At 70.7% G+C, this 55,917-nt stretch carries 55 protein-coding genes (1 of these 55 only partly in view); 26 read left to right on the forward strand and 29 right to left on the reverse strand.

Annotated elements, in window-relative coordinates:
* From ABD287_RS04365 to ABD287_RS04375, 3 genes are all read left to right on the forward strand, one after another.
* A partial coding sequence (locus ABD287_RS04365; RefSeq protein ID WP_344168606.1) for a polymorphic toxin-type HINT domain-containing protein occupies positions 1 to 593 on the forward strand: 593 nt, incomplete at its 5' end.
* Positions 580 to 1,494 (forward strand): hypothetical protein, encoded by a 915-nt coding sequence (locus tag ABD287_RS04370; RefSeq protein ID WP_344168609.1) that lies wholly within the window; start codon positions 580 to 582, stop codon positions 1,492 to 1,494. The genes ABD287_RS04365 and ABD287_RS04370, both read left to right, overlap by 14 nt.
* A gap of 4 nt (positions 1,495 to 1,498) precedes the next feature.
* Positions 1,499 to 1,807, forward strand: coding sequence for a hypothetical protein (locus ABD287_RS04375; RefSeq protein ID WP_344168613.1), 309 nt, complete (start codon positions 1,499 to 1,501; stop codon positions 1,805 to 1,807).
* Positions 1,808 to 2,206: 399 nt separating this feature from the next.
* Here ABD287_RS04375 and cobM read toward each other — a convergent pair whose 3' ends face one another.
* From cobM to ABD287_RS04400, 5 genes are all read right to left on the reverse strand, one after another.
* Positions 2,207 to 2,950: a precorrin-4 C(11)-methyltransferase gene (gene cobM / locus ABD287_RS04380; RefSeq protein WP_344168616.1), complete on the reverse strand. Its 744-nt coding sequence runs from the start codon at positions 2,948 to 2,950 to the stop codon at positions 2,207 to 2,209.
* Positions 2,947 to 4,161, reverse strand: a complete 1,215-nt coding sequence (gene cbiE / locus ABD287_RS04385) for a precorrin-6y C5,15-methyltransferase (decarboxylating) subunit CbiE (RefSeq protein ID WP_344168619.1) — start codon at positions 4,159 to 4,161, stop codon at positions 2,947 to 2,949. Before cbiE ends, cobM begins: the two co-directional genes overlap by 4 nt.
* 21 nt (positions 4,162 to 4,182) lie before the next feature.
* Positions 4,183 to 4,596, reverse strand: a complete 414-nt coding sequence (locus ABD287_RS04390; protein WP_344168622.1) for a pyridoxamine 5'-phosphate oxidase family protein — start codon at positions 4,594 to 4,596, stop codon at positions 4,183 to 4,185.
* 45 nt (positions 4,597 to 4,641) lie between these two features.
* Positions 4,642 to 5,508, reverse strand: coding sequence for a hypothetical protein (locus ABD287_RS04395; RefSeq protein WP_344168625.1), 867 nt, complete (start codon positions 5,506 to 5,508; stop codon positions 4,642 to 4,644).
* A 96-nt stretch (positions 5,509 to 5,604) separates the two neighbouring features.
* Positions 5,605 to 6,330: a TIGR03089 family protein gene (locus ABD287_RS04400; RefSeq protein ID WP_344168628.1), complete on the reverse strand. Its 726-nt coding sequence runs from the start codon at positions 6,328 to 6,330 to the stop codon at positions 5,605 to 5,607.
* Between the two features lie 53 nt (positions 6,331 to 6,383).
* On the opposite strand from ABD287_RS04400, the gene ABD287_RS04405 reads away from it, so the two are divergent.
* The 5 genes from ABD287_RS04405 to ABD287_RS04425 all read left to right on the forward strand — a co-directional run bounded on the left by ABD287_RS04405 (position 6,384) and on the right by ABD287_RS04425 (position 12,956).
* On the forward strand, positions 6,384 to 8,732 hold the full coding sequence (locus ABD287_RS04405; protein ID WP_344168630.1) for an N-acetylmuramoyl-L-alanine amidase: 2,349 nt from the start codon (positions 6,384 to 6,386) through the stop codon (positions 8,730 to 8,732).
* A gap of 130 nt (positions 8,733 to 8,862) precedes the next feature.
* Complete coding sequence (locus tag ABD287_RS04410; RefSeq protein ID WP_344168633.1) at positions 8,863 to 10,005, forward strand: glycosyltransferase family 4 protein; 1,143 nt, start codon at positions 8,863 to 8,865, stop codon at positions 10,003 to 10,005.
* 41 nt (positions 10,006 to 10,046) lie between these two features.
* Positions 10,047 to 11,126 (forward strand): mannose-1-phosphate guanylyltransferase, encoded by a 1,080-nt coding sequence (locus ABD287_RS04415; protein WP_344168636.1) that lies wholly within the window; start codon positions 10,047 to 10,049, stop codon positions 11,124 to 11,126.
* A 309-nt stretch (positions 11,127 to 11,435) separates the two neighbouring features.
* Positions 11,436 to 11,816: a M12 family metallo-peptidase gene (locus ABD287_RS04420; protein WP_344168639.1), complete on the forward strand. Its 381-nt coding sequence runs from the start codon at positions 11,436 to 11,438 to the stop codon at positions 11,814 to 11,816.
* A gap of 54 nt (positions 11,817 to 11,870) precedes the next feature.
* Positions 11,871 to 12,956, forward strand: coding sequence for a hypothetical protein (locus ABD287_RS04425; protein WP_344168642.1), 1,086 nt, complete (start codon positions 11,871 to 11,873; stop codon positions 12,954 to 12,956).
* Between the two features lie 43 nt (positions 12,957 to 12,999).
* Here ABD287_RS04425 and ABD287_RS04430 read toward each other — a convergent pair whose 3' ends face one another.
* The 3 genes from ABD287_RS04430 to ABD287_RS04440 all read right to left on the reverse strand — a co-directional run bounded on the left by ABD287_RS04430 (position 13,000) and on the right by ABD287_RS04440 (position 15,038).
* A complete protein-coding gene (locus ABD287_RS04430) occupies positions 13,000 to 13,605 on the reverse strand; it encodes a GtrA family protein (RefSeq protein WP_344168645.1) in 606 nt (201 codons plus the stop codon).
* A gap of 67 nt (positions 13,606 to 13,672) precedes the next feature.
* Positions 13,673 to 14,233, reverse strand: a complete 561-nt coding sequence (locus ABD287_RS04435) for a GtrA family protein (protein ID WP_425565498.1) — start codon at positions 14,231 to 14,233, stop codon at positions 13,673 to 13,675.
* On the reverse strand, positions 14,217 to 15,038 hold the full coding sequence (locus ABD287_RS04440; protein WP_344168648.1) for a sigma-70 family RNA polymerase sigma factor: 822 nt from the start codon (positions 15,036 to 15,038) through the stop codon (positions 14,217 to 14,219). Before ABD287_RS04440 ends, ABD287_RS04435 begins: the two co-directional genes overlap by 17 nt.
* Positions 15,039 to 15,501: 463 nt before the next feature.
* Here ABD287_RS04440 and ABD287_RS04445 point away from each other — a divergent pair, with 463 nt between their 5' ends.
* The 4 genes from ABD287_RS04445 to ABD287_RS04460 all read left to right on the forward strand — a co-directional run bounded on the left by ABD287_RS04445 (position 15,502) and on the right by ABD287_RS04460 (position 20,750).
* Positions 15,502 to 17,343, forward strand: coding sequence for a phosphoenolpyruvate carboxykinase (GTP) (locus tag ABD287_RS04445; protein ID WP_344168650.1), 1,842 nt, complete (start codon positions 15,502 to 15,504; stop codon positions 17,341 to 17,343).
* Positions 17,344 to 17,462: 119 nt separating this feature from the next.
* Positions 17,463 to 18,179, forward strand: a complete 717-nt coding sequence (locus ABD287_RS04450; protein WP_344168653.1) for a CPBP family intramembrane glutamic endopeptidase — start codon at positions 17,463 to 17,465, stop codon at positions 18,177 to 18,179.
* Positions 18,176 to 19,894: an alpha/beta hydrolase gene (locus ABD287_RS04455; protein WP_344168656.1), complete on the forward strand. Its 1,719-nt coding sequence runs from the start codon at positions 18,176 to 18,178 to the stop codon at positions 19,892 to 19,894. The genes ABD287_RS04450 and ABD287_RS04455 overlap by 4 nt, the downstream gene beginning before the upstream one ends.
* A 70-nt stretch (positions 19,895 to 19,964) precedes the next feature.
* A complete protein-coding gene (locus ABD287_RS04460) occupies positions 19,965 to 20,750 on the forward strand; it encodes an isoprenyl transferase (protein ID WP_344168659.1) in 786 nt (261 codons plus the stop codon).
* 45 nt (positions 20,751 to 20,795) lie between these two features.
* Here ABD287_RS04460 and otsB read toward each other — a convergent pair whose 3' ends face one another.
* Positions 20,796 to 21,692: a trehalose-phosphatase gene (gene otsB, locus ABD287_RS04465; protein ID WP_344168662.1), complete on the reverse strand. Its 897-nt coding sequence runs from the start codon at positions 21,690 to 21,692 to the stop codon at positions 20,796 to 20,798.
* Between the two features lie 241 nt (positions 21,693 to 21,933).
* Between otsB and phoH2 the strand changes: the two genes are divergently transcribed.
* Together phoH2 and ABD287_RS04475 are read left to right on the forward strand one after the other, a co-directional pair.
* Positions 21,934 to 23,244 (forward strand): RNA 5'-3' helicase PhoH2, encoded by a 1,311-nt coding sequence (phoH2, locus tag ABD287_RS04470; protein WP_344168665.1) that lies wholly within the window; start codon positions 21,934 to 21,936, stop codon positions 23,242 to 23,244.
* A gap of 194 nt (positions 23,245 to 23,438) precedes the next feature.
* Positions 23,439 to 24,113 (forward strand): aggregation-promoting factor C-terminal-like domain-containing protein, encoded by a 675-nt coding sequence (locus ABD287_RS04475; RefSeq protein ID WP_344168668.1) that lies wholly within the window; start codon positions 23,439 to 23,441, stop codon positions 24,111 to 24,113.
* Positions 24,114 to 24,146: 33 nt separating this feature from the next.
* Here the strand turns inward: ABD287_RS04475 and ABD287_RS04480 are convergent, their stop codons facing one another.
* From ABD287_RS04480 to glpX, 5 genes are read right to left on the reverse strand one after another with little or no spacing between them, the layout of a single operon-like run.
* Entirely contained in the window at positions 24,147 to 25,649 is a 1,503-nt protein-coding gene (locus ABD287_RS04480) for an SDR family oxidoreductase (protein WP_344168671.1), read from the reverse strand.
* A complete protein-coding gene (locus tag ABD287_RS04485; RefSeq protein WP_344168674.1) occupies positions 25,646 to 26,542 on the reverse strand; it encodes a tryptophan-rich sensory protein in 897 nt (298 codons plus the stop codon). The genes ABD287_RS04480 and ABD287_RS04485 overlap by 4 nt, the downstream gene beginning before the upstream one ends.
* Positions 26,539 to 26,799: a GlsB/YeaQ/YmgE family stress response membrane protein gene (locus ABD287_RS04490; RefSeq protein WP_344168676.1), complete on the reverse strand. Its 261-nt coding sequence runs from the start codon at positions 26,797 to 26,799 to the stop codon at positions 26,539 to 26,541. The genes ABD287_RS04485 and ABD287_RS04490 overlap by 4 nt, the downstream gene beginning before the upstream one ends.
* A 49-nt stretch (positions 26,800 to 26,848) precedes the next feature.
* A complete protein-coding gene (locus ABD287_RS04495; RefSeq protein WP_425565504.1) occupies positions 26,849 to 27,847 on the reverse strand; it encodes a DMT family transporter in 999 nt (332 codons plus the stop codon).
* Between the two features lies 1 nt (position 27,848).
* Positions 27,849 to 28,865 (reverse strand): class II fructose-bisphosphatase, encoded by a 1,017-nt coding sequence (gene glpX, locus ABD287_RS04500; protein WP_344168682.1) that lies wholly within the window; start codon positions 28,863 to 28,865, stop codon positions 27,849 to 27,851.
* A 131-nt stretch (positions 28,866 to 28,996) separates the two neighbouring features.
* On the opposite strand from glpX, the gene ABD287_RS04505 reads away from it, so the two are divergent.
* Positions 28,997 to 29,548, forward strand: coding sequence for a DUF4245 domain-containing protein (locus ABD287_RS04505; protein WP_344168685.1), 552 nt, complete (start codon positions 28,997 to 28,999; stop codon positions 29,546 to 29,548).
* Here the strand turns inward: ABD287_RS04505 and ABD287_RS04510 are convergent.
* Positions 29,493 to 29,762 (reverse strand): exodeoxyribonuclease VII small subunit, encoded by a 270-nt coding sequence (locus tag ABD287_RS04510; protein ID WP_344168688.1) that lies wholly within the window; start codon positions 29,760 to 29,762, stop codon positions 29,493 to 29,495. The two genes, ABD287_RS04505 and ABD287_RS04510, sit on opposite strands and share 56 nt — an antisense overlap.
* 37 nt (positions 29,763 to 29,799) lie before the next feature.
* A complete protein-coding gene (locus tag ABD287_RS04515) occupies positions 29,800 to 30,105 on the reverse strand; it encodes a hypothetical protein (RefSeq protein ID WP_344168691.1) in 306 nt (101 codons plus the stop codon).
* 161 nt (positions 30,106 to 30,266) lie between these two features.
* Here ABD287_RS04515 and ABD287_RS04520 point away from each other — a divergent pair, with 161 nt between their 5' ends.
* Entirely contained in the window at positions 30,267 to 30,632 is a 366-nt protein-coding gene (locus ABD287_RS04520; protein ID WP_344168694.1) for a PRC-barrel domain-containing protein, read from the forward strand.
* A 270-nt stretch (positions 30,633 to 30,902) separates the two neighbouring features.
* Here ABD287_RS04520 and xseA read toward each other — a convergent pair whose 3' ends face one another.
* Complete coding sequence (xseA, locus tag ABD287_RS04525; protein WP_344168697.1) at positions 30,903 to 32,141, reverse strand: exodeoxyribonuclease VII large subunit; 1,239 nt, start codon at positions 32,139 to 32,141, stop codon at positions 30,903 to 30,905.
* A 23-nt stretch (positions 32,142 to 32,164) separates the two neighbouring features.
* Between xseA and ABD287_RS04530 the strand changes: the two genes are divergently transcribed.
* A complete protein-coding gene (locus tag ABD287_RS04530) occupies positions 32,165 to 33,232 on the forward strand; it encodes a 4-hydroxy-3-methylbut-2-enyl diphosphate reductase (protein WP_425565499.1) in 1,068 nt (355 codons plus the stop codon).
* A 111-nt stretch (positions 33,233 to 33,343) separates the two neighbouring features.
* Positions 33,344 to 35,506, forward strand: coding sequence for an ATP-binding protein (locus tag ABD287_RS04535; protein WP_344168700.1), 2,163 nt, complete (start codon positions 33,344 to 33,346; stop codon positions 35,504 to 35,506).
* On the opposite strand, the gene ABD287_RS04540 is transcribed toward ABD287_RS04535, so the two are convergent.
* Positions 35,475 to 36,635 carry a DNA recombination protein RmuC gene (locus ABD287_RS04540; RefSeq protein WP_344168703.1) on the reverse strand — a complete coding sequence of 387 codons (1,161 nt, stop codon included), beginning with the start codon at positions 36,633 to 36,635 and terminating at the stop codon, positions 35,475 to 35,477. The genes ABD287_RS04535 and ABD287_RS04540 overlap by 32 nt on opposite strands.
* A 75-nt stretch (positions 36,636 to 36,710) precedes the next feature.
* On the opposite strand from ABD287_RS04540, the gene ABD287_RS04545 reads away from it, so the two are divergent.
* Positions 36,711 to 36,956, forward strand: a complete 246-nt coding sequence (locus tag ABD287_RS04545; RefSeq protein ID WP_344168705.1) for a hypothetical protein — start codon at positions 36,711 to 36,713, stop codon at positions 36,954 to 36,956.
* Positions 36,957 to 36,988: 32 nt separating this feature from the next.
* Here ABD287_RS04545 and valS read toward each other — a convergent pair whose 3' ends face one another.
* Positions 36,989 to 39,559 (reverse strand): valine--tRNA ligase, encoded by a 2,571-nt coding sequence (gene valS / locus ABD287_RS04550; protein ID WP_344168708.1) that lies wholly within the window; start codon positions 39,557 to 39,559, stop codon positions 36,989 to 36,991.
* Between the two features lie 289 nt (positions 39,560 to 39,848).
* On the opposite strand from valS, the gene ychF reads away from it, so the two are divergent.
* Positions 39,849 to 40,934, forward strand: a complete 1,086-nt coding sequence (gene ychF, locus ABD287_RS04555; protein WP_344168711.1) for a redox-regulated ATPase YchF — start codon at positions 39,849 to 39,851, stop codon at positions 40,932 to 40,934.
* Positions 40,935 to 41,619: 685 nt separating this feature from the next.
* Here the strand turns inward: ychF and ABD287_RS04560 are convergent.
* Positions 41,620 to 41,955 (reverse strand): hypothetical protein, encoded by a 336-nt coding sequence (locus ABD287_RS04560; RefSeq protein WP_344168714.1) that lies wholly within the window; start codon positions 41,953 to 41,955, stop codon positions 41,620 to 41,622.
* A 51-nt stretch (positions 41,956 to 42,006) separates the two neighbouring features.
* The gene (locus ABD287_RS04565) at positions 42,007 to 42,336 is read right to left on the reverse strand and encodes a pterin dehydratase (protein ID WP_344168717.1); all 330 of its coding nucleotides are present in this window, start codon (positions 42,334 to 42,336) and stop codon (positions 42,007 to 42,009) included.
* A 325-nt stretch (positions 42,337 to 42,661) separates the two neighbouring features.
* On the opposite strand from ABD287_RS04565, the gene ABD287_RS04570 reads away from it, so the two are divergent.
* Positions 42,662 to 43,069 (forward strand): (deoxy)nucleoside triphosphate pyrophosphohydrolase, encoded by a 408-nt coding sequence (locus ABD287_RS04570; RefSeq protein WP_344168720.1) that lies wholly within the window; start codon positions 42,662 to 42,664, stop codon positions 43,067 to 43,069.
* On the opposite strand, the gene ABD287_RS04575 is transcribed toward ABD287_RS04570, so the two are convergent.
* The 7 genes from ABD287_RS04575 to ABD287_RS04605 form a co-directional block, all read right to left on the reverse strand.
* Positions 43,066 to 43,998, reverse strand: coding sequence for a M28 family peptidase (locus ABD287_RS04575; RefSeq protein ID WP_344168723.1), 933 nt, complete (start codon positions 43,996 to 43,998; stop codon positions 43,066 to 43,068). The two genes, ABD287_RS04570 and ABD287_RS04575, sit on opposite strands and share 4 nt — an antisense overlap.
* A 176-nt stretch (positions 43,999 to 44,174) precedes the next feature.
* Entirely contained in the window at positions 44,175 to 45,158 is a 984-nt protein-coding gene (locus ABD287_RS04580; RefSeq protein ID WP_344168725.1) for a succinate dehydrogenase/fumarate reductase iron-sulfur subunit, read from the reverse strand.
* Positions 45,158 to 47,095 (reverse strand): fumarate reductase/succinate dehydrogenase flavoprotein subunit, encoded by a 1,938-nt coding sequence (locus tag ABD287_RS04585; RefSeq protein WP_344168728.1) that lies wholly within the window; start codon positions 47,093 to 47,095, stop codon positions 45,158 to 45,160. The genes ABD287_RS04580 and ABD287_RS04585 overlap by 1 nt, the downstream gene beginning before the upstream one ends.
* A 10-nt stretch (positions 47,096 to 47,105) precedes the next feature.
* Entirely contained in the window at positions 47,106 to 47,915 is an 810-nt protein-coding gene (locus ABD287_RS04590) for a hypothetical protein (RefSeq protein ID WP_344169311.1), read from the reverse strand.
* Positions 47,916 to 48,229: 314 nt separating this feature from the next.
* Entirely contained in the window at positions 48,230 to 49,654 is a 1,425-nt protein-coding gene (locus ABD287_RS04595; protein ID WP_344168731.1) for a TldD/PmbA family protein, read from the reverse strand.
* Entirely contained in the window at positions 49,654 to 51,090 is a 1,437-nt protein-coding gene (locus tag ABD287_RS04600; protein ID WP_344168734.1) for a TldD/PmbA family protein, read from the reverse strand. The genes ABD287_RS04595 and ABD287_RS04600 overlap by 1 nt, the downstream gene beginning before the upstream one ends.
* Positions 51,091 to 51,175: 85 nt before the next feature.
* Positions 51,176 to 53,278 carry a prolyl oligopeptidase family serine peptidase gene (locus ABD287_RS04605; protein ID WP_344168737.1) on the reverse strand — a complete coding sequence of 701 codons (2,103 nt, stop codon included), beginning with the start codon at positions 53,276 to 53,278 and terminating at the stop codon, positions 51,176 to 51,178.
* 95 nt (positions 53,279 to 53,373) lie between these two features.
* On the opposite strand from ABD287_RS04605, the gene mshB reads away from it, so the two are divergent.
* The 3 genes from mshB to ABD287_RS04620 are packed head-to-tail and all read left to right on the forward strand — an operon-like array spanning position 53,374 to position 55,102.
* Positions 53,374 to 54,264 (forward strand): N-acetyl-1-D-myo-inositol-2-amino-2-deoxy-alpha-D-glucopyranoside deacetylase, encoded by an 891-nt coding sequence (mshB, locus tag ABD287_RS04610; RefSeq protein ID WP_344168740.1) that lies wholly within the window; start codon positions 53,374 to 53,376, stop codon positions 54,262 to 54,264.
* On the forward strand, positions 54,261 to 54,659 hold the full coding sequence (locus ABD287_RS04615) for a hypothetical protein (protein ID WP_344168742.1): 399 nt from the start codon (positions 54,261 to 54,263) through the stop codon (positions 54,657 to 54,659). Before mshB ends, ABD287_RS04615 begins: the two co-directional genes overlap by 4 nt.
* A complete protein-coding gene (locus ABD287_RS04620) occupies positions 54,656 to 55,102 on the forward strand; it encodes a hypothetical protein (protein ID WP_344168745.1) in 447 nt (148 codons plus the stop codon). The genes ABD287_RS04615 and ABD287_RS04620 overlap by 4 nt, the downstream gene beginning before the upstream one ends.
* Before the next feature lie 4 nt (positions 55,103 to 55,106).
* Here ABD287_RS04620 and ABD287_RS04625 read toward each other — a convergent pair whose 3' ends face one another.
* Entirely contained in the window at positions 55,107 to 55,322 is a 216-nt protein-coding gene (locus tag ABD287_RS04625; protein WP_344168748.1) for an LSm family protein, read from the reverse strand.
* A gap of 122 nt (positions 55,323 to 55,444) precedes the next feature.
* On the opposite strand from ABD287_RS04625, the gene fdxA reads away from it, so the two are divergent.
* On the forward strand, positions 55,445 to 55,771 hold the full coding sequence (fdxA, locus tag ABD287_RS04630) for a ferredoxin (protein ID WP_344168751.1): 327 nt from the start codon (positions 55,445 to 55,447) through the stop codon (positions 55,769 to 55,771).
* Positions 55,768 to 55,917: the 5' portion of a succinyldiaminopimelate transaminase gene (dapC, locus tag ABD287_RS04635; protein WP_344169314.1), read on the forward strand. 960 nt of this gene lie beyond the right edge of the window; the window shows 150 of its 1,110 coding nt (coding positions 1-150); it begins with the start codon at positions 55,768 to 55,770; its stop codon lies beyond the right edge, outside the window. Before fdxA ends, dapC begins: the two co-directional genes overlap by 4 nt.

Raw genomic sequence — 55,917 nt, forward strand, 5'->3', positions numbered from 1 at the left:
GCATTCGTTGCTGCTGCATGCGCTGTCATCTGCTACCGCCGCGCCGTCCGCCTCGACCTGTTGACCAGCAACAACCCCAACTGACACACGGTCTAAGGGCCAAAGATCTCAAACCCGGCTACCGATTCGTCACCGCCGACAACCGCAAGGCGGAGGTCGTCAAGACCCGGACCTGGAAACAACACCAACAGGTCTATAACCTGACCGTCGACGGTCTCCACACCTACCATGTACTAGCCGGCACCACCCCCATCCTCGTCCACAACTGCGGCCGCGATGCAGACGAATATGTCGGGAAGCACCGGGGTGACGGTCACGGCCAAGATCCAGGGTATGTTGGACGCCACCGCGAGCCAGATGCGGGCGATGATGCGCTGCGGCGCTTCCGTGTACGCGATCAGCAGACGCAGGGTCGTGTTGATAAGGTCGACCAAGCAGAGAAGACCGTCTCGGGAGCAACCGAGATTGTTGGGGGGCCGCAATTGCTACCTCAAGCTGCCTTGCCTGATGCCAGCGTCGGCGGTGCCATTATGGCCGTTGCATTCATCGGACGAGTTGTGTGGAGAGGTTTGAAGAACCGTGGCGGAAAGTAAAGAAGCCTTGTTGATGCCGAGTGACCTGTTGATTTGTAGTCCTGACCAGGTGGCGCGCAGAGCGGTAGCGGGAACCACTAATACCGCTGTCGGCGAGAATGCGTTGCGTTTGTTGACCACCTTTCTGATTCTGCTCTCCGATAAGTTTTCAGGCGATCCGTCTGCAGAAAGTCTGGTAGCGCTAGCTGACCGTGCAGATGCAGAAATGTCGCCTATTATTCCTGACCAGCGGCTCCAGGGGTTGGCCTTGGTTGGTTCGATCGTCCGCCATGAGCAATTGGATATCTCAATATCGTTAGAGTCGGCGTTTGTTCTGCTATCCCACCTAGCGGCGCAGTTGATGCGCGAACTGGGACTCAGTGAACATGATGCGACGCTACGGCAGCGCGTCGAAGACTTATTAGAACACAGAAGAGCGGAGCTAAATTCTGTATTGCAAAATATGGCGCGTCACGAGAAATCAGATCTCCCCCGCTCTGCTGCCGGAAGAATGATCTTCTGGCTAGCTCAGCGGAACGACAATGAATTCAAGAAGTCCCGGAAAGAAATGCGCTCGAATCCGGCTGAATCGGAACGACTTTTCGAGATTGCCTATTGCTCTTTTCGAGAGCTTGTCAGGCTCCGGTTCAAACAAAAACATGGTTATGAAGAAGTCAAGACATTTATTGCTGGCATTGAAAAGCCGGTCTGGAATAACATCACCTTGTCCTCGATCGAGGCAGAATTGCTCGTCCGAAGCGCACTCGGTGAAAGCGGGCTCATTGACAGCATAAGCGACGAAGATATAGTTGCTATTGCAGCGCAGATGTTTGTCCACCTCGCAGAACAATTGGACTTGCCTAACAAGATGATTCTGGAAACTATTAGAACTGTCGAACGCGAGCGCTTTTCTCTCGGCTGAAGCTATGAGCGGAGGCGAACTCGGGCTGCGTCGTATAAGGCAAGCGAAAGTAGCAGCGGCTTCGGCGCTCGCCGCTCTGGAAATCGAGCTGGAGCGTACCCGTGTAGGCAAGGGCGCGGTCAGCACCGAGCAGGAGCTCGCCCTCATTTATCGTCACCTTCGATCGATGGCTGATTGCCTCGATACCGGCAACCTTCCCGACTCAGGAAATCGGCCTCGCGGCATAGGTCGAGTGGTGACGGATTCCTGGCCGATTGAGTCGACGCTTGGCGAGTTGCTGATTGCTGCTGAGAAGGCGTATTTCAACGCCTAACCTGGCACATCAAGAGAGGGTGTATGGGCGCGCATGTGGAGAAGGCTTCGCTAGCTCCCTTTCGCTCCTCTGTCAATTTATGGCGATCTTTGGTGGAGTTTGTCGCTTCGCGTGGTCATTGTTCCTTAGCCATTATTGACAATAGGAGGCTGCTGTGGCGGTAGCCGGCGTTCTGACCGGCACCCTGAGTATGGGTGCTTTCGGCGCGGTTTGTGACTGTCCCCACCGTCGCGATGCGGACGAGCGGGGACACGACACCACCTGCATACCAGGGCCCGGCAAAGTCAGCTCGTCGCCCGATAGGCACATTCGACCGAATGACTGTCCGTCGCGAAGTGGCCCGCACCCCCGGCTCAGGGCAATGGTTGACCTGAGGATCAAGAGTCGTGGTCGGGGCGTTTACGCGCGGCAGCGGTCGGCTGAGTACAGGTGGCTGTCTGGGAAGTCGCCGGCTGTGAGCACCCGCCCGACGATTACCACCGCTGTCCGCTTGACCCCGGCCTCGTGCACCTGACCGGCGATGTCGGCGAGGGCGCCACGGAGGATCAGCTCGTCGTCGCGGCTGGCCCGGGCGACAACCGCGACGGGGCAGTCGGCGCCGTAACGCGGCAGCAGCTCGGCCACGACGGCGTCGATCCGCTGGACGGCCAGGTGCAGCACGATCGTCGCCCCGCTGCGGCCGAGGGTGTCGAGGTCCTCGCCGGGTGGCATCGGGGTGGCCTGTGCCCAGGTGCGGGTAAGGATGACGGTCTGCCCGACGGCGGGCACCGTCAGCTCTCGGCGCAGGGACGCGGCGGCCGCGGCGAACGCCGGCACCCCTGGCGTGATGTCGTAGGGCACCCCGGCGGCGTCGAGCCGGCGCATCTGTTCGGCGACGGCGCTGAACACGGACGGGTCGCCTGAGTGCAGTCGGGCCACGTCGTGGCCGGCGGCGTGGGCGTCGACCAGCTCGGCGACGATCTCGTCGAGGCTCAGCTTCGCGGTGTCGACGATTCGGGCGCCGGCGGGGCAGCCGGCCAGCAGCTCGGCGGGGACGAGGCTGCCCGCGTACAGGCAGACCGGCGACGAGGCGATGAGCGCCTGCCCGCGGACGGTGATGAGGTCGGCTGCGCCCGGCCCGGCGCCGATGAAGTGCACGGTCACTTGGTCACCACCCACTGTGTGATTGGCATGGCGGGGCGCCAGCCGGTGAAGCCGCCCACGGGCGTGGCCCGGCTGATGCTGATCCGGGTCAGTTCGCCGCCGAGCCGGGCCCGCCACCCGGCGACGACGGTCTCGGATTCGACGGTGACGGCGTTGGCGACAAGGCGTCCACCGGGCCGTAGCGCCGCCCAGCAAGCGTCGAGGACGCCGTCGGCGGTGACGCCGCCGCCGACGAACACAGCGTCCGGCGAGGGCAGGTCGACCAGCGCCGCCGGCGCCGCCCCGACGACCACGGTGAGCCCGGGGACGCCCAGCGCCTCGGCGTTCCCGGCGATGTGCGCGGCCCGCGAGGCTTGCGACTCGACGGCGATGGCCCGGCAGCTGGGATGGGCGCGCATCCATTCGATGCCGACGCTGCCGGAGCCGGCCCCGACGTCCCACAGCAGCTGGCCTGGCAGGGGCCCCAGCCGGGCCAGGGTGATCGCCCGGATTTCCCGCTTGGTGAGCTGTCCGTCCGTGGTGGCGTAGGTGTCGTCGGGAAGGCCGGGCACGCGAGGCAGCGGCGTGACCCCGCCGTCGGCGACGCACTCGACGGCGACCAGATTCAGCGGGTCGAAGGGGCCAGCCGGCGGGTTCAGCGCCGAGCCGGCGGTGCGGCGTTCGCCGGGTCCGCCGAGCTGTTCGGCGACGGTGATCCCGCTGGCCCCGTACCCGGATTCGCGCAGCAGCCCGGCGATCGCGGCGGGGGAGCCGGCGTCGGCCGACAGCACCAGCAACCGCCGGCCCGGGGCGAGGCTGAGCAGCAGCCCGGCCAGCGGGCGACCGACCACGCTGACCACCTCGACGTCCTCAGCCGGCCAGCCCAGCCGGGCGCAGGCCAGCGCCGCCGCCGACGGGTGCGGGAGCACCCGCACCGCCGTGGGGCCGAGCAGCCGCGCCAGGGTGGCGCCGACGCCGTAGAACATCGGGTCGCCGCTGGCCAGGACGGCGATCCGGCGGCCGGCGTGCGCGTCGAGCAGGCCCGGCAGCGCCGGAAGCATCGGCGACGGCCAGGGCGCCCGCTCGGCGGTGATGTCCTCGGGGAGCAGGTCCAGGTGCCGGCGTCCGCCGAGAATCACCTCAGCCTGACGCAACGCCGCCTGCGCGGCAGTGGTCAGGCCGGTCCAGCCGTCGGCGCCGATCCCGACGACCGGCAGCGGGGAGTTGGTCACGGGGACTGACGCTAACGCGGGTCACAGGTTGCCGATGATCCGGGTGACCGCGATGGTCAACACCACCCGTTGCGGGTTGGGTCGGGGCTGCCGGTAGCGGGCGGCGTACCGGCGTTCGGCCTCGGCCACCGCCGCCGGCGAGGCGTCGACGACAGCCCGGCCCTCCAGGGTCACCCAGCGTCGGCCGTCGACCTGGCAGACGGCGACCGCGGCGCCGTCCGGGCCGGCTGCCGCGACGTTCCGTGCTTTGCGCGACGGCCGCGAGGTAATGACGCGGGCGGTGGCGGTGACCGGGTCGAAGGTGACGCCGACCGGGGTGACGTGCGGCGTCCCGTCAGGGCGCGGGGTGGTCAGGGTCGCCAGGTGACGTTCGGTGAGGAACTGGGCGAGCGCCGGCGACTGCGGGTCGATCCGGTGCCGGGTCGGCGTGGCCATGACGCTCGCTTTCGACGACGGGCGTGGTCGTTGTGTGGCGGACGCTCACCGGTCGGCGTCGTCGCCGAAGAAGCGGTCCTCGGTCGACGAACGCGGCCGGGGCAACCGGTTGGCCGGGGCGCGGTTGAGCGAGTGCCGGCGGACGGGGCCCGCCCGCCTGTCGCCGGGCGTCGCCGCAGCCGGTTGCGGATCGGACGCGTCGTTGTTCAGGTCGTAGGCGCGGGTCACGTCGTCGATCCGCTCGTAGGGCGCTGGCGGCGGCGCTGGCTCGGCCTGCCTGTCACGGGCTCGGCCCGGCGGCTCGTTGAGGCTGGCCGGTGGGTGGTCGCCGGCGTTCAGGCTCGCGGCCAGGCGGGCGCCCAGCGTGGGCCGGCCGGCCCCGGGTCCGCCAGCGTCGGTCCTGGCGGTCCGGTCACGCCAGCGGGCGGCCCAGGCGCCGGTGGCCTCCGGGTCGCGCCCCGTCACCGGTCGGCTCGGCGGCGCGGGGGCGGGGGCGGGGCGACGCCATCGCGCGGGCAACGCCGTGGCGAACAGCAGCAGGGTCACCAGCAGCGGCAGGGTGCCGTTGCCGACCGGCGCGGCCAGCGGCAGGTCCCGGCCCAGGACGGAGGTCCGGGTCAACGCCGACATCGTCGCGAAGGGATCGATCATGAGCGCGGTGACCGGGACCGCCAGCAGCAGGGCTGCCGTCGCCGGACCGGCCGGCGAGACCCGACGCGGGAGCAGGCCAGCGACGAGCAGCGCCGCCCCGGCCAGACAGCCGAGCGCGGGGAGCAGCTCGGCGGTGCGGTAGATCTCAACGTCCTCCCACTGCCGGAGGGCGCTGGCCGACCAGGTCTGCCCGTACCCGACCAGCAGCCATATCAGCGGCGCGACCAGCGTCGCGGCGAGAAGGCTTCTCATGTGTCGCATTGACGCACCGTACCGTCGTCGCCGCGACCCAGCCACTTGCCGTGGACTACGCCGCGGTCGCCGCGCAGTGACGCCGAACAGCGGATCAGCGACATCTCAGGCCAGAACGATGGTCGCCTTCTCGTCGGCGACCCGACGCGCCACGACGGCGCCGTCCAGGTTCGCGCAGAGCACGACGCTGCCCCGTACGGCCAACGGCGCCAGCAGCCAGTCCAGCGGCGCGGAGTGGGCCGAGGCGTCGACGAGCGCCCGTGATCCGGTGGTCAGGCCCAGTTCGGCGGCCCGGTTCCGGGCGGCGGCCCGCAGCTCGGCATGGGTGAGGATCCGGTCGTTGGTCTCCCAGGCCACGTCCGTGGGCTTGGCCGGGACGGCGGCGGCGAACCGGTCGCCGTGGCCGCGCACCGCGGTGATGTAGTCGGTGAAACCGTCCGGGGGGTTCGCCAGCGGCATTCCCATCGGCGCCAGCCCGACCACGTATCGGTCAGCGGCCTGCGGGTCCGCCTCGCCGGCACGCTCGGGGGTGGCGAAGACGACCTCGGGCGCGGTGTCGGTGATCCGGAGCCCGGCCGCGAGGCAGCCGAGCAGCACGGCCGCGCTCTGCCAGTGCGGTGGCAGCAGCACCAGCGCGGTGTCCCCGTCGCCGAGCCCGCACTCGTCGACCAGCAGGTTGGCTGTTTTGGCACGCCAGTTGTCGAGGGTCGCCCCGGACAGCTCCACGCGCTCGCCGGTGGCGTCGTCGTACCAGGTGAGGATCGGTCGGGTGGGGTCCGCTGCGATGGCCTCATCAAACAGACTATTCCCCGTTTCCGGACTTATGATCACGAAGCCTCTCATAAGGTGGGCTGGGTCCAGGTGGAACCAGGGGAGGACCACGGATGCGGACCCAGCGACCATACCGACTGACCGCCGTCCTGCTGGCGGCGCCGACCACCGTCGCCGGCGTCGCCCTGGTGGCTCTGACCGCGCCCACGCCGCCGTCGGCGGACCCCGAGCCCGAGAACATTCCCGGCGTCGAAGGCACGCTGGACCCGTCCCCCCAGCTGCCGGCCGCGCCGACCAGCCAGCCGCTGGCGCCGGTCGTCGAAGACCCGGACGTCGCCGCCGTCATCGCCAACGGTCCCGCCCCAACCGACCGGCCCGAAGGCAACACCCGGCTGCGACTCGGCGAGTTCACCCGGCCCGCCCGCGGCGCCCAGGTCGCCGCCGAGCCGCCGCCAGGCGTCACCGTCGACCCGGACACCGCCGAGAGCGCCCCGGCCGGCGCGCCCAGCAGGACCATCACCGTCCGCCGGAACCAGACTCCCGAGTTCTCGGCCGTCGGTCTGACCTGGACCACGCCCGGCGCCGCCCAGGCGCTGGTGTCGTTGGCCGTCCGGGTCCGGCAGAACAGTCGGTGGAGCGACTGGGAGACCTCCGGTGGGGGTGAAGGTGGACACGACGCCCCCGCCGCCGGCGGTCGGACCTTCCGGGACGGCTCGGAGCTGCAGTGGTGGGGCCCGGCCACCGGTGTCGAGGTCGCGGTGACCGCGGTCGGCGGCGTGCTGCCACGCGACCTCGCCGTCGACCTCATCGACCCCGGCCGACGGGCCGCGGACGAGGTGGTCGCCCGGCTGTCCCCGCGGGACGACCTGCCGCGGATCGCCCCCACGACCCCGCCCGCAGAACCCGCGCCACCCGGCCCCTCGGCCAGCGCGCCACCGAAAGGCCCCTCGGCCAGCGCGCCGCCCACCGACCCGGACGCCTCCGCCAGCCCAGGCGCCTCCGGCGTCGCCCCGACCGGCGACAGTCCGCCCGGTCCCGCCGCCGGCGGTCGGGAAGCGTCGCCGGCCGGCGCGATGCGGCTGGTCGCCTCCGCGGCGGTGACCTCGCCGTACCTGGCCCCGCGGCTGACGATGCCCGCGATCCGGCGTCGCGCCTCCTGGGGCGCCAACGAGCGCTGGATGGGCTGGGACGCCGAGCACCTGCCTGAGACGAGGGCGGCGGCCCTGCACCATACGGCGACCAGCAACAACTACCGCGCCACCCAGGTGCCGGCGATCCTGCGGTCGATCTATCATTTCCATGCGATCAGTCGCAAGTGGGGTGATATTGGGTACAACGTGCTGGTAGACCGGTTCGGCCGGATCTGGGAAGGGCGGCGCGGCGGGGTGACCACATCGGTCATCGGCGCGCACACCGGTGGCTTCAACTCCTACGTCACCGGCGTCTCGCTCATCGGCACGTACGGTTCCCGGTCGCTGACGTCCACCCAGATCCGCAACATCTCCTACTACCTGGCCTGGAAGTTCTCCCTCAGCCCCGGCTTCGACCCGCGTGGGTCGGTGCGCCTCACCGGCGGCGGCTCGACGTCCCGGTGGAAGTACCCGACGACCGTCGTCGTGCCCCGGATCTTCGGGCACCGCACCACGAACCACACCGAGTGTCCGGGCGCCCGCGGCATGGCCGCGCTGCCCGCGATCCGACGACTGACCGCCTCGTTCCTGGGCCGGTGGACGAACCCGGCCGCCTCCCGCCTCCGGCCCTCGCTGTGGCGCGCCGCCACGGGGCACTGGTACCTGCACGGCGTCAGCGGCGCGGCCGTCCGGGGCCTGCCCGGCGACGTCCCGACGCCGGCCGACTACGACGGCGACGGCAGCGTCGACCTGTCCATCTACCGGCCGTCCACCGGCTGGTGGCACGTCTGGGCCAGCCACTCGCGGCGGGCGCACCGGGTCAAGATGCCGTCAGGGATCATGCCGACGCCGGCTGACACCAACGGCGACGGGGTCGCCGAGTTCGTCGGTTATGTCGCCGGGTCGTGGTACCGCTACGGCGCGCCGCCCATCGCCCACGGCCAGGTCGGCGACGTCCCCACGCCGCTGGACCTTGACGGCGACGGCCTTGAGGAACTGGCCCTGTACCGTCCGGCGACCGGAGTCTGGCACGTGCGTGGCCGCGCCGCGATCACCTTCGGCCCCGGCAACGCGGCGCCGGCGCCCGCGGACTACGACGGCGACGGCGCCGACGAACTGGCCACCTGGTCGACCGCCACCGACCAGGTGCGGATCATGACCACGCCGGTGGGGGTGTGGTCACTGGGTGGTGACTACATCCCGTTGCCCGGTCAGTACCTGGGCGGTGTGGCCGCCGACCGGGTGGTCTGGGCGGCCGGCGTCTGGCGCTACAGCACCGGCCGCGCGTTCGTCTACGGTGGCCCTGGCTACCACCCGATCGCGATGAGCTGACGCGGGAGGTAAACCTCAGACAAACAGCGTCGCAGGTCGCGTCGTGGGCAGGGAACCCTAGTTCGCGGGGCGTAGGCTGGTCGGGGTCAGCACGCTCACACGAATGTGTCTTCCGCTCAGGAGCAGCCTCGTGACGTCCGGTCGTCCGCCTCGTGTCCTCGTCGATGCCACCAGCGTTCCGGCTGATCGCGGTGGCGTCGGCCGATATGTCGACGGGCTGCTCGGCGCGCTCGACGCGGCGGAGGACGCGGTGCAGCTCATGGTCGTCGCGCAGCGTACCGAGGTGGAGCGGTACACCCACATCCTGCGCCGCGCCGAGATCCTCACCGCCCCCGCCGCGGTGGTGCACCGCCCGGCGCGGTTGGCGTGGGAACAGACCGGCCTGCCCCTGCTGGCCCAGCAGAACGGCGTCCAGGTGCTCCACTCGCCGTTCTACACCTGCCCGTTGCGGGCGACCTGCCCGGTCACGGTGACTGTCCATGATGCCACCTTCTTCACCGAGCCCGAGCACTACGACAAGTCGCGGCGGGCGTTCTTCCGCAGCGCCACCAAGACCTCGCTGCGCCGGGCGTCCCGGGTCATCGTCCCGAGCAAGGCCACCCGCGACGAGCTGATCCGCATCCTGGACGCCGACCCGACCCGGATCGACGTCGCCTACCACGGGGTCGACCAGACGGCTTTCTACCCGCCCTCCCCGCAGGAGAAGGACCGGGTACGGGCCAGGCTCGGTCTGTCCGGGCAGGACTACGTGGCATTCCTGGGCGCCAAGGAGCCCCGCAAGAACGTCCCCAACCTCGTCCGCGGCTGGGCGCGCGCGGTGGCCGACCGACCGAACCCGCCGGCGTTGGTCATCGCCGGCGGCCACGGCCATGACGACGAGATCGACCTGGCCGTCGCGGACGTACCGGCGCACCTGCGGCTGCTACGACCCGGCTATCTGCGCTACGCCGACCTCCCCGGCTTCCTCGGCGGGGCTCTGGTGGCGGCGTACCCGTCGCACGGCGAGGGCTTCGGCCTGCCGGTGCTGGAGGCGATGGCCTGCGCGGCGCCGGTCCTGACGACGCCCCGGTTGTCGCTGCCCGAGGTCGGCGGGGACGCTGTCGCGTACACCGGCGAGGAGCCGGAGCAGATCGCCGCGGACCTGACGGCGCTGCTCGACGACGAGCCGCGCCGCAACGAGCTGGCCGCCGCCGGGCTGCTGCGGGCCAAGGAGTTCACCTGGCGGGCCAGCGCCGAGGTGCACATGGCGGCCTGGCGTCGGGTCGCCCCGTAGGCGAGGCGGGTCGGATCGTTCCGGTACGGCATGATGGGCAAATGTTCTATGCGGTCATTCCGGCTGGCGGCAGTGGCACCCGACTGTGGCCGCTCTCGCGCGCCGGGCACCCGAAGTTCCTGCACCCGCTGAGCGGCGGCGTCGACTCGTTGCTCCAGGCGACCGTCGCGCGGTTGGGTCCGCTGGCCGGTCCGGAGCGGACCTTCGTGGTCACCGGCGTCGCGCACGCCGCCGCTGTCGCCCGCCAACTACCGGTGCTGCCGGGGCGGAACCTGCTGGTTGAGCCCTCGCCCCGGGACTCCTGCGCGGCGATCGGTCTGGCCGCCGCTCTCATCGCCCGCCGTGACCCGGATGCCGTGATGGGCTCCTTCGCCGCCGACCACCTCATCGGTGACGTGGACCGATTCCGGGAGGTCATCAGCCAGGCCGTGGCCGGCGCCCGCGCCGGTCATCTCATGACCGTCGGCATCACCCCGACGAGGCCGGAGACCGGTTACGGCTACCTGCACTGCGCCGAGCAGCTCGACGGACCGGCGCGCCGGGTGGCCGAGTTCAAGGAGAAGCCGCCCTACGACGTCGCTGTCGGATATGTGGACTCTGGTCAGTATCTGTGGAACGCCAGCATGTTCGTCTGGAAGGTCGCGGTGTTCCTGGCTGAGCTGGAGCGCCAGAACCCCCGGCTGCACGCCGGCCTGGACCGGATCGCGGCGGCATGGGGCGCCCCGGAGCAGGACGAGGTCCTCGGCGAGGTGTGGCCGACGTTGGAGAAGATCTCGGTGGACTACGCGGTGATGGAGGGCGCGGCGGCCGCTGGCCGGGTGGCCACCGTGCCGGGCGACTTCGGCTGGAACGACGTCGGCGACTTCCACACCCTCGGCGAGGTGCTCCCCGGTGACGACGACGGCAACGCCGTGCTCTCGTCCGGACGGGTGCTTCTGGACGACTGCTCCGGCAGCGTCGTGGTCAGCCAGACGGACCGACTTGTCGCCGGCCTGGGACTGCGCGATCTGGTCGTGGTCGACACCCCGGACGTGGTCATGGTGTGCCCTCGGGGCCGCGCCCAGGAGGTCAAACGTCTCGTCGATGCGTTAAAGGGGCGTGGCGACGGCGATCTTGTCTGAGCGGTGAACCGTCGACATCGGCCGTGAGCAGGAGATTCATCGTTCGGACCGATTGCGGATCGATTGATGGTCGTGTTCTCTGGCGGTTGGACCTGGGGGGTCACACCGGGCGTCCTGCCGCCTCACCGGCAGTGTCGCCAGGAACAAGTCGTCCGTCCGTTCAGTAGCCACCTTCAGTGACGGGGTGGTCGGGCCGGCCGGGCCTGGCTGTTCCATGGCCGAGGAGACGCACCACATGCGACACAGCGTCAAGATCACGGCCAAGCTTGCCGGCTACCAGACGATGAGCTACCGGGAGGCCGGATTCTGGTGGTGCTGCTGGTGGTCGACCGCAGCGTCTGCGGCATCGGCTGGCTCAACGCCACCGCCGCCCGCGGGTTCTCGGTGGTCTCGACGAGCTGCGCGACGGGCCTCTACACCGTCGCGCACGAGATGGGCCACAACCAGGGGGCCCAACATGACCCGCAGACCTCGCCCGGGACCCGTCCGTTCCCGTACGGGCACGGTTTCAAGGTGGAGGGCAAGCACCGGACGGTCATGTCGTACGCCTGCCGCACCGAGTGTCAGCGGGTCAACTACTGGTCGGGGCCCAGGTCGAAGTTCAAGGGCGTGACGCTGGGCGACAAGAGGACCAGCGACAATGCCAGGGTTCTCAACGAGACCGCGGGGAAGATCGCGTCTTTCCGGTAGGGGGATGGGCAGCGTACGCGCCCGGAGTGTGATCCGGGTGCGTACGCTGCCGCCATGCGTGAGGAGATTGAGCTTGTCGTCGCCGGGAACGAGGCGAGCGACCTGTTGCCCGTGCACGACGCGACGCTGTTGGCTGCGCACGGCGCGAGCCAGGGGTTCTGGACGGTCCTCGACGAGGGCCCGGTCGAGGACTGCCTGGCGCTGCTGCTGCAACGCCCCGACGGCTCGTGGACGGCCCACCACCAGTCGTGCGACGCCGGCGCCGAGATCGGCCGCACCGAGGACGGCGAGGCGTTGGCGCACCATGACGGGCACGTCTACGTCATCGGTTCGCACTTCGGCTCGAAGCGGGGTCCGCTGCGGCCGCGACGGGCGTTCGTGGCCCGCTTCCCGGAGGCCGCCGCAGCGTCCGGCCCGGCGCCCCTGGAGATCGTGCGGAACAAGTTCCGGCTCCACCGGATCATCAACGAGGCCCTGGCTGGCGTCCCGCTGACGCAGCCTGGGGAACTGGTCAGCGAGCGGTTCATCGCCGCCACGAGAGCCCGTGGCGCGGCGCGCGGCAAGGCGTGGACGTCGCGGCTCGCTGTGGGTGATGTTCCGGTCAACGTGGAGGGCGCCGCTTTCACCCCGGCCGGAACGCTGCTGCTGGGACTGCGGTTCCCGGTCGCCGCCGACGGGTCGCCGCTGCTGGTGGAGCTGGCCGACGTGCCGGCGATGTTCGGGCCGGCGCGGTCCTGGCCGACGGTGGTCGGCGTGCACGTTCTCACGGGGGCGACCGGGCCTGGTGAGCTGACCGGTGTCCGGGCGTTGTCGGCACGTCCGGACGGCGCCTACGACGCGGTGGTCGGCTCGATCGACGCCCTCGGCAAGGAGTCCGCTGTGTTGGATGACCACCCTGCCGGCGGTGAGATCACCTCGCGCCATGTGCGCTTCCGGCTGCCCGGGTCCCTCGTCTCCCCGCCACCGGCCCGATCCGGCTGCGGGGCGGCCGTCCCGGAGCGGAGGTGGCCACTCGTGCTCCCGGTGGAGCGGATCGCCGACCTGGCGCCGTTACACCACGTCGAGGGGCTGGCCGAGACCAATGGCGTCCGTCATTACGTCACGGACGAGGACCACCGCATCACCCTGTTCCACACCTGACCGACCATGGCTGGACCCGCTGGACCCCGCTGGGCCGGGCGGGTCAGCGGCGGGCGGGGCGGGCGGGCTCCGGCAGGGCGACGTCGAGCGGGTGGGTCAGCTCGTCGAACTCGCGGTCGACCGTCTCGGTGGCGACCGGGCGTCGGTGACCGCGGCGGGGGCGCGGCGCCACCACGGTCTGTTCGGCGGCGGCCGCGTTGAGCTTGGACGCGGTGGTGAAGACGAAGGTCCGGTACGACCAGAAACGGAAGACGGTGCCGAGGCCCACGCCGAGGGCCTTGGCGGCGTTGATCGCCAGAACCCCGGTGAGTCCGAGGCCGTACTTGGCCAGGCCGAGGACGAGCAGCTCGATCGCCAGCCCGCTGACGTTGAAGAAAGCGAACAGCAGGAACTCGCGCCGGACCTGGGCCCGCGGACGGTCGGAGTACGTCCAGCGGCGGTTCATGACGTAGGACGTCACGGTCGCCACGGCGGTGGCGGCGACGTTCGCCTTCAGCTGGCCGTCGGCGAAGACGGTCAGGATGAGCGCGTTGAAGACGGCGAAGTTGACGCCGGTGTTGACCAGTCCGACGGTCAGGAAGCGCAGCGCCTCGGGGGCGATCCCACGCACGCGCGCGGGTAGCAACCGGGTGAGCTGGGCAGGACGCATTCGGCCACCTTACGGCAGGACGGCAGCCCGGCGTGGCGGCCGTCGGGGAGTGCTAACTAGGTCACCCTCAGTAGTTGTTTTCGGCGGACGCGGCGGCGACCTGTGGCATTTGCGCCTCGACGAAGACGAACCGCCGGTATGACCAGAACCGGAACAGCGTGCCCGCGCCGGTGCCGACGATGTTGGCTGCCACGAAATTGGCCAGCGGAGTCTGGAAGACCGGCCAGATGGGCCCGAGGCCGTAGTAACTCAGCCCCAGCGCCGCCACGGCGATCCCCAGCCCGATGACGTTGAACAGGAAGTACAGGCCGTACTCGCGGGCGAGCCCGGAGCGTTCCCGGTGCGCCCAGGTCCAGAAGCGGTTCCCGAGGAACGCCAGGGTCGCCGAGACCGCCGTGGAGAGGGTCTTGGCGGTCAGCGGCTCCATCCGGTTGCTGAGAAGGATCGCGAACAGCGCCGAGTCGACGGCGAAGGCGCTGATCCCGACGATCCCGAACTTGCCCATCTCGTGGGCCAGGTGCTCGACCCGCGCCCAGAGCATCCGGGCCAAGGCGAACGGCCCCCGACGACGGTCCAACCCAGGTAGGTCTGAGCCATCGGGGGGAAGTTGGTCAACGGCGGCGCGCATCGCCACCACGGTACCTGTCCTGTCTGAGGTTCGGCTGAGACGCCTCCGCGACGCCGCGGGGCAGCCCGCAGGCGACCTCGGTCAGCTCGCCGTGCAACCGCCGGCAGGCCGGGCAGGTGGCGAGGTGGGTGGCGACCTTGGACCGCTCCCGGTGGGCCAGCCCGCCGCGCACGTAACTGCCGAGCTGTCGGGCCATCTCGTGCCGGGGAGCGTCGGCCAGGTGCTCCTGGAGGTAGATTTCCCGGAGCCGCTCCCGGGCCCGGTGGGCGAGAACCGAGACGCCGTTGGGGGTCAGCCCCAGTTGCTCGGCGATGTCGGTGGGGCGCTCGCCCCGTACCTCGGTGTGCCAGAGCACGGTGCGCCAGCGCTCGGGCAGTTTTCCGAAGGCGCGGGCGGCGTAGGAGCGGTCGAGCGCGGCGACGGTCGGGTCCTGGAACGGCTCGCCGTGTTCGTACCGGGTGAGGTCGTCGGTCAGCACCAGCCGCGCCTCGGCGCCGGCGCGGGTGATCCGCAGGTGCCGCAGGGTGGTGAGCAGGTACGGAAGGAGGGACCGGTCCGGTCCGTGGCCGCGCCGGAGGGCGGCGAGCACCCGGACGAACGTCTCGGCGACGAGGTCGTCGGCTTCGGCGCGGTCGCGGGCGAGGCTGAGGGCGGCCCGACGGGCGGCGGCGAGGTGCCGTCGGTAGAGCTTGCCGTAGGCGCTGGTGTGGCCGGCGCGGACGGCCGCGAGCAGCTCGGGCTCGTCCTGTGGCGGTGTTGGTCCTGGTGGTCGTTCGGGGTTGTCGGGCGATTGCGCGGGGGCCATGCCGCCTCCAGTCGGGGGAGGGTGGGGCGGGACAGAGCGGTACGTCTTCCAGATGGGGGATTTTAGGTGATTATTCCGTTTTGTAGAAGTGCTACATCTGGGGGCCTTGCCGGGTCTCGTCGTGCTCCGCTGGCTCTCCGGCCAACAGGGTCCCGGACCGAAAGAATTCTGCTGAATCGACCACGATGCGCGCAGGTGTCCGTGGGAGCGCTCCCATAAACGTCTGAATGCATGATCACCCCCGCTTGTGCACTTGTTCACAAGCGCCCAGGCTGCCGTTCACCCCAGGTGGGTTTACGCTGAGCCCAACTCCTGAAACTGCCTGGCCACGCGCGGGTTGACCGCGCCGCCGGACGGCGCTCAGCGGCTCGGCCGTCCCGCCCCGGGACCGGCGTCGCGGCTGGCCCCTGACCGGACCAGGCCGTCACCGGGAGCGCAGCGCCGATCATCGAGGAGATCCTTCATGAGTGCTCCGACCACCGTTCGCGGGCTTGAGGACGCGCCCACGTCCCACGCCGCACTGCTGTCCTGGGTGCGCGAGGTCGCCGCGCTCACCACGCCCGACCGCGTGGTCTGGTGCGACGGATCCGACGCCGAGTGGACCCAGCTCACCGACGAGCTCGTCGACGCCGGCGTCCTCGTGCGCCTCAACCCGGAGAAGAAGAAGAACTCGTTCTGGTGCCGCACCGACCCTTCGGACGTCGCCCGGGTCGAGGAGCGCACCTTCATCTGCTCCAACGACGAGGCCGACGCCGGTCCCACCAACAACTGGATGGCCCCGGCGGAGATGAAGCAGCTCATGACCGGGCTGTACCGGGGCTCGATGCGCGGTCGGGCCATGTACGTCATTCCATTCTGCATGGGCCCCCTCACCGCCGAGAACCCGATGTTCGGCGTCGAGATCACCGACTCGCCGTACGTCGTCGTCTCGATGAAGGTCATGACCCGGATGGGCGCCCAGGTGCTGGAGCGGATGGGCGACGACGCCCAGTTCGTGCCCGCGCTGCACTCGATCGGCGCCCCGCTGGCGCCGGGCGAGGCCGACTCGGCGTGGCCGTGCAACACCGAGAAGTACATCTCGCACTTCCCGGAGACCCGCGAGATCTGGTCCTACGGCTCCGCGTACGGCGGCAACGCCCTGCTCGGCAAGAAGTGCTACTCGCTGCGGATCGCGTCCACCATGGGCCGGGACGAGGGCTGGCTCGCCGAGCACATGCTCATCCTCAAGCTCACCTCGCCGCTGGGCGAGGTCAAGCACATCGCGGCGGCGTTCCCGTCGGCCTGTGGCAAGACCAACCTCGCCATGCTGGAGCCGACCATCCCGGGCTGGAAGGTCGAGACCCTCGGCGACGACATCGCCTGGATGCGCTTCGGCGACGACGGCCGGCTGTACGCGGTCAACCCGGAGTTCGGCCTGTTCGGCGTCGCGCCGGGCACCGACTGGACGACCAACCCGAACGCCATGCGCACCCTGGAACAGGGCAACTCCATCTTCACCAACGTCGCCCTGACCGACGACGGCGACATCTGGTGGGAGGGCATGGGCGAGCCGCCCGCGCACCTCGTCGACTGGAAGGGCCGCGACTGGACGCCCGGCAACGGCGAGCTGTCCAGCCACCCGAACTCGCGCTTCTGCACCCCGATCGAACAGTGCCCGATCCTGGCGCCCGAGTACGACGACCCCAGAGGCGTGCCGATCGACGCGATCCTGTTCGGCGGCCGTCGCAAGACGACGATCCCGCTGGTGAGCGAGGCCCGCGACTGGGTTCACGGCGTGTTCCAGGGCGCGACCCTGTCGTCGGAGACCACCGCCGCGGCCGTCGGGCAGGTCGGCGTCGTCCGCCGCGACCCGATGGCGATGCTGCCGTTCATCGGCTACAACGCCGGCGACTACTTCCGGCACTGGATCGAGATGGGCAAGGGCGCCGGGGCCGGCGCGGGCGACGCCGCGAAGCTGCCGAAGGTGTTCTACGTCAACTGGTTCCGGCGCGGTGACCAGGGCCAGTTCCTGTGGCCCGGTTTCGGCGAGAACTCCCGTGTCCTCAAGTGGGTGGTGGAGCGGCTTGAGGGCCGCGCCGGCGCCGTCGAGACGGCCGTCGGTCTGGTCCCGACCGCCGCCGACCTCGACCTGGACGGCCTGGACGTCACCGAGGCCGACATCGAGGCCGCGCTGCGGGTCGACGACGAAGAGTGGAAGGCCGAGATCCCGCAGATCACCGAGTGGTTCGACAAGTTCGGCGACAAGCTCCCCGCCGTCCTCTGGGCCGAGCTGGACGCCCTGAAAGCGCGTGTCGGCGTCAAGTGACGCGTTCACTCTGAAACACCGCTCGGATGGCCCGCCACGATCGATGTGGCGGGCCATCCGCCGTTTGGCGATAGTCCATTCTGGGTTATATGCGCAGATCGTCGGGCTAGCCTGACCGCATGACCACTCCGGTCGCCCGGCAGACGATGTCGCGGCACGCGCTCGCCGTCGCTGTCGCTGTCGCCACGCTGGTCGCGGTCAACCTTGTCGCATGGGCCGGTCCCCGGCACAGCGTGATCGTAGTCGGCCCGCTGTCCGCCGCAGCGCTGGTCGTCCTCGCCAGGAGGGCCGGGCTTTCCTGGGCGGAGCTGGGCCTGGGCCGGCGCGGCCTGCGTGCCGGCGCCGTCGCGGGCGCGGCGGCAGTCGCGATCGTCGCCGTCGGCTATCTCGCCGCCGCGGCGCTGCCGGCCACCCGCACGGCCTTCCTGGACGAGCGGTACCAGCTGTCGGTGGGCGCCGCCGCCCTCACCGCGTTCGTGATCATCCCGCTGGCCACGGTGCTGCCGGAGGAGATCGCCTTCCGGGGGGTGCTGTGGGGCCTCGTCGCCCGTGCCTGCGGACCCGTCTGGGCGACCGGGACGACGTCCGCGTTGTTCGGCCTCTGGCACGTGTTGCCGTCGCTGCGGCTGCACCAGGCTAACGCCGCGGTCGCCACCGTGACCGGCGGCGGCCGGGCGGCCGCGGTAGTCGGCGCGGTCCTGTTCACCGGGCTCGCCGGGGTTGTGCTCGCCGAGCTGCGACGGCGTACCGGAAGCCTGCTCGCCCCGATCGGACTGCACTGGGCCACCAACGGGCTCGGTGTCCTCATGACGGCCGCCCTCGGGGGCCGGTCGTGACCACTGCGGAAGGACACCAGGCCATGGCCGAGCCAGGGGACCCGAAGACCGACGACGCCCCCGCCGACCAGTCCGCCGGGACCTCTCGCCGCCGGTGGCCGCGGTCGCTGCGGTACGACCTCGTCGGTCTGGCGTTCGCCGCGACGTTCTTCTGTCTCTCGGTGACCCCGTCGCTGCTGCCGCGTGGCCCGCTGCTCCAGGGGCTGATCAGCGGAATCGCCGCCGCCATCGGCTACGGCGTGGGACTGCTGCTGCTGTGGGCGATCCGTCGGCTCTCCGGACGCGACCTGGCGCGCGAGCATTCCCGCCGTGCGTGGGCGGCGCTGGGGACGGTGGGCGGTCTGGCGATCCTCGTCTTCCTCGCCCTCGGGTCGGGCTGGCAGCGCGAGGTCCACCAACTGGTCCAGCTCGACCCGCCGGAGCGTGCCAGCTTCACCCTGGTGCTCCTGCTCGCCGCGCTCATGTTCGCCGGCCTGGTCGGCCTCGGCCGGCTGATCCGCCGCACCGCCCACTGGCTGGGCCGCCACCTTGGCCGCTGGATTCCCGCGCCGGCGGCACGCCTCACCAGCGTGGTGGTGACGGCGGCGCTCGCGTTCGGACTGCTCAACGGCGTCCTCATCGACGGGTTCTTCAGCGCCGCCGACAACGCCTTCGGAGCCGTCAACGAGGAGACCGAGCCCGGCGTCGCCGCGCCGCCCGAGCCCACCCGCTCCGGCGGCCCGGAATCGCTGGTGGCCTGGAAGTCGCTGGGCAACCAGGGACGGACCTTCGTCGCGGGCGGACCCACCCAGTCGCAGCTACAGACCTTCGGCGGCGCGCCGCCGAAGGCGCCGATCAGGGTCTACACCGGCCTGGACTCCGCGCCGACGGCCAGCGAGCGGGCCGCCCTGGCGGTGCGGGAGCTGACCCGGACCGGCGCGTTCACCCGCCGCGTGCTCTGCGTGATCACCACCACCGGCACCGGCTGGGTCAACTCCCTGGGCGTCGACCCGTTGGAGTACCTGTACAACGGCGACACCGCCCTGGTCGGCATGCAGTACTCCTACCTGCCGAGCTGGATCTCGTTCCTGGTCGACAAGGAGCGCGCCCGGGACGCCGGCCGGGAGTTGTTCCACCAGGTGTACGCCGTCTGGTCGAAGCTGCCGCCGGGGCAGCGACCGAAGCTGCTGGTGTTCGGCGAGAGCCTGGGCTCGTTCGGGGCCGAGTCGGCCTTCGGCAGCAGCGACGACATGAGCGTGCGCACCGACGGGATGCTGCTGGTCGGGCCGCCGGAGCGCAACACGCTCAAGGAGGAGTTCGCCGACGGGCGTGACCCGGGCACGACCGAGATCCTGCCCACCTACGAGCAGGGCGCCACCGTCCGGTTCGCCCGGGTCCCCGGGGATCTGGACCAGCCGGCCGGCGCCTGGGGCCCGACCCGGGTGGTCTATCTACAGCACCCGTCCGACCCGATCGTCTGGTGGGGCCCCGGGCTCATGCTCCGCCAGCCCGACTGGCTCACGGAGCCGCGCGGCGTCGACGTGTCGCCGAGCATGCGCTGGTACCCGTTCGTGACGTTCTGGCAGGTGTCGGCGGACATGGCGTTCTCCACCGGCGTCCCGGACGGTTTCGGCCACAACTACGGAACCGCCAGCGCCGAGGCGTGGACCAGGATCGCCCCGCCGCCCGGCTGGACGCCGCAACGCACCGCCGCGCTCGTCGCGGTAATCGGGTGAGCCGCCCACCCACGCCCGTGGGACCACCGAGCGCGATCGTGGCCGCGACGCATCGCTACCCTGAACGGCGATGAGACTGCGTGATCTGATCTACACGCGCCTGGTGTACCCCGCGTACGAGCGGCGGCTGGCCGGCAAACTGACCCGGGCGGCCGTTCCCGCCCACATCGGCGTCATCGTCGACGGCAACCGCCGGTGGGCCAAGGAGATGGGGTACGTCGACCCCAACGACGGGCACCGGGTCGGCGCGGAGCGGATCAAGGAGCTGCTGCGCTGGTGCGACCAGGCCGGCGTCGGGCATGTGACGTTCTGGCTGCTCTCCACCGACAACCTCAACCGGGCCGCCGCCGAGCTGGACCCGTTGCTCCAGATCATCGAGGATCTGGCCGTCGAGCTGGCCGAGGACGGCAACCCGTGGCGGCTGCGGGTCGTCGGCGCGCTCGACCTGCTGCCGACCCCGCACGCCGACGCCCTACGTGCCGCCGCCGGACGGACCGCCGAGCGTCGCGGCGCCGCCGAGGTGAACCTGGCCGTCGGCTACGGCGGGCGGCGGGAGATCGCCGACGCCGTCCGGTCGCTGCTGTACGAGCACGCCCGCGCCGGCGGCACCCTGGAGGAGCTGGCCGAGGCGCTGGACCCGGAGCACATCGCCGAGCACCTCTACACCCGCGGTCAGCCGGACCCCGATCTGGTCATCCGCACCAGCGGGGAGCAGCGGCTCTCCGGTTTCCTGCTGTGGCAGTCGGCGCACTCGGAGTTCTACTTCTGCGACATCAACTGGCCCGAGTTCCGGCACATCGACTTCCTGCGCGCGCTGCGCTCGTACGCCCGCCGGCACCGCCGCTTCGGCGCCTGACCGCGCCCTGACAACCCGTTGCAGCTTGAGCGCAGCCGTTACCGCTCAGCGGCGGCGCAGGTCAGCGGCCAGGTCATCGAGCAGGCTGATCAGGGCCGGCGGGCTGCTGACGGTGAGGTCGGCGGCGTCGGTGAGTTCGGCGCCGGTCTCCGGGTTCGCGACCGCCACCCGTAACGCCGCGAACGACGGGTCGGCGGCGGACCGCTCGTCGAGCGCCTGGAACGCCCGCAGGTCCGCGACGTCGTCCCCGCAGAACCAGGCGGCGCTCGCGTCGCCGAGGGCGGCCCGCACCACGTCGCCCTTGTCGTAGGCGATCGGCGGCTTCAGCTCCATGACCATCCGGCCGGGCTGGCAGCGCAGCCCCAGCTCATTGGCCCGGCCGCGGCCCCAACTGGTGATCCGGTCAGCCAGACCGGGCGTCGTCCGGTAGTGCAGCGCCACCGACAGACCCTTGGCCTCGACCTGCGCCGGGGGCATCATCTCGGCCGCCCGGGCGGCGACGTCGGCGATGACCGGGCGCCACCGCTCCGCCTCCGGGTGGGTGTGTCGGCGGCCGTCCCGGAAGCTCTCCAGCCCGTACAGACCGTAGAGGTCGACGAGGCCGCCGAACTGGTCGTGCAGGAATCGCACCGGCCTGGCGGACACGATGGCGACCCGGCCGACGAGTTCGTTGAGCCTGGTCAACGCCGCGATGGCGCCGGCGACCGGACGCACCCGCGCGGGGTCCGCCGCGATGGCGGCCAGGGTGCCGTCGAAGTCGAAGAAGAGCCGGGCGCCGCGGGGGTCGTCCCGCAGGGCGGTCCAGCCGCGGGGGAGGACAGCGCGCTGACCGGGGATGGCCCCGCCCGCGACGGTCTGGCCAGGAGCGACACGTCCGGGGTGGGCGCAGGACGCGGATCGGGGGTCGGTGAGCAGTGCGCCTCGGGGGAGGGCTGGCGGCATGCGCAGCAGCCTACCGTCGTGTCGGCTGCCGGCTGCGGTCGGTCGACACGATCAACTGCGCCCGTCCGGGTCTGGTCTGGGTCGGCCGCGACCGGCTAGCGTTGCCGATATGGATCGGGGTCTTCCCGAGCCACCGGCTTCCCGTTTGTGACGCGGGGCCTGCGCCCGTCGGCGTGCCCTGGGAGCCGGTTGCTGCGGCGATGGGCGGCGGGGGCGCGCCGCCCGGCGAAGTGGTGGCGACGTGACTGACATCCGGACGATCGTTCTCGACACCTCGGTCCTGCTCTCCGACCCCGGCGCGTTCCGGCGCTTCGCCGAGCACGCGGTGGTCGTCCCGCTCGTGGTCATCAGCGAGTTGGAGGGTAAGCGCCACCACCCCGAACTCGGCTGGTTCGCCCGCGAGTCCCTGCGGATGTTCGACGACCTGCGGATCAAGCACGGCCGGCTGGACGAGCCGTTGCCGGTCAACGACGTCGGCGGCACCTTGCGGGTGGAGCTGAACCACACCGAGCCGTCGTTGCTGCCGCAGGGTTTCCGTAACGACAGCAACGACTCGCGCATCCTGTCGGTGGCGATGGGTCTGGCGGCCACCGGGCACGACGTCACTCTCATCACCAAGGATATGCCGCTGCGGGTCAAGGCTGCGTCGGTAGGGCTGCACACCGACGAGTACCGCCACGGCCAGGCGATGGACGCGACCTGGACGGGCATGGCCGAGTGGCAGCTGGCAGAGGAGCAGCTCAACGAGCTGTACTCGGAGGGTGTCCTGCACCCGGCGGAGATGGGCGCCAAGGTGATCGCGGACCTGCCCAACCACACCGGCCTGGTGCTGCACTCCTCGCGTGGCTCTGGGCTGGGGCGGATGCGTCCGGACCGGACGGTGCGTCTGGTGCGCGGCGACCGGGAGGCGTTCGGGCTGCACGGTCGCTCGGCGGAGCAGCGGATCGCGTTGGACCTGCTTCTGGACGATGCGATCGGCATCGTCTCGCTGGGCGGTCGCGCCGGCACCGGCAAGTCGGCGCTGGCGCTGTGCGCCGGTCTCGAGCAGACGATGGAGCGCGGCAAGCACAAGAAGGTCGTGGTGTTCCGGCCGCTGTACGCCGTCGGCGGGCAGGAGCTGGGTTACCTGCCGGGCAGCGAGAGCGAGAAAATGTCGCCGTGGGCCCAGGCCGTCTTCGATACGCTCGGGTCGGTGGTGCACGACAACGTCATGGACGAGGTCATGTCGCGTGGGTTGCTTGAGGTCCTGCCGCTGACCCACATCCGGGGCCGCAGCCTGCACGACGCGTTCGTCATCGTCGACGAGGCGCAGTCGTTGGAGCGGGGCGTGCTGCTGACGGTGCTGTCCCGGATCGGGGCGAACTCGCGGGTGGTGCTCACCCATGACGTGGCCCAGCGGGACAATCTGCGGGTCGGTCGGCATGACGGGGTGTCTTCGGTGATCGAGGCGCTCAAGGGCCATCCGATCTTCGCGCACGTGACGTTGACCCGGTCGGAGCGCTCTCCGATCGCCGAGGTCGTGACCGATCTGTTGGAGGACATCCCGCGCTAACGTGACACTCGGCCAGCCTTTACAGTGGCTTATGTCCGTATTTGGCCGTCCGGACATCCTAGAACGGGCTCAACAGGGGCTGGTGACTCGGGGACTGATCGGCGAGGGTTGGCCAGCGAGCGTTCGCGGCGGCGGTTAGTATCACCGTCGTCTATGCGAAGTGCTCGACCCCCGTCCCCGACGAAGGGATCCTTGTGAGCCTGCTGTGGAGCCGCCTTTCGGCGCGGCTGCTCTCGGTCGCCATTCTTGCTGGAGCGCTGGTGGGGGGCTTCTACCTCACCCGGGACCGGGACGAGCAAGGCCAGCAGGACGCGGCCGCCATCGCCTACGAGCGGCAGCTTGTCGAGCGGCAGCTGCTGGACCAGCGGGCGGCGGCGATCGCGCACGATGTCTCCCGCCAGCGCACCGCTCAGGTCAACGTGGCCCGCAAGGCACAGGCCGCGGCCCGCGCGGCCGACGCGGCGGCGAAGAAGGCGGCGGCGGCGAAGGCGGCGGCCCGTAAGAAGGCAGCGGTCAGTGGCAGGCCGGTTCCGTTCGTGGGTCCGATCCCGGACTCCTGCGACGAGTACGGCGGCAACCGGGCGATCGGCTGTGCCCTGCTGCTGAAGAAGGGCTTCGGCCTCGACCAGATGCCCTGCCTGGACAAGCTCTTCGCCAAGGAGAGCGGCTGGAACCACCGGGCCCGCAACAACAGCTCCGGCGCCTACGGAATCCCGCAGGCCCTGCCGGGCGACAAGATGGCGTCCGAGGGCGCCGACTGGCGCAACAGCCCGGCCACCCAGATCAGGTGGGGACTCGGCTACATCAAGGGTCGCTATGACACCCCGTGCGGGGCGTGGGCCCACTCCAAGCGCACCGGCTGGTACTGACCACAGCTACCCGGTGGCAGGCCGCCCCGGATGTCAGGGCTTGTCCGCGCCTCGGTCGATCGCCAGTTGCGCGGCGGCCGCGGCGGCGGCGATGTTGCGTTGCATTCCGCCGAACACCATGCCGTGGAATGGCGCGATGACCCACCAGTACGCCCGGCCGCCCAGGCCCCGCGGATAGTAGATGGCGCGCTGCCGGAACACGGTGCGACCGCCCGCGTCGGCGTCGACGATGAGCTCCAGCCACGCCTTGCCCGGTAGCCGCATCTCGGCGCGTAGCCGCAGCAGCCGCTGGACTTCCAGCGCCTCGACCCGCCACCAGTCCAGCGCGTCACCGACGGCCAGCTGGTACCGGCGCCGGCGGCCGCGTCGCAGGCCCGGCCCGCCGAAGAGCTTGTCGATGACCCCGCGGGCCACCCAGCCCAACTGCCAGGAGTACCAGCCGTTGTTGCCGCCAATGCCCTCGATCACCGCCCACAGCGCCTGCGGCGTGGCGCGCACCACGCTGGAACGTTCGTCGACGTAGATGTCCCCGCCGGCCCACTGCGGATCTTCGGGCAGCGGCTCGGCGCTGTGGTCGCCGACCGCCGAGTAGTAGGTGGTGGCCACGTCCTCGTCGCGGACCTTCTGCAACGCCAGCCGGACGGCCGCGTCGAAGTCCAACAGGCCCTCGGGCGGGTCCGGAACGAACCCGCGGATGTCGTCCTCGTCGCAGACCACCTCGTGGACCAGCGACTCCACCAACGGCCGGGCCAGGCCCGACGGCACCGGCGTGACCAGGCCCACCCAGCGGCTGGCCAACCGTGGGGTGAGCACCGGCAGCGGGTAGATCCGTCGTCTCGGCAGTCCGGCCACGGCCGCGTACCGCTGCATCATCTGCCGGTAGGTGAGCACCTGCCGGCCACCGATGTCGAAGGCCCGGCTCACCTCCGCGGGCATCGTCGCGGCGCCGACGAGGTAGCGGAGCACGTCGCGGACCGCGATCGGCTGGATACGGTTCTCCACCCAACGCGGGGTGACCATGAGGGGCAGTCGTTCGGTGAGGTACCGCATCATCTCGAACGAGGCGCTGCCCGAGCCGAGAATGACCGCCGCCTGCAGGACCGTGGTCGGGACGCCGCTGGCGAGCAGCACCCGCCCGACCTCCCGCCGGGACCGCAGGTGCGGCGACAACGGCCCGCGCGGGTAGAGCCCGCCCAGGTAGACGATCCGGCTGACCCCGGCCTCTCGGGCGGCCGTGGCGAACACCTCCGCGTTGTGGCGGTCCATCGCCTCGAACTGCCGACCCGCCCCGAGCGAGTGGATGAGGTAGTAGGCGACGCCGACGCCCCGCATCGCCGCCGCCACGGACGCGGCGTCCTCGACGTCAGCCCGGACCACCTCGACCTCGTCGCTCCAGGCCCGGTCGGCCAGGTGCGTCGGCTGGCGGGCCATGGCCCGGACCCGGTGTCCTGCCGTGAGCAGCTCCGGGATGAGCCGGCCGCCGATGTAGCCGGTCGCCCCGGTCACCAGCGTCACGGGATGTCGTGGTTCGCTCATCTGGCGTCCGGCGGCCCGCTGGCCGGCTGCTGGTCCGACCCGGCGGCGGGGTCGGGAGAGCGCGGTGTGCCGTGAAGTCGGCGGCGGGCGACGATGGTCGCGACGAGCACAGCAACGGCTGCCAGCACGGCCGTGGTAGCCACCACAGTCGAGCGTGGCTCGTCGGTCGAGCGACCCACCGCGATCCAGGCCAGACCCCACGCGATCGCCGCAGCCGTCGCCAGCCGTCCGTCCAGCACCCACGCCAGGAACGCGCCGAGCGCGGTCACGGCGACCAGCACGGCGACGGCGATGACCTGGCTGCCCACATCGGGTTCGCCGGGCGCCGGTCCGTCGGCGCTCATCACGGCGGCGATGTTCGCGCAAACGGCCACGCACACCCAGCCCAGGTAGGCGCCGAAGGTGCCGTCCACGATGACCTCCTCGCCCTCCCCGGCCCCGGGGTGGCGGGTCAGCTCCCGGACCAGGAGCCCGAGAACGATAACCAGCGCGAGGATGACCACCACGCTGAGCAGGAGCCACCCCCGCTGGGTCACCAGGATCCAGGCGGCGTTGAGCAGCATCGACGCCGCCGCCAACCATCCGGTCCGCCGGTGCCGGGTGGACGACGCCACCGCCGGCCGCCACTGCCACAGCACGTAGGCGCCGAGGCCCAGGTAGATCAGCGACCAGATCGAGAACGCCGGCCCCGCCGGGGCGAGCAGGGTGGCGTTGTCGGCGAAGGCGCCGCCGGCGCTCGCCTCCACGGGGGTGCCGATGACGCCGAACCCCACCAGCGTCCCCGTCACGCAGAGCAGACCGCTGACGGTGACGCCGACCTGACGCAGACGGTCCGCCCGGGTGACCCGGGCGGACCGTCCTGCTCCGTTCTCACGGAATGACGAAGGAGTCATCGGCGGCCGGCGAGCGCCCGGTAGCCGATGAGGATCAGGATCGCACCGAGGATCGCGGCGACCCAGGTGCTGATGTCGAAGAAGCCGTCAACCGGGTCGACGCCGAACATGGCCGCGCCCAGGAACCCTCCGAGCAGCGCGCCCACGATGCCCAGCACCATGGTGATGAGCAGCCCGCCCGGGTCGCTGCCCGGCAGCAGCTGCTTCGCGATCAGGCCAGCGACCAGACCAAGGATGATCCAAGCCAGAATTCCCATTTTCAAATCTCCTCGGGGGAGCGTCTGGGCCCAGCCTTTCCGGGCCACATCAGCGCACCGGTGAAATGCCCTCTGATCGATTTCCTAAACCTGTCGGCCGCGCTGTCGCCACCGCCACCGCGACCAGCGCCAACGCCGCGCCGACGAGGGTCGACAGGTCCGGGGCGCCGGCGCCGCCGGGCGCCACGTAGTCGACGACCACCGAGCCGGTGATCTGACCGGCGATGCTGGCGAGCCCGAGCAGCAACACCCCGGTGAGGCGGACGACCGTGGCGGCCACGGCGATGAACAGCACGCCCAGGACGCCGCCGGTGTAGAGCCACGGCTCGGCCGGCAACGGGCCGAACGGGCCACGGAGGGCGACGTCGACGGCCAGGGCCAGCGCCAGACCCACCGTGCCGGTGGCGAAGTTCAGCAGCGTCGTCGTCAGGACGCTGCCGGTGGCCTGCCGGACCAGCCCGTTCATCGCCGTCTGCCAGCCGATGAGGAAGCCGGCCACCGCCGGCATGAGGGCCAGCAGCGCTGACGTCCCGGCCAAGGTCAGTCCGCCGGCGGCCACCGCCACCGCCACGACTGACAGCGCCGCGCCGGCGATCCGCGGCCAGGTCAGCTCGTGGCGTCCGGTGGGGCCGAGCCCCAGTCGGTCGACGGCCAGGCCGCCGACCGACTGTCCGGCGACCGACGCGACGGTGAACACCGCCACCCCGAGCGCTCCGGCGGCAATGCCCTGGCTGACGACGAAGAACGCTCCGCAGAGCCCGCCGAGGCCCTGCCACCAACGCAGCCGACCGCTGGACATCGCCTCGCGCAGCCGGCCCACCCCCGCCCGGCCGATCGGCGTGGCCGCCGTCAGCGCGGCCACCAGGATCAGCCCCACGCCGAAGGACACGGCGGCGGCGGCGATGCCGTCGCCCAGCCGTGTCCCCAGCTCGCCGTTGACCCGGGCTTGTACGGCCGAGCCCCCGCCGGCCAACGCGGCGAGCGCCACGCCGGTGGCCCGTGACCGGGCCTGGCGTGGCGCTCGTGCGGATTCGGTTGAGCGACTCAGCTCACGCGCCTTCGACCCGGCTGGCGAAGTCGACGGCCGAGTACCGGCTGAGCTTCTCCAGCCGGTGGTAGGAGTCGATGACCCGGATCGTGCCGCTCTTGGAACGCATGACGATCGACTGGGTGTAGGCGCCGCCGGCCCGGTAGCGGACGCCCTTGAGGAGGTCGCCGGAGGTGACTCCGGTGGCGACGAAGAACATGTTGTCGCCCTTGACCAGGTCGGTGGTGGTGAGGACGCGGTCGAGTTCGTGCCCGGCGGCGACGGCCCTCGCCCGCTCCGCGTCGTCCTGCGGCCACAGCTTGGCCTGCATCGCGCCGCCCATGCACCTGAGGGCCACCGCGGTGACGATGCCCTCCGGGGTGCCGCCGATGCCCATGAGCACGTCCACCTCGGACTGCTCCCGGGCGGCGCTGATCGCCCCGGCGATGTCGCCGTCGCTGATGAACCGCACCCGGGCGCCGGTCTCCCGGACCTGGCGGACCAGGTCGGTGTGCCGGGAACGCTCCAGGACACAGACGTTGACGTCCGACACGTCACTGTTCTTGACCTTGGCGATGCGGCGGAGGTTCTCCTTGACGCCGGCGTCGATCTCGATGACGTCGGCGCAGTCCGGGCCGACGACCAGCTTCTCCATGTAGAAGACCGCGCTCGGGTCGTACATCGCGCCGCGTTCGGCGACGGCCAGCACCGCGAGGGCGTTCGGCATGCCCTTGCTCATCAGGGTGGTGCCGTCGATCGGGTCGACGGCCACGTCGACCTCGGGACCGGTGCCGTCGCCGACCTGCTCGCCGTTGTAGAGCATCGGGGCGTTGTCCTTCTCGCCCTCGCCGATGACGACCGTTCCCCGCATCGGGATCGAGTTGATCAGCTTGCGCATGGCGTCGACCGCGGCGCCGTCGCCGCCTTCCTTGTCGCCTCGGCCGACCCACCGGCCGGCCGCCATGGCGGCGGCCTCGGTGACCCTGACCAGGTCAAGGGCGAGATTGCGGTCGAGTTCCTGGGGCGTACGGCTGGTCATGCAGCTCCTCCTCGCGGGCGCGCGCGGGGGCGGTGACGCGCCGGGTGCGCGCATGGTCATCCGGCCCCTCGATCCTGGCATGCGCGGGGGCCGGTTGGCCGGGCGGGGCGCTGATCGGCGACGATGGTCACGTGCCCGTTGACCCCACCGCCGTTCCGCCGTCCGGCGCCGTGTCCGCGCCGGCCTCCCGGCGCCCCCGGGACATGGCCCTGTCGCTGGTCGCGCTGCTCGTTCCCATCGCGATCATGGCTGGCGTCTACCGGCTGGCGCAGGGCGGCGACAGGCCGATCACCGTCGATGTGGCCGCTGTCTTCGCGCAGGTCCGGGCCGCCGGGGACTTCCCGGCCGCCGAACCGCGCCGGTTGCCCGACGACTGGGCGCCGATCAGCGCCAACTACGCCCCCGGAGACGGGCAGGCCATGCTGCGGGTCGGCTACGTCGGGCCGTCCGGCGCCGGCTACCAGCTCATCGAGAGCGACCGGCCGGCGGACCAGCTGCTGGCCGCGGAGCTGGGCGCCACCCGCCCCGCCGGCCCGGTCGTCATCGACGGACGCCCCTGGCAGCAGTACCCGGGCCGCGCTGGCGAGACGGCGCTGGCCCTGCTCACGCCCGAACGTACGGTGCTGGTCATCGGGACGGGCCCGGCTGCTGAGCTGAGGTCCCTGGCCGCGTCCCTGGGCTGACCGCGCGCGCTGACGCGAGGCGCTCGCGCGCCCCGTCCAGCCAGGCCTGGCAGACGTCGGCCAGGCGCTCGCCGCGCTCCCATAAGGCCAGCGACTCCTCCAGCGTGCCGGCTCCGGACTCCAGCCTTTCGACGACGGTGACCAGCTCCGCTCGGGCCTGCTCGTAGCTCAGCGCGGCGTCGCCAGTGTCAGGTGCGCGGTCGGCTCGGGTCATGCCGAGCAGGTTACGGCAGCCTGGCGCCGGCGGGCGGTCAGGCGGCGGCCCGGTCGGCCGCCGGCAGGTTGATCCGCTCGGCGACGTCGCGCGCCAGCTCGTCCTGCTCGATCCGGTCGTCATCCTGCTTCACCTCGACCCGCGCCGCCTGCCAGGCCGACCAGTGGCCGGAGACCAGCGCCCACAGTGACAGCGCCGAGACGAACACGACGCTGTTGAGCCAGCCGGTGAGGTAACTGATCGGGATCATGACGATCCAGAAGACGGTGAGCCACCCGTTCACCCTGCGCATGAAGACTGGATCGCCCTGAACCGACGCCCACAGCGACTTGACCACCGACATGTGTTCCTCCTCGGAGTTGAAGCGCCTCAATACCCAATCCCCGGCACTTCTAAGCGCCACTGTGGAGTGATATGGGTGGTGTCACACGAGGTGTGCGGAAGCGGATGGCCGGGCATAACGGGGCCAGCGAACGAACACATTCCACAAGGGGGTTGGGCATCATGACGACGAACTCTTTCGACGCCTGGAACTACCGTCAGGACTCCGGCTACGCGGCCGGCAGCCTTGACCTTGTCGGTTACAGCGTCGAGGCGGCCGACGGGAGTATCGGCAAGATCGATGAGGCCAGCGCCGAGGTCAGCTCCAGCTATCTGGTGGTTGATACCGGTCCCTGGATTTTCGGCAAGAAGGTCATGCTGCCAGCGGGCGTGGTCACCCGGGTGGACGCCCAGGAGGAAAAGGTCTATGTCACCCGCACCAAGGACGAGATCAAGGACGCTCCGGAGTACGACGACGAGCGCCGTGACGACATGACCTACCGCGACAAGCTCGGCTCCTACTACGGGGGAACCGGTTACACCGTCTGACCTCGCTTGACCCGAAGTTCCCCCGCCAGCGCCCGCTGGCGGGGGAACTTCGCATATCTGGGAGGGCGCGGCCAGGTTTAACGGCGGTATACCGCGGAATAGTGTTGCTATGAGCATGTCGACGTTACCGATCGCCCTACCGGACCTCGCAGGGTCGGAGACCGTCAACAGTGACGAGCTGCAGCCCTGGCCCGCCCCTGAGACGGAGCCCTCTTTCGACTTCGAGGCCGAGTGGGATTACTACGCCGCCCGAGAGGGCCAGTAGCCCAGTCAGGAGTCGGCGGGCCGGACCGCGACGGCGGCGGTCAGCTCACCGTCCGCCAGGGTGATCCGCAGCCGCTCACCGGCGCGGACCTGTCCGGCGGCCCTGACCACCTGCCCGTCGTCACGGCGCACCACGGCGTAGCCGCGGTCCAGGGTCGACTGGGGCGACAACGCCCGCAGTCGCGCCAGAGTGTGGCGTAGCTCGTCGTCGCCGGAGCTGAGCCGGTGCTCCAGGCAGCGGCTGGCACGCTGGCGCAGCGCCGTGGCCTCGCCGGCCCGCTGGTCGATCATGAGCTGGGGTCGGGCCAGCGCCGGACGTGAGCGCACGCCCACGAGACGTTGCTCCTCGCGGGTGAGGAGGCCGTCGACAGCGCGGTCGAGGCGCTCGCGGGCTGCCGCGATCCGTTGGGCCTCCTCGGTCAGGTCCGGGGTGATCCGCTTCGCCGCGTCGGTGGGCGTGGAGGCGCGGACGTCCGCCACGTAGTCGATCAGCGGGGCGTCGGTCTCATGGCCGATGGCGCTGACGACCGGGGTGCGGCAGGCGAATACCGCCCGGCACAACGCCTCGTCCGAGAAGGCCAGCAGATCTTCGGTCGACCCGCCGCCGCGGGCCAGCACGATAACCTCGACCCTGTCGTCGGCATCCAGGGCCCGGAGCGCGTCGATGATCTGGGCGACCGCGCCGACGCCCTGGACGGCGACGTTAACGGTCCGGAACTCCACCGCTGGCCAGCGGCGCCGGGCGTTGTCGAGCACGTCGCGTTCGGCGGCGCTGGCCCGTCCGGTGATGAGCCCGATCCGGCTGGGCAGGAACGGCAACCGGCGTTTGCGTTCGCGCGCGAAAAGCCCCTCGGCGTCCAGCAGCTTCTTCAGCTTCTCGATCCTGGCCAGCAGTTCGCCGACGCCGACCTGGCGGATCTCGTCGGCGCGCAGGCTGAAGCTGCCTCGGCCGGGGAACAACTCGGGTTTGGCGTGTACGACGACCCGGGCCCCGTCGACCAGTTCGGGCGCTCCGCGGTCGAGCACGTCCCGGCTGGTGGTGACGGTGAGCGACAGGTCGGCGGCCGGGTCTCGCAGCGTGAGGAAGACGGTGGTCGCGCCGGGGCGTCTGTTGATCTGGGCCACCTGGCCGTCGACCCAGACCCAGCCGAGCCGGGCGATCCATGCCTGGACCTTCTGGGTGACCTGCCGGACCGGCCACGGCGCGTCGGCCGTGCTCGCCGGCTCGCGCCGCTCCTCGCTCATCGGGTCAGCGTACGGGCGCCGGTATGACGATCTTGGCCGGCGGGAGGGGGGTGGGCGGCGCGTACGATGGTCCGGTGACCGAGGCCTCGCGTAACCCCGCTTCCGAACCGTCGGGCGCCAGCCTGTCAGCCCCCGCGGCCAAGCGGGTGCTGCTGGCCCGTCCCCGTGGCTACTGCGCCGGGGTCGACCGGGCCGTCATCACCGTCGAGGAGGCGCTCAAGCTCTACGGGGCGCCCGTCTACGTCCGCAAACAGATCGTGCACAACAAGCACGTGGTGGCCACCCTCGAAGCCAAGGGCGCGATCTTCGTCGAGGAGAACGCGGAGGTTCCGGCGGGGGCGACGGTCGTCTTCTCCGCGCACGGGGTGGCGCCGGAGGTGCACGAGCAGGCCCGGCAGCGCCGGCTCCGGGCCATCGACGCCACCTGCCCGTTGGTGACCAAGGTCCATCACGAGGCCAGGCGGTTCGCCGCCGACGACTACGACATCCTGCTCATCGGCCACGAGGGCCACGAGGAGGTCATCGGGACGGCCGGTGAGGCGCCCGCGCACATCCAGCTCGTTGACGGTCCGGACGACGTCGACAAGGTCAATGTCCGGGACCCGGAGAAGGTGGTTTGGCTGTCGCAGACCACGCTGTCGGTCGACGAGACGATGGAGACCGTGGCGCGGCTCAAGGAACGGTTGCCGTTGTTGCAGTCCCCGCCCAGCGACGACATCTGCTACGCCACCCAGAACCGTCAGCAGGCGGTCAAGGAGATCGCCGCCGACTGCGACGTCATGATTGTTGTTGGTTCGCGTAACTCATCCAACTCTGTCCGGTTGGTCGAGGTGGCCCTCGACGCCGGCTCCCGGGCCTCCCACCTCGTCGACTACGCCCACGAGATCGAGGACGCCTGGCTCGACGGCGCCACCTCGGTCGGGCTCACCTCCGGCGCCAGCGTCCCCGAGGACCTGGTCAGCGAGGTCCTCGACCACCTCGCCGCCCGGGGTTTCACCGACGTCACCGAGGTCACCAGCGCCACCGAGAAGTTGACCTTCGCGCTGCCGCAGGAGCTTCGTCGGGACATGAAGGCCGCCGCCGGCGGCTGATGCCGGCCGGGTGCGATCCGGATCGCCCGCTCAGCTCACGGCCGGCGACGCCGATGGACCCTCGTGCGGACATGGACCTGGTTGCGATGCCACCGGTGGTCGGCGTGCGCGATGGCCACGCTGGTCGCCATGCTGTGCACGTTGTTGGCGCTCGGCGCCGGGGCGATGCTCGCCCAGGGCCAGCGGCAGGCGGCCATCCAACAGCTTGACCGCCGCGCCGTCGTCGCCGCCGGCGCCGTCGCCGCCGAGGGCGGCCGGTACATCGACAGCCTCCGGCTCGTCGCGGCCGCGGTCGGCGGCGACCCCGCCCCCACCAGAAGCAGGTTCGGCGCCATCGTCGCGCCGCTGGCCGCGATGCGGCTGGCTGGCGCCACCTCCATCGCCTACCTGGTCCCGGCGACGACCGCCCAGATCCCGGCCACGCAGGCGCTGTGGCGTTCGCGCCAGAGCGCTGATCTGGTTCTCAACCCGGCGCCCGGGTTGGACGAGCACATCTTCTCGGTGCTCTCCGTGCCGCTCGACGGCGGTGTCCCCAGGACGGGCATCGACGCGGCGCGGGCGCCGGCGCCGGCCCAGGCGCTGCGGGAGGCGCGACGGACCGGGCAGCCGGCCATCTCCGCCCCCTATCAGTTGATCATCGACGAGAACCTGCCGCCGGACCAGCGGCAACTGTCGTTCAGCCTCACTGTCCCGGTGTTCGGCCCCGCCGCCGATGACGGCAGGCGACCGTTCCGCGGCTGGGTGATCATGGGCCTACGCGGCAAGGACTTCATCGCCGGAACGCTCACCACCGCCTCCCAGGGCCTGGTGGACGTCACTCTCAGCGCCGCCGACGCCGCCCCGGTGGCCAGTCTGCGCGCCGCCGCCACCGGTCGGCGGGACCTGGTCCGACGGGTCAGCGTGACCATCGCCGACAAGCAGTGGCAGCTCACCGCCGCTGCTGCCGGTCGGCGGCTGCCCGGAGGCAGCACCGGGCTGCCCACCGTCGTCATGATCGGCGGGGTCGTGGTCGGCCTGCTGCTCGGCGGACTGGTGTGGCTGCTGGCCACCGGCCGAGACCGGGCGCAGACCCAGGTCGATGCCGCCACCGCCGACCTGGCCGAGGCCGAGGCCGACGCCAGGGCGCAGGCCGAGCTGTTCAGCGCGATCCTCGAAAGCGTCTCCGACGGCGTCGGCGTGGTCGACGGCGACGGCGAGTTCGTCGTCCACAACCCAGCGGCGCGTAAGATCCTCGGGCTCGACGTCGACCTGGGCGACCCCGACAGCTGGTCCGACTACTACGGGCTCTTCCTGCCGGACGGCAAGACCCCCTTCCCGACCGAGCGACTGCCCCTCGTGCGGGCGCTGCGCGGCGAGCCCAGTGACCACGTCGAGATGGTGATCCGCAACGAAGCCCAGCCGGCCGGCGTTCCGGTGACCGTCTCCGGCCGGCCGCTGGGCGGGGGACGGCCGGGCGCGGTCGCCGTGTTCCACGACATCAGCGAGCAGAAGGCAGTCCAGGCCAGGCTGGATCGCACCATCGCGGAGCTGACTGAACGTGAGGCTGATCTACAGGCCTTCGCGGGCGTCGTCGCGCACGACCTCAAGGCGCCGCTGACCACCATGGCCGGGTACGCCGAGCTCCTGGAGGACCTCACCAACGCCTGGGAGCCGGAGACGCTGGCCACCGCCATCGCCCGGATCACCGGCGGGGTGCAGCGGATGCGGCAACTCATCGACGACCTGCTCGCCTACGCCACCGCTCGCGACGGCCAGATCGCCCCGCGACCAGTGGACCTTCAGGCGCTGGCGGCCGAGGTCCTCGCCGACCGGGTAGCCGCGACCGGTGACCCACGGGGCGCTCCCGCGATCTTCGTCGGCGATCTGCCGCCGGTGGCCGCCGACCCGGCCATGGCCCGGCAGCTGTTGGAGAACCTTCTCGGCAACGCGCTCAAGTTCACCCAGCCCGGCCAGCCGGCCAGGATCGACATCACCGGCAGCCGGTCGGCTGACGGCGTGGTGACGATCGAGGTCGCCGACCGTGGCATCGGCATCCCCACTGAACAGCAGCCGAAGGTGTTCACCGCCTTCCACCGGGCGGATCGTCGTACCTACGAGGGCACCGGTCTGGGGCTGGCGATCTGCAAGCGGATCGTCGAACGCCACGGCGGGACGATCGTGGCCGGCGACAACCCCGGCGGCGGCGCCAGGATCACGTTCACGCTGCCCGGGGCGCGCCAACGCGCATCCGAGCAGCGGCAGGTCAGCGCTGCGCCGGCGGCAGCGGGTCGCTGAGCAGCTCCGGGGCCTGCGGCTGCCGGGGCGCCAGCTCCAGCTGCGGCGGCACGGCCAACTCCTCGGCCGACACACCCAGATCGGCGAGCTTGCGGGCGCTGACCAGCACCCGTGACTCCAGGGACCCCACCGCCCGGTTATAGGCGGAGACCGCCCCGCCCAGCGAGCTGCCCAACTTCCCGACATGATCGCCCAGGGTGCCGAGCCGCCCGTACAGCTCCCGGGCCAGCGCGTGCACCTGGGCGGCGTTCGCCGCCAACGCCTCCTGACGCCACGAGTACGCGACGGTGCGTAGCAGCGCCATCAGCGTCGCCGGGGTGGCCAGCACCACGTCCCGGGCGAACGCGTGCTCCAACAGGCTCGGATCGCGTTGCAGCGCGGCGTCCAGGAACGGGTCCGCCGGCACGAACAGGACCACGAACTCCGGCGCCGGCGCGAAGGCCGCCCAGTAGGACTTGGCGCCGAGCGCGTCGACATGACCACGCAGGTGGCGGGCATGGGCATCAAGGTGGCGGTTGCGGGTCGGCTCGTCCTTGGCCTCCATCGCGGACAGGTAACCGTCGAACGGGGCCTTGGCGTCCACCACCACCGACCGCCCCCCGTGGAGGGTGACCACCAGGTCCGGACGAACGGCGGCGTCGTCCGTCGCCCCGGTGACCTGCTCGCCGAAGTCGCAATGCTCCAGCATGCCGGCGGCCTCGATGATGCGCCGCAGCTGGTGCTCGCCCCACCGCCCCCGCACCTGCGGAGCGCGCAGCGCGGACACCAGCTGCCGGGTCTCGGTCCGCAGCTCCCCGGACACCTCGTTCATCGCGCGCACCTGTTCCCGCAGCTCCGAGTAGGAGGAGACCCGGTCCCGCTCCAACTCGACCACCCGCTGCTCGTATCGGCGCAGGCTCTCCTGCAACGGGGCGACAGCGTGCGCCAGCGTCTGCTGGGACTGGCTGCTGGCCTCGTAGGACAACGCCCGCAGCGATTGCTCCAGCCGCGCCTCGCCCTGGTCACGGGTGGTCAACACCGCGCGCAGCTCAGCCAGCTGGGTGGCGCTGCGCTGTCGGCCCGCCAACCAGCCCAACGCGACGCCGACACCCAGACACACCAACACGACCACAACAGTGGAAAGGCTCACGGCTTCACCCTGCCAGGTCGTCCGACATCGACACGTGTCGCGGCGTCGTGGCGTGCCGTGGCTAGCCTCTCGCACATGAGACCTGCACACATCATTGTCCTGCTCATTGTGCTGCTCGGTGTGTTGGCGTTCGGGCTCGTCGTGGCACTGCTCCTCCGCAGGGCAGCCAGCAAAGGATCCACCCACGGCGGAAGACGCCGCCGCGGCTGGTCGGGCAGCTCCGGCTCCGGCGCCCACGGCGGTTGGGGGGCTTCGGACGGCGGCGGCGGTTGGGGCGGCGACTCCGGTGGTGGTGGCGATTCCGGCGGCGGTGGAAACTGATCCGGAGCTGGCGGTGGCGGCTGACCCAGACGTCACAGGGCGCAGGCGATGACCAGCTCAGCGGTCCGGTCGGGCAGCAGCTCCAACCGGTCGATCCGGCCCGCCGCACGCAGGTCGTCCAACGCCGTGGTCAGCACCGCGATGTCGGCCGCGGGGCCCAACGCCTCCACCAACGGCACCGGCGCCTTCACCGACAGCTTTCGCTGCGACTTGGCCCGCCGCACCTGCGCCAGCGCCTCGCCGACCAGCCGCAGGACCGCCCCGTCGGCGTCCCCGCCGGCCCGGGACAGCTCGTACGAGGTCGGCCACGGCGACCGGTGCACCGACCCGTACCGCCACCACGACCACACCTCCTCGGTCACGAACGGCAGGAACGGCGCGAACAGCCGCAGCAGCGCCGACAGGGCGCCAGCCAGCGCGGCACGGGCCGAGTCGCCGGCGGCCCCGTCTCCGTAGGCACGGTCCTTGACCAACTCGATGTAGTCGTCGCAGAACGTCCAGAAGAACGACTCGACGGCCGCCAGCGCGGCGGTGTGGTCGTAGGACTCGAACGCGGCCGTCGCCGTCGACACCGTCTCGGCCAGGGTGGCCAGCATCGACCGGTCCAACGGCTCGGTGACCGGCGCCCGCAGCGCGTCGCCAGCACCCAGGCCCAGGACGAACTTCGAGGCGTTGAGCAGTTTCGTGGCCAGGCGTCGGCCCACCTTCAGCTGGCCCTCGTCGAAGGTGAGATCCACCCCGGGACGTCCGCCGCACGCCCAGTACCGCACCGCGTCCGCGCCATGCCGGTCGATGAGGTCGACCGGGGTGACCACGGCGTTCCCCGCCGACTTGGACATCTTCTTACGGTCCGGGTCCAGGACCCAACCGGAGATGACAGTCCGCCGCCACGGCAGGACGCCGTGCTCGGCATGCGAGCGCAGCACTGTCGCGAAGAGCCAGGTCCGGATGATCTCGTGGGCCTGCGGGCGCAGATCCATCGGGAAGACCCGGGCGAACAGGTCCTCGTCCCGACCCCAGCCGCCGGCGATCTGCGGCGTAAGCGACGAGGTGGCCCAGGTGTCGAGCACGTCCGGGTCGGCGGTGAAGCCCCCCGGTCGGCCCCGGTCGGCCTCGGTGTAGCCCGGCGGCGCCGACAATGTCGGGTCCACCGGCAGCTCGGCGTCGTCGGGCAGGATCGCCCGTTCGTAGCGGGGCTGGCCCTCGTCGTCAATGGCGTACCAGACCGGGATGGGGACGCCGAAGAACCGCTGCCGGCTGATCAGCCAGTCGCCGGTGAGGCCGGTCACCCAGTGCTCGTACCGGCGCCGCATGTGATCAGGCGTCCAGTCCAGCTCGCGGCCCCGGTCCAGCAGCTCGGCCCGCAGCTCACGGTCGCGTCCGCCGTTGCGCAGATACCACTGCCGCGACGCGACGATCTCCAGCGGCCGGTCGCCCTTCTCGTAGAACCTCACCGGATGGGTGATCTCCCGTGGGGCGCCGATGAGCGACAGCTCGGCCGAGAGGGCGCTGACGACCTGCTTGCGGGCGGCGCTGACGGTGAGCCCGGCCAGCGGCGCGTACGGCCCGGTCGGGACGCCAGCCGGCGGCTCAGACAGGAATCGCCCGTCCCGACCGATGACCACCCGGGTGTCCAGGTCCAGCTCCCGCCACCAGGTGACGTCGGTAAGGTCACCGAACGTGCAGACCATGACCAGCCCGGTGCCCTTGGCCGGGTCGGCCAGCGGGTGGGCCAGCACCGGCACGTCGACGCCGAACACCGGGGTGCGGGCGCTCTGCCCGACGAGCAGGTTGTAGCGCACGTCGTCGGGGTGGCACACCAGCGCCACGCACCCGGGCAGCAGCTCGGGGCGGGTGGTGTCGGCAAAGACCGGCCCGGTGGGGCCGGCGAACTTGAGGCGGTGGTAGGCGCCAGGGCGCTCGCGGTCCTCCAGCTCGGCCTGGGCGACGGCGGTCTGGAAGCCGACATCCCACAGCGTCGGGGCTTCGGCGGTGTACGCCTCGCCCCGTTCCAGCGCGTTGAGGAAGGCCCGCTGGGCGACGACGCGGGCGTCGGCGCCGATGGTCGTGTACGTCAGCGACCAGTCGACCGACAGGCCGAGTCGGCGCCACAGCTTCTCGAAAACCTGCTCGTCGGCGGCGGTCAGCTCGTCACACAGCTCGACGAAGTTGCGGCGGGAGATCGACCGGGGTGGGTCGTACGGCGTGGTCGGGATGGGGAAGGCCGGGTCGTAGGGCAGCGACGGGTCACAGCGGACCCCGTAGACGTTCTGTGCCCGACGCTCGGTCGGCAGACCGTTGTCGTCCCAGCCCATCGGGTAGAACACCGACCTGCCGCGCATCCGTTGGTACCGGGCGACGACGTCCGTGTGGGTGTACGAGTAGATGTGCCCGATATGCAGGGCCCCGGAAACGGTCGGCGGGGGAGTGTCGATGCTGTACACCTCGGCCCGGCTCTTGGACCTGTCGAACGCGTACGTGCCGTCCTCCTGCCAACGACGCGCCCAGTGAACCTCCAGACCGTCCAGACCAGGACGATCCGGCAGCCCTGGCGGCGCCGCCCGCCCGCCCGACCCGGCCCCACGCCCATCCATCTCCGTCATGCGCCGATGCTAGACACCCCACCCCCCACCCGCCCCCGATTAACCCCCCGCCACGCCGCCCACCCCCACCCCTCGCCCCGCGTTGACCATGACTTGTGCGCGTGAATACCGGGCGATTAACGCGCACAAGTCATGGTCAACCGGCTCGGGGGGCGGGTGGGCGGGGTGGGGGTGGGTGGCTCGTAGACTGGCGGGGCTTGTTGTGGGGTGCGCGGAAAGGGTCGCGCAGGGGAACTCTCTATCGGCTGGCGGAAACTTCTACCGACTAGCAGGGAAGTGTCGAGGACGCATGTCGCTCACCATCGGAATCGTCGGCCTGCCCAATGTCGGCAAGAGCACCCTGTTCAACGCGCTCACCCGCAACAATGTGCTCGCCGCGAACTACCCGTTCGCCACCATCGAGCCCAACGTCGGCGTCGTCGGCCTGCCTGATCCGCGTCTGGCGACGCTGGCGGAGATCTTCAGCTCGGAGAAGATCCTGCCCGCGCCGGTGTCGTTCGTCGACATCGCGGGCCTGGTCCGGGGCGCCTCGAAAGGCCAGGGCCGGGGCAACGCGTTCCTGGCGAACATCCGGGACGCGAGCGCGATCTGTCAGGTCGTCCGCGCCTTCTCCGACCCCAACGTGGTGCACGTCGACGGCAAGGTCTCGCCCGCCGACGACATCGAGACCATCAACACCGAGCTGATCCTGGCCGACCTCCAGACCCTTGAAAAGGCTGTGCCGCGGCTGGAGAAGGAAGCCCGGCTCAAGAAGGACCGGGCCGGGATCGCCGCCGCCGCGGCGGCCGCCGCGAAGCTGCTGGATACCGGCGTAACCCTCTACGTGGGCGCCGAGAAGGCCGGCATCGACCTCGACGAGCTTCGTGAGCTGCACCTGCTCACCACCAAGCCGTTCCTTTACGTCTTCAACGTCGATGAGGACGAGTTGGGCAACGCGGATTTCCTCGACGAGCTGCGCGCCCTGGTCGCCCCCGCCGAGGCGGTCTTCATGGACGCCAAGGTCGAGTCTGAGCTGATCGACCTTCCCGAGGACGAGGCGCTGGAACTGTTGGAGTCGATCGGGCAGTCCGAGCCCGGACTCAACCAGCTGATCCGGGTCGGCTTCGGCACTCTCGGCCTCCAGACCTACCTCACCGCCGGCCCCAAGGAGACCCGCGCCTGGACCGTTGCGGTCGGCGCGACGGCGCCCGAGGCGGCAGGGGTCATCCACACCGACTTCCAGCGCGGTTTCATCAAGGCCGAGGTCGTCTCTTTCGACGATCTGGTCGGGGCTGGCTCGATGAGCGCGGCGAAGGCCGCCGGCAAGGTGCGGATCGAGGGCAAGGACTACGTCATGCGCGACGGCGACGTCGTCGAGTTTCGCTTTAACGTCTGAGCGATTGAAACGCCTGAGGCACGTTTCAATCGGCGTGCTTCCGGTGCTTTCCGAGGCGTGAATTGACGTTGGGGTAGCGCTTTTTGGCACCTCCGTGCGGCCCTTCGGGTAATCGGCCCAGAGGCTTGAACAAGCGGTGGGGCCGGGTTTAGGTTCGGCCTCATGAGAAAACAAATCGTTCAGGCAGCCATGACTGCTCTCATTGCCGGGGCGACCGCGTTGACGGCCGCTGCCCCTGTCTCCGCCGCCCCCGCCCCCCCGCCGCCGCGGCCGGGAAACCCTGGGCCGGGACACCCTGGGCCGGGACACCCTGGGCCGGGGCACCCGGGGCAGGACTGGTACGCGAGCTGCTACCAACTGAACCGGGACTATCCGCACGGAGTGGGACTCCGAGGCGCCCGGGACCGGACACGCTGGGGTGAACGTCCCGTCTGGAACTTCGAGCGAAACAACTGGGTCTACCGGCAGAACAGGCATCTCGACTATGACCGCGACGGCATCTCGTGCGAGCGTTGGCGTCGCTGGTGAGAGGAGGCGTCGCTGATTCGAGCCATCAGTCGTCCATACCTCAATGAGTTGATCGGGATAAGCACGGAAGACGCCCCCGAGGGGGGCGTCTTCCGTGTTCCGCGGTTGTTCGCCGCAGGCAACTTAATTCAATCAATGGTGAGATTAGAGTGCGGGATCAGCCGGAACCCCGGCTCCTGCGGGAGGACGCCGCTCGGCTTCCCTGGCCGAAAACGCCGCCGTGGAAGCTGAGTCCGAGCACGTAGCCGAAGTCGTACCAGTTCCCGTTGTTGTGAACGTCGTAGATGCTGATCTCGTCGGTGAACAGCGACACGACGAATGTGATCGGCAGGATGATTCCGTGCCACAGCCCGGCCCAGAAGTTGGACAGGTGCCCGGTGGCGACCTCCGCCACGTTGTTCGGCCCCGGAGCGCCGGCGCACCCGGCGACCGACCCGAGCAGCAGCAGCCCGACGGCCAACGCCGGCAGGTAGGTGTTGCGTCGCTTGCCCATGCCGTGATGCTAAGCGCCCAGATGCGCGTAGGCGGTCATTGACCGTCCCGGTCAGGGGTTGTCGAGGACGGCTCGGTAGGCATGCTCGATCCGGGCGGCGAACGCCACCGCGTTCGGGGTCAGCGAGGGGGTAGGTCCGCGCCCGTCGTCGTGCCGGGCGTCGAGCTTGATCACTGTTTGGCCGGCGGTCCGACGGACCTGCGGGCGGACCTGGAGGGCGTCTGCGGCGACCTGGATGCGTTCGGTCAAGGCGGCGTGTTCGCTGTCGGAGAGGGTGAGGTCGCGACGCAGCAGTGGACCGTCGCTGCGCCAGCCCGACAACAGCGCCAGCGCTTCTGAAAGGTAGTCCGGCCGGCGGCCGGCTCGCCAGGACACTCGCACCGCCGGTTCCTCCTTGGCCACGGGGCTGCCGGACCGTTGGCTGGTCTGGCGCTCGGGTGGGTGGGCCTCATGGGAACGACAGCTGACCGAGACGTTCTGGTGATCAAATCGACGCCAGACTGTCATTCACGTGTCTGACAGTCTGCCCCGCGTGGTGGGCCGTGTCCATGGCCGGTCGTTTCGTGTTCTGAGAGCCCGCCGGGTGACGGCGCTACCACGAACGACGACTTATCTGGCAAGGTAGTCGGGCGTGCCGACCGAATGGGTATCAGGACGCTCCAATGACATTCAAGTGCCGCTCCCGCGTGAACCGCAGGAGGCGGCCATGACAGTGATCGTCGGCGCTGCCATCATCGCCGATGGCCGGGTGCTGGCGTGCGAACGGGCTCAGCCGGCCGCGCTGGCCGGCCAGTGGGAGTTCCCCGGCGGCAAGGTCGATCCGGGGGAGTCGGAGACCGAGGCGCTCATCCGCGAGTGCGTGGAGGAGCTGGAGGTCACGGTGATCGTCGGCGACCGGGTCGGCGCGGACATCCGGCTGACCGGGCGCGACGCCGTCCTCAAGGTGTTCGTGGCTGAGATCGACGGGCCGGCCAAGCCAAGGGCGGTCGAGCACAGCGAGCTGCGATGGCTCGGCGCCGACGAGTTGGACACGGTGCCGTGGCTGCCGGCGGACGCCCCGATCGTCGACGCGTTGCGTCCGTTGCTCAGCGCCCGGGCGGCCGGGCGTCGCTAGGCCGGCCGGGCCCCAGCGGCCGCCTTGGCGCCGGCCAGCTTCCAGGACAGATAGGCGATGGCGTTTCCGCTGATGCCCATGACCCTCGGATCGATGTTGTTGCTGAGGGTGTCGCAGGCCAGGTGGTAGCACTTGTCGTCCATCTTGCCGCCGAACCCGCTGACCTTGATGCCGGCGTTGTTGAAGCTGATCTGGTCCGACCCGGCGTTGTAGTCCTCGGTGGCGACGTTGACGGTCCGGAAGTAGGCCTTCCACTGCGCCGACAGGTCCGGCGACTCCTTGTAGACGCGCCACTTCGTGAGGCCCTTGGTGCCGACCATGTCGAAATTGAGGTATACCTCGATGCGTTTCTTGTCGGCCGCGCTCAGGCTCGCGACGTAGTGCTTGGATCCCACCAGACCGAGTTCCTCGGTGCCCCACCAGGCGAACCTCAGCCGCTTGTCCGGCCGCAGGTTCGATCTGGCGACGAGCAGCGCGTTCTCCAGCACCGCGGCCGAGCCGGTGGCGTTGTCGTTGATGCCCGGTCCTTTGGACACCGAGTCCAGGTGCGCGCCGACCATGACGACCTTGTTGGCGTCGCCGTGCGGCCACTCCGCGACGAGGTTCCAGCTCGTGGCGCCGCTGTAGGTGAACGGCTGGGTGGTGACCTGGTAGCCGGCCGCGGTGAGTGTCGAGGCGACGTAGTCGACGGAGGCCTTGTATCCGGGACGACCGTGGTACCGGGTGCCGCCGTTCTCGTCGGCGATCCGTTGGAACTGCCGCAGGTGGGCGATGAACGTTTCGTCGGGGACCGTCGGGGGGTCGACCCGGACGAGCGCGGCTGTGGTCGTCGCGGTGGCGGCGGTCGACTGTGGCGCGTACGCGAGCGTCAACACGGCGGACAGGGTGACGGCGGTCCCGCTCGCGAGCAGGGCACGAAGCCGCAGCATGTTGACTCCCTCGACATCAAAGCAGTTACAGATGTCGATACGTTACGGGGGAGTCGATCACTTGAAAATAGCCAGGCGTCGATTTATCCGCGGGCTGACGAAAGGCGCGACGGCGGGCGATCATCTGATCGCCCGCCGTCGCGGAGCCGGGCCGGCCTCCGGGCCGGCGTGACTGACTAGCTCTTGGGTCGGTGGTAGTTCAAACCCTCAGGGTCCAGCGGAAACTCCTGGTCGTCGCCGAACGGCGACGCCGCCGCCGGACGGTCGAAGGTGATTTCCGTGATGCCGAGAGTGCCGTCCGCGTTGACCGACGCCGCCTGCGGCGTCGGCTTCGGCCGGCCCCAGTTCACGCCGTCCAGCTCCGCAGTGTGGACACTGCCCACCGTCGTGTCCGTCGCGCCGTCGGCGAGCTGGTCCCGCCGGAAGATCTTCCTACCAAGCCACACCAGAGGATCGTACTTCCTGTCGACGACGCGTTCCTTCATCGGGATGATCGCGTTGTCGGTGATCGTGATGTGCTCGGGGCAGACCTCCGTGCAGCACTTGGTGATGTTGCAGTAACCCAGACCCATGGACTCCTGCGCGTGCTCCTTGCGGTCGGTACGCGCGTCCAGCGGGTGCATGTCCAGCTCGGCGGCCCGGATGAAGAACCGCGGCCCGGAGAAGGCGGCCTTGTTCTCCTCATGGTCCCGCACGACGTGGCACACGTTCTGACACAGGAAGCACTCGATGCACTTGCGGAACTCCTGGGACCGCTCGACATCTACCTGCTTCATCCGGTACTCGCCGGGCGCCAGGTCCGCCGGCGGCTCGAAGGCCGGGGTCTCGCGCGCCTTCTGGTAGTTGAAGGACACGTCGGTGACCAGATCCCGGATGACCGGGAAGGTCCGCAGCGGGGTGACCGTGACGGTCTCGGTCTCCTCGAACGTCGACATCCGGGTCATGCAGCCCAGGCGCGGCTTACCGTTGATCTCCATCGAGCAGGAGCCGCACTTGCCGGCCTTGCAGTTCCACCGGCACGCCAGGTCCGGCGCCTCGGTGGCCTGTAGCCGGTGGATGACATCGAGGACGACCTCGCCCTCGTTGACCTCGACCTGGTAATCGTTCAGGTCGCCGCCGGTCTCGTCGCCTCGCCAGATGCGAAAGTTACGCTTTCCCATTACTTCGCCTCCTTCGCGAGGGCATCGCCCGAAACGGCCGCGCCGGCCAGGGCGTCGAAGCTCGACAGCTCGTCTTCGGTCAGGTACTTGCCCAGCTCGACCCGGTCGAAGAGCCCGATCAGCTCCGGCCGCATCGTCGGCACGGGCTTGTGGGTCAGCGCCACCTGGTCGGCGTCGAGGGAGCAGATCAGGTTGACGGTGCGCCACGTCGGGTCCATCGCCGGCGCGTCCTCGCGGGTGTGGCCACCACGCGACTCCCTGCGCTCCAACGCCGCCTTCGCGGTGCACTCGGAGACGACCAGCATGTTGCGCAGGTCCAACGCCAGGTGCCAGCCCGGGTTGTACCGGCGACCCGCGGGAGCGCCGACGTTGGCGACCTGCTTGCGCAGCTCCGCGAGCTTGGCGATCGCGTCCGTCAGCTCGCCCTCGCGGCGGATGATGCCGACCAGATTGCCCATGATCTCCTGCAGCTCGTGCTGCAGGTGGTAAGGGTTCTCGCCGTCCGGGCGGGACAGCGGCGCCAGCGCGGCGCCGGCGGCCGCGTCGACCGCGGCCTGGTCCACCTTCGGGCGGGCCGTCAGCTGCGCGGAGTACGCGGCGGCGTGCTCGCCGGCCCGCTTGCCGAACACCAGCAGGTCGGACAGCGAGTTGCCGCCCAGCCGGTTGGAGCCGTGCATGCCGCCGGAGACCTCTCCCGCGGCGAACAGGCCGCGCACCGTGCCGGTGGCGTGGCCGGAGTCCGGCTCGACCTCGACGCCGCCCATGACGTAGTGGCAGGTCGGCCCGACTTCCATCGGCTGCTTGGTGATGTCGACGTCCGCCAGCTCCTTGAACTGGTGGTACATCGACGGCAGCCGCTTGCGGATGGTCTCGGCCGGCATCCGGGTCGACACGTCCAGGTAGACGCCGCCGGCCTTGGTGCCGCGACCGGCCTTCACCTCGGAGTTGATCGCCCGGGCGACCTCGTCGCGGGGGAGCAGTTCAGGCGGGCGCCGGTTGTTGTCCGGGTCGGTGTACCAGCGGTCGGCCTCCTCCTCGGTCTCGGCGTACATCTTCCGGAACACGTCCGGGACGTACTCGAACATGAACCGCTTGCCCTCGGTGTTCTTGAGGACGCCGCCGTCGCCACGCACCGACTCGGTGACCAGGATGCCCTTCACCGAGGGCGGCCAGACCATGCCGGTCGGGTGGAACTGGAGGAACTCCATGTTGATGAGGTTCGCGCCGGCGCGCAGCGCCAGGGCGTGCCCGTCGCCGGTGTACTCCCACGAGTTCGAGGTGACCTTGTAGGACTTGCCGACGCCGCCAGTGGCCAGCACCACGGCCGAGGTCTCGAACAGGACGAATGCGCCGGACTCCCGGTAGTAGCCGAACGCCCCGGCGATCTGGTCGCCATCCATGATCAGCTCGGTGATCGTGGTCTCGTCGAAGACCCGGATCCGGGCCTCGTAGTCGCCGAACTCCCGCTTGTCCTCCTGCTGCAACGACACGATCTTCTGTTGCAGGGTGCGGATCAACTCCAGGCCGGTGCGGTCGCCCACATGCGCCAACCTCGGGTACTCGTGTCCGCCGAAGTTGCGCTGGGAGATCTTGCCGTCCTTGGTGCGGTCGAACAGCGCGCCGTAGGTCTCCAGCTCCCAGATGCGGTCCGGGGACTCCTTGGCGTGCAGCTCGGCCATCCGGAAGTTGTTGAGGAACTTCCCGCCGCGCATGGTGTCGCGGAAGTGGACCATCCAGTTGTCGTTGCTGTTGACGTTGCCCATGGCGGCTGCCGCGCCACCCTCGGCCATGACCGTGTGGGCCTTGCCGAACAGCGACTTGGAGATGATCGCGGTCTTCTTGCCAGCCAGCCGGGCCTCGATCGCCGCGCGCAGACCGGCACCGCCGGCGCCGATGACGACGACGTCGTAGTGGTGTCTTTCGATTCGCTCAGTCATTTCCCGGCCCTCAGTTGAAGATCCGCAGATCGGTGATCCACCCAGCAGCTACGGACATGATGTAGAAGTCGGTCAGCATGACGGTCCACAGCGAGATCATGGCGAAGGTGCCGTGCTTGGGGTTGAGCTTGGAGATGAAGGTCCACATCCGGTAGCGCAGCGGGTGCTTGGAGAAGTGCTTGAGGCGGCCACCGAAGGCGTGTCGGCAAGCGTGGCAGGACGCCGTGTAGCCGGCCAGCGCCACCACATTGACCACAATGATCAAGGTGCCGATGCCGATGCCGAAGTTCCCGTCAGCGCCCCGGAAAGCCAACACCATATCCATGATGTTGATAAGAAGGACGACCGCCGCCAGGTAGAAGAAGTACCGGTGGGAGTTCATCAGAATCAGCGGGAAGCGGGTCTCGCCAGTGTACTTGGCGTGTGGCTCCTGCACCGCGCACGCTTGCGGCGACGCCCACAGGGACCGGTAGCCGGCCTTGCGGTAGTAGTAGCAGGTGAGCCGGAAGCCAGCCACGATGGGGAAGACAATCGCACCCAGTGGGATGAACCACGGCATAGCTGGCAGCGGCCGACCGAAGTGCGCCGCCTCGGCCACACAGTCCTCGAACATGCAGGGCGAGTAGATCGGAGTCAGGTAGCCGAACTCCGGCACCACGTACCACTTGCCCATGAACAAACGGATCGTCGCGTAGACGATGAACAGTACGAGGATCGCGCCGATCGTCAGCGGCGGGCGCCGCCAGTTGTCTGTGCGCAGTGTCTTCGCCGCGATCGCGGCGCGCGGCCGGGCCTGCTGCCCTGGTGCCGTCGTCGTCATGTGAATCTCCCTGGCGGGCGCCTTCTCGGTCAGCCCGCGCGCGGTGATGCCACCGCCCGCGCGACTTCGCTGTGTTGTCGGCCGCATCGGCGTGACGCGGCTGTGACGCGTGTCATGCCGATCTCGGCACGCAGGTGCACACGTTACGCCGAGCCAGTCGGGCGACGTGCGCAAGGGAGTCTCGCGCGTGGCCTGCGGGTTACGGAAGCCGTGACGTCACAGTGCGGGGTGTTTGTGGAGAACCTCACGCGATTTTGACCAGGGCTGAGGTAAGCCTTACCAAAGACTGGCGCGCTGCCGGGGGCCCGGTCAGATCAGCCGGAGGCGCCGCCGGTGAAGTTCCACGACGCCAGGCGCAGCGCGGGTTGGCGCCACGAGCCGCCGTCCCAGCCGCCGGGGGTGCTCGCCGCCAGCGTGCCGACGTCGAGCACGTTCCCTGACCCGAGGGCATCCGGGTACGACTGGGTGAACCGGAAGTTCCGCACCGGGGCCGTCACCTTGCCGCCCTCGATCAGCCACACCCCGTTGCGGGTCAGACCGGTCACCACCAGCGTCTTCGGGTCGAGCACCCGGGTGTACCAGAGATCGGACACCAGCAGGCCACGCTCGACCCCGCTCACCAGCGCGGCAGCGGCCGGGTCGACCTGCGGAGCGGCCCCGGCGGCCGCCGCGAGATCAGCGCCCCGCCCGCGGGCGTCGCCGAGCGCGCCGGAAGGCAACAGGCAGAGGTTCGTCGGTATCGGGCCCCAGGCCCCCGACGGGATGGCATGCCCGGTCGGCGTCGCGTCCGCGGCTGCCGCCGTACGCCGGTCGTGCGCCACCGCGGCCGTCACACCGGCGGCGATCAGCTCCAACCTGCGTTTGGGCGTCCCCTCGGCGTCGAACGGCCGCCCGTTCGCCTGCTCGCCGAAGACATCGTCGACCAGGGTGATCGCCGGGTCGAACTGCGCCTCGCCGAGCCGGACGAACGAACGTCCCTCGGCGAGCGCCTTGCCGTTGAAGCCGAAGAACGCGAGGTTCTGGAGCAGGTCGGAGACGGCCAGCGGCTCCAGCACCACCTCGTACCGGCCCGGGGGCAGCTCGACCGGGTCGCCGCCGGCGAGCGCTTTGGCCGCGGCCCGCGCGCCCAGGGCGGCCCCGTCCAGGTCGGCGATCCGCGGGGACGCCCACCTGGCGACGCCGTCCGCACCGGCCCGGCGGGCGATGCCGTCCATGGCGGCCTCGGCCGCCCGGCCGGTGACGCTCTGGCCGGCCGAGTTGGCGAACGCCCCCACCCAGCCGCCGCTGCGGCAGTATCCGGCGGTCTCCAGACCGCCGGCGGCGTCGATGAAGTCGCCGACCAGTCCGGCCCGGAGGTCCGCTTCGGCCATGAACGTTGCCTCGTCCAGGTCGGCCGCGCCCGGCAGCGGGGTCGGCCCGGTGAGCCCCGGCCAGGACGGGTCCGGCGGGCACAGGCGCGCTGCGGCGAGCGTCCGCTCGACCACGGCGCGCAGGCCGTCGACATCGGCGACGGTGGTGACGCCGGTGGCGGTGCGGCCGTCGACGTGGACCCGGAGCCGAACGCTGGTCGCGTCGTCGGCGACGTTCTGGTGGATGTAGGAGTTGGCGAACCGGGTCAGCGCCGACTGGGCCCGGTCGACCGACACCTCGACCTGCGCGCTGCCAGCGGCGGCGCGGGCCAGCTCGATCACGGTGGCGGCCACGTCCAGCGCGGCGGATTCAGACGCGAAGGCCGGCATCAGCCCGACACCCCCACCCGGACGTTGCGGAACCGGGCCGGGGCCGCCGGGTGTCCGGTGTGGCCGACCTGCCCAGGTTGTCCCTTGCCGCAGTTCGGAGTTCCCCAGGCGACGGACTCGCTGGACAGCATGTCCATCGACCGCCAGAAAAGCGGGCCGATCCCGGTGTAGGTCGGGTTTCGTAGCATCCGTCCCCGTTTTCCGTTCCTGATCTCGTATCCGATCTCGCAGCCGAACTGGAAGTTGAGCCGTTTGTCGTCGATGGACCAGGAGCGGTTGATGTCCATGAACACCCCGTCGTCGGTGGCGGCGATCATCTCGTCGAGCGTGTGCGGGCCGGGCTCCAGGCCGACGTTGGTCATCCGGACCATCGGCAGCCGGGCCCACCCGTCGGAGCGGACGCTGCCGCCGTAGTCCAGTCCGGCGACCGTGGCGGAGTCCCGACCGGCGAGCACCCCCACCCAGCGGCCCTCGCGCACCGCGTCGCGGGCGGCCGCCGGGGTGCCCTCGTCGTCGAAGCCGAAGCTGCCCAACGCGCCCGGGATCGTCGGGTCGATGGTGATGTTCATGAGGTCCGAGCCGTACCGCAGGCTGCCCAGCTCCCGCAGGTCCAGCCAGGACGTTCCGGCGAAGGCGGCCTCCCAACCGAGGATGCGGTCCAGCTCGATCGCGTGCCCGACCGACTCGTGGATCTGCAACGCCATCTGCTCGCCGCCGAGGATCAGCGTCGTCTCGCCGGCCGGGCACAGCGGGGCGGTCAGCAGCTCCCGGGCCTCCTCGGCGACCCGGACGGCGTTGCCGACCAGATCCATCGCCTCGACCAGCTCCCAGCCGCCGAGCCCGTACTGGCCGCCGGAGCTGGGGTAGGAGCGTCGTTGGGTCTCGCCGGCGCCGACCGCGGTCGCCTCGATTCCGGCCCCGCACTCGCGGATGCGCTGATCGATGCGGTGGCCCTCGCTGGAGACGAACCACTTCGCGGTGTCCCAGATGTGGTAGAGCGCCTCGGCGTTCGGCACGCCCGTCTCGTGCATCGCCCGGCTGGCGGCGACCATGAGATCGGCTTTGGCGGCCAGCGGCGCCGAGAGCGGATCGACGGCGCACGGCGACGCCCACGAGCCCACCACCGGCGCGATCCGCGCCAACTCCAGCCGGGGCCCGGGAGCCCGCTGCCCGGCCTGGGCGATCCGGGCCGCCAACTGGCCGGCCGCGGCCGCGCCACGGTCGGTCAGCTCCGGGGTGGCGTAGAACCCCCACGAACCGCCGACCAGCGCCCGCACGCCCAAGCCGGCGTCCTCGTTCTGGGACAGATCCTCGACCTCGCCGTTGCGGGCGGTCATCGACTCGCTGCGTCGTCGCATCACCCGCACGTCGGCGTAGCGGGCGCCGGCGTCCAATGCGGCCGCGACAGCAGCCTGTGCCACGTCGAACTCAGTCATCTGGCGAGCCTATTACGACAACGGCCCGTTTTCGCCCCTGTCGACGTCGGTGATTGTCCACAACGGCCACCGCCAGGCCCCGGGCCTACTGGGCGAGGCCCCGGCGGATGAAGTCCAGCTCCAGGCGCAGCAGCTGCTCGGCGATCCCGTCGACGGCCATGTGCGACGCCCCGGGCAGCGGCAGCACCGCGTGCGGACGGCCCGCCGCCAGCAACGCCGCGGACAGGCGCAGCGTGTGCGCGGCGACCACGTTGTCGTCGGCCAGGCCGTGCACCAGCAGCAGCGGGCGGGCGTCCTCGGGCCGGGCCGGCAACTCGGCGGCCAGCGCCAGCAGGCTGTGGTGGGCGTACACGTCCGCGCCGTCGACCGGCAGGCCCAGGTACCGCTCGGTGTACGCGGTGTCGTACAGCGTCCAGTCGGTCACCGGCGCCCCGGCCACCCCGCAGCGGAACAGGTCCGGCCGACGCAGCACCGCCAGCCCGGCCAGCCAGCCGCCGAACGACCAGCCCCGGATTGCCACCCGGGAGATATCCAGGTCAGGGTGCTTGTCGGTGAGGGCCGTCAACGCGTCGACCTGGTCGGTGAGGACGACATCGGCCATCCGCCGGTAGACCGCCTTCTCGAAGCTGGGCGCCACCCCGGGCGTCCCCCGGTTGTCGACGGTGACCACCGCGAAGCCCTGGTCGGCCCACCACTGCCTGGCCTGCCAACGGTTCCGGGCGGCGACCACCTCCTGGGCGCCGGGGCCGCCGTACCCGTCCACCAGGACGGCCAGCCGCCGGCCGGCGACGTGTCCGCGCGGGTACAGCACCGACGCCGGCAGCCGGCGGTCGGTCACCCGCTCCAGCGACGGACGCGGCGCGAACGGGGCCGCCGTCGCCACCGACGGCAGCTCGCCGAGCAGCTCCTCACCGCGCCACAGCTGCCAACGGGCGCCCGAGTGGTCCATCGAGGCGCTGGCGACCGCCAGCACGTCCCCGCCCAACGTGGCGGTGTGCCAGCCGGGCTCGTGGGTGATCCGGCGGGCCTCGACCCCGGCGCTGGCCACCGCGGTGCGGACCCGGAACAGGTGCTGCTCGCTGGGCTCGCCGTCGCTGCCCTCCACCAGCAGGTCGGCGCCGAGCGTGCCGACCACCCGACGCACGTACAGCGACGGCGGGGTGAGCAGGGTGCCGTCGGCGAACAGGCAGTGCGCGTCGTAGCCTTCGTGGATGAGTTCCCCTCCGACCAGCACCCGGCCGTCGGCCAGGTGTCGGGGCGTGCCGGCGATCGGCTCCACCCACCGGGCGTCGGTCAGCTCCGCGTGCACCTGGGTCTCGCCGGTGCGGGCGTCGATCGCCAGCACCAGGCCGTGCTGTTGGGAGCGGCGCAGCACCGTGAACAGCGGGCCGCCGTCGGTCCAGTCGACGGCCACCAGGTACGGGTAGGTCTCCCGGTCCCAGCGCACGTCCACCCAGCCGCCGTCGAGATCGAGCAGGTGCAGGCTCACCTCGGCGTTGTTGCCTCCGGCCCGGGGGTAGCGCACGGTCGTCGGCGGCCGCTGAGGGTCGGCGGGGTCGTGCAGGTGCCAGCGCTCGACGCGGGCCGGGTCGACCCGGGAGGCGAGCACCGAACGTCCGTCTGGGGACCACCAGTAGCCGCGGTGCCGCCCGAACTCCTCGGCCGCGATGTGGTCGGGCAGCCCCCAGGTCACCTCGCTGCGTGGCTCGCCGGCCAGCAGGACATCGTGACCGGCCCGGTCGACGACCCGCAGGGCGCCGGCGGTGACGTAGGCGATGCGTTCGCCGGTGGGGTCCGGGCGTGGGTCGACCACCGGTCCAGCGGTGGGGACGGTGTCGACCCGCCCGGTGGCCAGTTCGACGCGGCGCAGCCGCCCGGCGAGCGCGAAAACGGCGACGGTCCCGGCCCGGTCGGTGGCGTACCCGCCGATGCCGCCGGTGGACAGGCGCATCCGTTCCCGCAGCGCCCGCTCGGTGTCCGGGAGCGCCCCCGGCTCGTCGCCGAGGGTGGTCGGGTCGGCCAGCAGCCGGGGGCCGCCGTCGGCCAGGTCCCAGCACCAGAGCCGGTCGACCGGGTCCTCGCCGCCCTCGGAGCGCAGGTACAGCACCTTGTCGCCGACGATGCTTACCGCCCGGGGAGCGCCGCGGGTGAACCGTTGGGTGCGGGCGGAGAGCTCGGGGTAGTCCACGCCTCGATGGTGCTACAGACGGGGCCCGGACGGGTGTCACGTCCCGGAATCCGCTGTCCTGCCTGCGCAGATGCCTGCTGTTCACGGCGGATACAGTGGCCCGCGTGAACACCCCAGCCAACCCCCGACGGATCGTGTTCGTGCACGCCCACCCCGACGACGAGGTGATCGGCACCGGGGCCACGATGGCCCACTACGCCGCCACCGGCGCCCACGTCACCCTGGTCACCTGCACGCTCGGCGAGGAGGGCGAGATCCACCTGCCGCACCTGGCCGGACTGGCCGCCGACCGGGCCGACCAGCTCGGCGGCTACCGGATCGCCGAGCTGGCCGCCTCCTGCGCGGCGCTCGGGGTGCGCGACCAGCGGTTCCTCGGCGGAGCTGGCCGGTACCGCGACTCGGGCATGATGGGCGAGCCGACGAACGGGCGCCCGCGCGCCTTCTGGGGAGCGGACCTCGACGAGGCCGCCGCGCACCTGGTCGAGGTGTACCGGGAGGTGCGGCCGCAGGTTGTCGTCACCTACGACCCGAACGGGTTCTACGGGCATCCGGACCACATCCAGGCGCACCGGGTCACCATGCGGGCGGCCGAGCTGGCCGCCGAGGGCGGCTTCGCGCCCCGGAAGATCTACTGGACGGCCGTGCCGCTCAGCGCGCTGACCGCCGGGATCGCACGGTTCCGCGATTCGGCGGAGAACCCGTTCGCTGGCGTCGAGAGCGCCGCTGAACTGCCCTTCGGAACCCCGGACGAGCAGATCGCGGCGCTCATCGCGGCGCCGGACCATCAGGACGCCAAGCTGGCCGCCCTGCGCGCCCACGCCACCCAGGTGCCCGAGGACTCCTGGCTGCACACCGTGGCCACCGGGTTCAGCGGCGAGGACTCCGGCCATGAGCACTACCGGCTCGGGTTCGGCGAGCGCGGCCCCGGCCACGGTCCGTGGGGCTGGGAGCGGGACCTGTTCGCCGGCATCGAGGCGATCCGGTGACCCTGCTCGATAGCGCGTTGCGGGTGGTCGGCGGGGTGGTGGCGGTGCTGTTGGCGCTGCTCACCGGGGTCCTTGAGCTGGTCCTGGTTCCGCTGCGGATCGGTGGCGTGCCGCTGGGGCTGGGAGTGGTGCTGGCGGTGGTCGTCAACTACTGGCTGCCCCGCTTCACCGTCGTGGCCACCGGTGTCCGGTGGACGATGGCGCTGCCGTTCATCGCCTGGCTGGGGCTGATGATGGTGGCCGCCGGCCGCCGCGACGAGGGCGATCTGCTGGTCGTCAGCGGCGGCATCGCGGTGTTGACCAACCTCGCCGGCTCGCTGGCGTTCGGCGTCGCCATGTACCGGGCGATCCTGCCGTCGTCGACGCGGGCCCGCCCGTCGGGAGGAGAGCTGTGAGTCAGCGTTGGCTACCGGTGGCGGTCCTGGCCGCCGGTCTGTTCGCCGCGAACCTGACGGCCCGGCTGGTGGTCCGGCTCGGGTACCCCGACGACGCCCTGGTCGCCGACGGGGCGACCCTGGCGATGCTCGCGGTGGTCGCGGTGGTGGCCGCCGGCTGGGCCGGGGTGGGCGCGACGCGTCATCCGGTGGGCCGCTGGGCCGGCGACCTGGCCGTCGGGTCGCTGGTCGGGCTGCTGCTGTCGGTCTTCGTCGGGCCGTTCGTCAGCGACGTGACGCCGTTCGCGTTCGGCGCGGGCGAGTTCTTCAAGCAGATCTGGCAGTGGGCCGGCGCGACGATCGTCGGCGCGGCCCTCGGGTACGGGGCGGTCACCGCCGCCGGTCGCGATCTGCGTTCCCGACTGCTCGCCGAACAGGCCGGTCGGCGTCGCGGCCGTCGCTGATCGGTCAGCGCCGGGGCGGTGACGGCGGGATGCGCTTGGCCCGGTGGATCTCGGCCACCGGCACCGTGACCTCGTCGCCGTCGCGGGTCAGTAGGGTCAGCTCCAGGGCGGACGCGGCGGTCAGGACGCCCAGAACGTCCCGAAACACCGGACGGCCGTCGCGGATCCCGGCGTGCCGCCGCACCACGACGCGGGACCCGATGTCCGTTTCGTCGAGCATCTTTCCGCGCCCCCGATGCGATTCGGTCGAATGAGCGCCCCAGGTGGGGGCGGCAGCAGCGGGATACTAGGCTTTCTGGTCTGGCCGCGCTGACGCGGCGCGCACTGCGGAGGGAACGAGTCGTGACCTACATCATCGCCGAGCCGTGCGTCGATGTGCTGGACAAGGCCTGCATCGAGGAATGCCCGGTGGACTGCATCTACGAGGGCAACCGGATGCTCTACATCCACCCCGACGAGTGCGTCGACTGCGGGGCATGTGAGCCGGTCTGCCCCGTCGAGGCGATCTTCTACGAGGACGACGTCCCCGAGCAGTGGCGTGACTACACCTCGGCCAACTACGAGTTCTTCGAGGACCTGGGCTCGCCAGGCGGCGCCTCTAAGGTCGGCAAGATCGCCAAGGACGCCCCGTTCGTCGCCGGGCAGCCGCCGCGTGGTGAGGACCACTGACCGCTGACCGGCGGGCGGGCGTCCCGGCCCGGCTGCCGGACTTCCCTTGGGACCGGCTCGCGCCGTCCCGGGCGGTGGCCGCCGCCCACCCCGACGGCCTGGTGGACCTGTCGATGGGCGCCCCGGTCGACCCGGTGCCGCCGCTG

Source organism: Pilimelia columellifera subsp. columellifera (assembly GCF_039532605.1).
GTDB classification, from domain to species: Bacteria; Actinomycetota; Actinomycetes; order Mycobacteriales; family Micromonosporaceae; genus Pilimelia; species Pilimelia columellifera.

What these genes read in the sequence shown, in the direction of transcription:
- ABD287_RS04375 (WP_344168613.1), top strand. Translation starts at nt 1,499, where the DNA reads ATGAGCGGAGGCGAACTCGGGCTGCGTCGTATAAGGCAAGCGAAAGTA.
- ABD287_RS04390 (WP_344168622.1), bottom strand. Translation starts at nt 4,596, where the DNA reads ATGGCCACGCCGACCCGGCACCGGATCGACCCGCAGTCGCCGGCGCTC.
- ABD287_RS04395 (WP_344168625.1), bottom strand. Translation starts at nt 5,508, where the DNA reads ATGCGACACATGAGAAGCCTTCTCGCCGCGACGCTGGTCGCGCCGCTG.
- ABD287_RS04405 (WP_344168630.1), top strand. Translation starts at nt 6,384, where the DNA reads ATGCGGACCCAGCGACCATACCGACTGACCGCCGTCCTGCTGGCGGCG.
- ABD287_RS04415 (WP_344168636.1), top strand. Translation starts at nt 10,047, where the DNA reads ATGTTCTATGCGGTCATTCCGGCTGGCGGCAGTGGCACCCGACTGTGG.
- ABD287_RS04425 (WP_344168642.1), top strand. Translation starts at nt 11,871, where the DNA reads ATGCGTGAGGAGATTGAGCTTGTCGTCGCCGGGAACGAGGCGAGCGAC.
- ABD287_RS04430 (WP_344168645.1), bottom strand. Translation starts at nt 13,605, where the DNA reads ATGCGTCCTGCCCAGCTCACCCGGTTGCTACCCGCGCGCGTGCGTGGG.
- ABD287_RS04435 (WP_425565498.1), bottom strand. Translation starts at nt 14,233, where the DNA reads ATGCGCGCCGCCGTTGACCAACTTCCCCCCGATGGCTCAGACCTACCT.
- ABD287_RS04440 (WP_344168648.1), bottom strand. Translation starts at nt 15,038, where the DNA reads ATGGCCCCCGCGCAATCGCCCGACAACCCCGAACGACCACCAGGACCA.
- ABD287_RS04445 (WP_344168650.1), top strand. Translation starts at nt 15,502, where the DNA reads ATGAGTGCTCCGACCACCGTTCGCGGGCTTGAGGACGCGCCCACGTCC.
- ABD287_RS04450 (WP_344168653.1), top strand. Translation starts at nt 17,463, where the DNA reads ATGACCACTCCGGTCGCCCGGCAGACGATGTCGCGGCACGCGCTCGCC.
- ABD287_RS04460 (WP_344168659.1), top strand. Translation starts at nt 19,965, where the DNA reads ATGAGACTGCGTGATCTGATCTACACGCGCCTGGTGTACCCCGCGTAC.
- otsB (WP_344168662.1), bottom strand. Translation starts at nt 21,692, where the DNA reads ATGCCGCCAGCCCTCCCCCGAGGCGCACTGCTCACCGACCCCCGATCC.
- ABD287_RS04480 (WP_344168671.1), bottom strand. Translation starts at nt 25,649, where the DNA reads ATGAGCGAACCACGACATCCCGTGACGCTGGTGACCGGGGCGACCGGC.
- ABD287_RS04485 (WP_344168674.1), bottom strand. Translation starts at nt 26,542, where the DNA reads ATGACTCCTTCGTCATTCCGTGAGAACGGAGCAGGACGGTCCGCCCGG.
- ABD287_RS04490 (WP_344168676.1), bottom strand. Translation starts at nt 26,799, where the DNA reads ATGGGAATTCTGGCTTGGATCATCCTTGGTCTGGTCGCTGGCCTGATC.
- glpX (WP_344168682.1), bottom strand. Translation starts at nt 28,865, where the DNA reads ATGACCAGCCGTACGCCCCAGGAACTCGACCGCAATCTCGCCCTTGAC.
- ABD287_RS04510 (WP_344168688.1), bottom strand. Translation starts at nt 29,762, where the DNA reads ATGACCCGAGCCGACCGCGCACCTGACACTGGCGACGCCGCGCTGAGC.
- ABD287_RS04515 (WP_344168691.1), bottom strand. Translation starts at nt 30,105, where the DNA reads ATGTCGGTGGTCAAGTCGCTGTGGGCGTCGGTTCAGGGCGATCCAGTC.
- ABD287_RS04520 (WP_344168694.1), top strand. Translation starts at nt 30,267, where the DNA reads ATGACGACGAACTCTTTCGACGCCTGGAACTACCGTCAGGACTCCGGC.
- xseA (WP_344168697.1), bottom strand. Translation starts at nt 32,141, where the DNA reads ATGAGCGAGGAGCGGCGCGAGCCGGCGAGCACGGCCGACGCGCCGTGG.
- ABD287_RS04530 (WP_425565499.1), top strand. Translation starts at nt 32,165, where the DNA reads ATGACGATCTTGGCCGGCGGGAGGGGGGTGGGCGGCGCGTACGATGGT.
- ABD287_RS04535 (WP_344168700.1), top strand. Translation starts at nt 33,344, where the DNA reads ATGGCCACGCTGGTCGCCATGCTGTGCACGTTGTTGGCGCTCGGCGCC.
- ABD287_RS04545 (WP_344168705.1), top strand. Translation starts at nt 36,711, where the DNA reads ATGAGACCTGCACACATCATTGTCCTGCTCATTGTGCTGCTCGGTGTG.
- valS (WP_344168708.1), bottom strand. Translation starts at nt 39,559, where the DNA reads ATGACGGAGATGGATGGGCGTGGGGCCGGGTCGGGCGGGCGGGCGGCG.
- ychF (WP_344168711.1), top strand. Translation starts at nt 39,849, where the DNA reads ATGTCGCTCACCATCGGAATCGTCGGCCTGCCCAATGTCGGCAAGAGC.
- ABD287_RS04560 (WP_344168714.1), bottom strand. Translation starts at nt 41,955, where the DNA reads ATGGGCAAGCGACGCAACACCTACCTGCCGGCGTTGGCCGTCGGGCTG.
- ABD287_RS04570 (WP_344168720.1), top strand. Translation starts at nt 42,662, where the DNA reads ATGACAGTGATCGTCGGCGCTGCCATCATCGCCGATGGCCGGGTGCTG.
- ABD287_RS04575 (WP_344168723.1), bottom strand. Translation starts at nt 43,998, where the DNA reads ATGCTGCGGCTTCGTGCCCTGCTCGCGAGCGGGACCGCCGTCACCCTG.
- ABD287_RS04580 (WP_344168725.1), bottom strand. Translation starts at nt 45,158, where the DNA reads ATGGGAAAGCGTAACTTTCGCATCTGGCGAGGCGACGAGACCGGCGGC.
- ABD287_RS04585 (WP_344168728.1), bottom strand. Translation starts at nt 47,095, where the DNA reads ATGACTGAGCGAATCGAAAGACACCACTACGACGTCGTCGTCATCGGC.
- ABD287_RS04590 (WP_344169311.1), bottom strand. Translation starts at nt 47,915, where the DNA reads ATGACGACGACGGCACCAGGGCAGCAGGCCCGGCCGCGCGCCGCGATC.
- ABD287_RS04595 (WP_344168731.1), bottom strand. Translation starts at nt 49,654, where the DNA reads ATGCCGGCCTTCGCGTCTGAATCCGCCGCGCTGGACGTGGCCGCCACC.
- ABD287_RS04600 (WP_344168734.1), bottom strand. Translation starts at nt 51,090, where the DNA reads ATGACTGAGTTCGACGTGGCACAGGCTGCTGTCGCGGCCGCATTGGAC.
- ABD287_RS04625 (WP_344168748.1), bottom strand. Translation starts at nt 55,322, where the DNA reads ATGCTCGACGAAACGGACATCGGGTCCCGCGTCGTGGTGCGGCGGCAC.